The 55500-nt window shown below is 47.7% G+C and carries 56 protein-coding genes, 4 tRNA genes and 5 pseudogenes (2 of these 65 only partly in view); 23 read left to right on the top strand and 42 right to left on the bottom strand.

All coding sequences use genetic code 11. The features are described 5' to 3' along the window. A protein-coding gene (locus tag D9597_RS17465; protein WP_130223659.1) for a hypothetical protein crosses the window boundary here: on the top strand, positions 1-188 show its 3' end. Its footprint begins 742 nt before the window's first position; the window shows 188 of its 930 coding nt (coding positions 743-930); its start codon lies beyond the left edge, outside the window; it ends in the stop codon at positions 186-188. Beyond that, the gene (locus D9597_RS17460) at positions 185-370 is read left to right on the top strand and encodes a hypothetical protein (protein WP_130223657.1); all 186 of its coding nucleotides are present in this window, start codon (positions 185-187) and stop codon (positions 368-370) included. The genes D9597_RS17465 and D9597_RS17460 overlap by 4 nt, the downstream gene beginning before the upstream one ends. Positions 371-697: 327 nt before the next feature. On the opposite strand, the gene D9597_RS17455 is transcribed toward D9597_RS17460, so the two are convergent. Together D9597_RS17455 and D9597_RS17450 are read right to left on the bottom strand one after the other, a co-directional pair. Next, positions 698-1492, bottom strand: a complete 795-nt coding sequence (locus D9597_RS17455) for a hypothetical protein (RefSeq protein WP_130223710.1) — start codon at positions 1490-1492, stop codon at positions 698-700. 315 nt (positions 1493-1807) lie between these two features. Next, positions 1808-2954, bottom strand: a pseudogene (locus D9597_RS17450) (IS3 family transposase). A 687-nt stretch (positions 2955-3641) separates the two neighbouring features. On the opposite strand from D9597_RS17450, the pseudogene D9597_RS17435 reads away from it, so the two are divergent. After that, a pseudogene (locus tag D9597_RS17435) lies at positions 3642-4232 on the top strand (DUF6387 family protein); the annotation flags it as partial. Positions 4233-4267: 35 nt separating this feature from the next. Here D9597_RS17435 and D9597_RS17430 read toward each other — a convergent pair. From D9597_RS17430 to D9597_RS23375, 5 genes and pseudogenes are all read right to left on the bottom strand, one after another. After that, positions 4268-5476, bottom strand: a complete 1209-nt coding sequence (locus tag D9597_RS17430; RefSeq protein ID WP_130223653.1) for an IS256 family transposase — start codon at positions 5474-5476, stop codon at positions 4268-4270. A 143-nt stretch (positions 5477-5619) separates the two neighbouring features. Continuing rightward, positions 5620-7344, bottom strand: coding sequence for an ATP-binding protein (locus D9597_RS17425; RefSeq protein WP_130223651.1), 1725 nt, complete (start codon positions 7342-7344; stop codon positions 5620-5622). 20 nt (positions 7345-7364) lie between these two features. Continuing rightward, positions 7365-8504 (bottom strand): DNA cytosine methyltransferase, encoded by a 1140-nt coding sequence (locus D9597_RS17420; protein ID WP_130223649.1) that lies wholly within the window; start codon positions 8502-8504, stop codon positions 7365-7367. A gap of 414 nt (positions 8505-8918) precedes the next feature. Continuing rightward, positions 8919-9032: pseudogene (locus tag D9597_RS23380) on the bottom strand (integrase); the annotation flags it as partial. Beyond that, positions 9031-9288 (bottom strand): annotated as a pseudogene (locus D9597_RS23375) (integrase); the annotation flags it as partial. The pseudogenes D9597_RS23375 and D9597_RS23380, both read right to left, overlap by 2 nt. Before the next feature lie 266 nt (positions 9289-9554). Here D9597_RS23375 and D9597_RS17405 point away from each other — a divergent pair. Next, positions 9555-9761 carry a hypothetical protein gene (locus D9597_RS17405; RefSeq protein WP_130223708.1) on the top strand — a complete coding sequence of 69 codons (207 nt, stop codon included), beginning with the start codon at positions 9555-9557 and terminating at the stop codon, positions 9759-9761. Positions 9762-9876: 115 nt separating this feature from the next. Here D9597_RS17405 and D9597_RS23370 read toward each other — a convergent pair whose 3' ends face one another. From D9597_RS23370 to D9597_RS17395, 3 genes are all read right to left on the bottom strand, one after another. Further along, positions 9877-10575 (bottom strand): site-specific integrase, encoded by a 699-nt coding sequence (locus tag D9597_RS23370; protein WP_240780439.1) that lies wholly within the window; start codon positions 10573-10575, stop codon positions 9877-9879. A 190-nt stretch (positions 10576-10765) separates the two neighbouring features. After that, a complete protein-coding gene (locus tag D9597_RS23365; protein WP_240780436.1) occupies positions 10766-11149 on the bottom strand; it encodes an Arm DNA-binding domain-containing protein in 384 nt (127 codons plus the stop codon). Positions 11150-11328: 179 nt separating this feature from the next. Continuing rightward, positions 11329-11404, bottom strand: a tRNA-Asn gene (locus D9597_RS17395). Between the two features lie 160 nt (positions 11405-11564). Here D9597_RS17395 and yeeO point away from each other — a divergent pair. Further along, positions 11565-13022, top strand: coding sequence for a toxic metabolite efflux MATE transporter YeeO (gene yeeO / locus D9597_RS17390; RefSeq protein ID WP_346461564.1), 1458 nt, complete (start codon positions 11565-11567; stop codon positions 13020-13022). Positions 13023-13152: 130 nt separating this feature from the next. Continuing rightward, positions 13153-13228: transfer RNA gene (locus tag D9597_RS17385), tRNA-Asn, on the top strand. A 94-nt stretch (positions 13229-13322) separates the two neighbouring features. On the opposite strand, the gene amn is transcribed toward D9597_RS17385, so the two are convergent. The 3 genes from amn to D9597_RS17370 all read right to left on the bottom strand — a co-directional run bounded on the left by amn (position 13323) and on the right by D9597_RS17370 (position 16632). Next, entirely contained in the window at positions 13323-14777 is a 1455-nt protein-coding gene (amn, locus tag D9597_RS17380) for an AMP nucleosidase (protein WP_130208633.1), read from the bottom strand. 101 nt (positions 14778-14878) lie between these two features. Next, complete coding sequence (gene shiA / locus D9597_RS17375; RefSeq protein ID WP_130216433.1) at positions 14879-16195, bottom strand: shikimate transporter; 1317 nt, start codon at positions 16193-16195, stop codon at positions 14879-14881. Positions 16196-16542: 347 nt separating this feature from the next. After that, positions 16543-16632, bottom strand: a tRNA-Ser gene (locus D9597_RS17370). 93 nt (positions 16633-16725) lie between these two features. Between D9597_RS17370 and mtfA the strand changes: the two genes are divergently transcribed. Beyond that, positions 16726-17523, top strand: a complete 798-nt coding sequence (gene mtfA / locus D9597_RS17365) for a DgsA anti-repressor MtfA (RefSeq protein ID WP_130216435.1) — start codon at positions 16726-16728, stop codon at positions 17521-17523. A 100-nt stretch (positions 17524-17623) separates the two neighbouring features. Beyond that, positions 17624-17699: transfer RNA gene (locus tag D9597_RS17360), tRNA-Asn, on the top strand. An 83-nt stretch (positions 17700-17782) separates the two neighbouring features. Here D9597_RS17360 and D9597_RS17355 read toward each other — a convergent pair. Together D9597_RS17355 and hchA are read right to left on the bottom strand one after the other, a co-directional pair. After that, positions 17783-18847, bottom strand: coding sequence for a glycosyltransferase family 9 protein (locus D9597_RS17355; protein WP_130223706.1), 1065 nt, complete (start codon positions 18845-18847; stop codon positions 17783-17785). A gap of 290 nt (positions 18848-19137) precedes the next feature. Beyond that, on the bottom strand, positions 19138-19989 hold the full coding sequence (gene hchA / locus D9597_RS17350; protein WP_130223645.1) for a glyoxalase III HchA: 852 nt from the start codon (positions 19987-19989) through the stop codon (positions 19138-19140). A 695-nt stretch (positions 19990-20684) separates the two neighbouring features. On the opposite strand from hchA, the gene D9597_RS17345 reads away from it, so the two are divergent. Next, on the top strand, positions 20685-21089 hold the full coding sequence (locus D9597_RS17345) for a universal stress protein (protein ID WP_130216439.1): 405 nt from the start codon (positions 20685-20687) through the stop codon (positions 21087-21089). 89 nt (positions 21090-21178) lie between these two features. On the opposite strand, the gene D9597_RS17340 is transcribed toward D9597_RS17345, so the two are convergent. Continuing rightward, a complete protein-coding gene (locus D9597_RS17340; RefSeq protein ID WP_130223643.1) occupies positions 21179-22252 on the bottom strand; it encodes a porin in 1074 nt (357 codons plus the stop codon). A gap of 648 nt (positions 22253-22900) precedes the next feature. Between D9597_RS17340 and drpB the strand changes: the two genes are divergently transcribed. Genes drpB through vsr form a run of 4 tightly spaced genes read left to right on the top strand, consistent with a single transcriptional unit; the run spans position 22901 to position 25853 of the window. Then, positions 22901-23182 (top strand): cell division protein DrpB, encoded by a 282-nt coding sequence (drpB, locus tag D9597_RS17335; protein ID WP_254446237.1) that lies wholly within the window; start codon positions 22901-22903, stop codon positions 23180-23182. Positions 23183-23221: 39 nt separating this feature from the next. Then, complete coding sequence (locus D9597_RS17330; protein ID WP_130223641.1) at positions 23222-23941, top strand: phosphohydrolase; 720 nt, start codon at positions 23222-23224, stop codon at positions 23939-23941. A gap of 42 nt (positions 23942-23983) precedes the next feature. Further along, entirely contained in the window at positions 23984-25402 is a 1419-nt protein-coding gene (gene dcm / locus D9597_RS17325) for a DNA-cytosine methyltransferase (RefSeq protein ID WP_130223639.1), read from the top strand. Then, positions 25383-25853, top strand: coding sequence for a VSPR family DNA mismatch endonuclease (gene vsr / locus D9597_RS17320; protein WP_130223637.1), 471 nt, complete (start codon positions 25383-25385; stop codon positions 25851-25853). Before dcm ends, vsr begins: the two co-directional genes overlap by 20 nt. Here vsr and yedA read toward each other — a convergent pair. Further along, on the bottom strand, positions 25842-26762 hold the full coding sequence (yedA, locus tag D9597_RS17315; RefSeq protein WP_130223635.1) for a drug/metabolite exporter YedA: 921 nt from the start codon (positions 26760-26762) through the stop codon (positions 25842-25844). The genes vsr and yedA overlap by 12 nt on opposite strands. 171 nt (positions 26763-26933) lie before the next feature. On the opposite strand from yedA, the gene D9597_RS17310 reads away from it, so the two are divergent. The 3 genes from D9597_RS17310 to dgcQ all read left to right on the top strand — a co-directional run bounded on the left by D9597_RS17310 (position 26934) and on the right by dgcQ (position 30122). Beyond that, positions 26934-27851: a DUF808 domain-containing protein gene (locus D9597_RS17310; protein WP_130223633.1), complete on the top strand. Its 918-nt coding sequence runs from the start codon at positions 26934-26936 to the stop codon at positions 27849-27851. A 78-nt stretch (positions 27852-27929) separates the two neighbouring features. Next, entirely contained in the window at positions 27930-28112 is a 183-nt protein-coding gene (locus tag D9597_RS17305; protein ID WP_130216455.1) for a DUF2158 domain-containing protein, read from the top strand. Positions 28113-28427: 315 nt separating this feature from the next. Next, positions 28428-30122 (top strand): cellulose biosynthesis regulator diguanylate cyclase DgcQ, encoded by a 1695-nt coding sequence (gene dgcQ, locus D9597_RS17300; RefSeq protein ID WP_130223631.1) that lies wholly within the window; start codon positions 28428-28430, stop codon positions 30120-30122. Here dgcQ and D9597_RS17295 read toward each other — a convergent pair. Both D9597_RS17295 and yodD read right to left on the bottom strand, forming a co-directional pair. Next, the gene (locus D9597_RS17295; protein ID WP_130223629.1) at positions 30119-30934 is read right to left on the bottom strand and encodes a mannosyl-3-phosphoglycerate phosphatase-related protein; all 816 of its coding nucleotides are present in this window, start codon (positions 30932-30934) and stop codon (positions 30119-30121) included. The genes dgcQ and D9597_RS17295 overlap by 4 nt on opposite strands. A gap of 297 nt (positions 30935-31231) precedes the next feature. Further along, the gene (gene yodD / locus D9597_RS17290; RefSeq protein ID WP_130223704.1) at positions 31232-31459 is read right to left on the bottom strand and encodes a peroxide/acid resistance protein YodD; all 228 of its coding nucleotides are present in this window, start codon (positions 31457-31459) and stop codon (positions 31232-31234) included. 163 nt (positions 31460-31622) lie between these two features. Between yodD and dsrB the strand changes: the two genes are divergently transcribed. Next, positions 31623-31811, top strand: a complete 189-nt coding sequence (dsrB, locus tag D9597_RS17285; RefSeq protein ID WP_000867217.1) for a protein DsrB — start codon at positions 31623-31625, stop codon at positions 31809-31811. Between the two features lie 43 nt (positions 31812-31854). On the opposite strand, the gene rcsA is transcribed toward dsrB, so the two are convergent. The 14 genes from rcsA to fliF form a co-directional block, all read right to left on the bottom strand. Next, a complete protein-coding gene (gene rcsA / locus D9597_RS17280; RefSeq protein WP_130216461.1) occupies positions 31855-32478 on the bottom strand; it encodes a transcriptional regulator RcsA in 624 nt (207 codons plus the stop codon). Positions 32479-32767: 289 nt separating this feature from the next. Next, a complete protein-coding gene (gene fliR / locus D9597_RS17275; RefSeq protein ID WP_130216463.1) occupies positions 32768-33553 on the bottom strand; it encodes a flagellar biosynthetic protein FliR in 786 nt (261 codons plus the stop codon). A gap of 8 nt (positions 33554-33561) precedes the next feature. Next, a complete protein-coding gene (fliQ, locus tag D9597_RS17270) occupies positions 33562-33831 on the bottom strand; it encodes a flagellar biosynthesis protein FliQ (RefSeq protein WP_000187358.1) in 270 nt (89 codons plus the stop codon). A 9-nt stretch (positions 33832-33840) separates the two neighbouring features. After that, complete coding sequence (fliP, locus tag D9597_RS17265) at positions 33841-34578, bottom strand: flagellar type III secretion system pore protein FliP (protein WP_130223627.1); 738 nt, start codon at positions 34576-34578, stop codon at positions 33841-33843. Next, positions 34578-34943, bottom strand: coding sequence for a flagellar biosynthetic protein FliO (gene fliO, locus D9597_RS17260; RefSeq protein ID WP_130223702.1), 366 nt, complete (start codon positions 34941-34943; stop codon positions 34578-34580). The genes fliP and fliO overlap by 1 nt, the downstream gene beginning before the upstream one ends. 2 nt (positions 34944-34945) lie before the next feature. Then, complete coding sequence (gene fliN / locus D9597_RS17255) at positions 34946-35359, bottom strand: flagellar motor switch protein FliN (protein ID WP_130223625.1); 414 nt, start codon at positions 35357-35359, stop codon at positions 34946-34948. Continuing rightward, positions 35356-36360: a flagellar motor switch protein FliM gene (gene fliM, locus D9597_RS17250; protein ID WP_130223623.1), complete on the bottom strand. Its 1005-nt coding sequence runs from the start codon at positions 36358-36360 to the stop codon at positions 35356-35358. The genes fliN and fliM overlap by 4 nt, the downstream gene beginning before the upstream one ends. 4 nt (positions 36361-36364) lie before the next feature. After that, entirely contained in the window at positions 36365-36829 is a 465-nt protein-coding gene (gene fliL / locus D9597_RS17245) for a flagellar basal body-associated protein FliL (RefSeq protein ID WP_130223621.1), read from the bottom strand. Positions 36830-36933: 104 nt separating this feature from the next. After that, the gene (locus D9597_RS17240) at positions 36934-38061 is read right to left on the bottom strand and encodes a flagellar hook-length control protein FliK (protein ID WP_130223619.1); all 1128 of its coding nucleotides are present in this window, start codon (positions 38059-38061) and stop codon (positions 36934-36936) included. Continuing rightward, on the bottom strand, positions 38058-38501 hold the full coding sequence (fliJ, locus tag D9597_RS17235) for a flagellar export protein FliJ (RefSeq protein ID WP_130223617.1): 444 nt from the start codon (positions 38499-38501) through the stop codon (positions 38058-38060). Before fliJ ends, D9597_RS17240 begins: the two co-directional genes overlap by 4 nt. A 21-nt stretch (positions 38502-38522) precedes the next feature. Continuing rightward, complete coding sequence (fliI, locus tag D9597_RS17230; RefSeq protein ID WP_130223615.1) at positions 38523-39893, bottom strand: flagellar protein export ATPase FliI; 1371 nt, start codon at positions 39891-39893, stop codon at positions 38523-38525. Further along, positions 39893-40579, bottom strand: a complete 687-nt coding sequence (gene fliH / locus D9597_RS17225; RefSeq protein WP_130223613.1) for a flagellar assembly protein FliH — start codon at positions 40577-40579, stop codon at positions 39893-39895. Before fliH ends, fliI begins: the two co-directional genes overlap by 1 nt. Then, a complete protein-coding gene (gene fliG / locus D9597_RS17220) occupies positions 40572-41567 on the bottom strand; it encodes a flagellar motor switch protein FliG (protein ID WP_032184453.1) in 996 nt (331 codons plus the stop codon). The genes fliH and fliG overlap by 8 nt, the downstream gene beginning before the upstream one ends. Continuing rightward, positions 41560-43218 (bottom strand): flagellar basal-body MS-ring/collar protein FliF, encoded by a 1659-nt coding sequence (fliF, locus tag D9597_RS17215; RefSeq protein ID WP_130223611.1) that lies wholly within the window; start codon positions 43216-43218, stop codon positions 41560-41562. Before fliF ends, fliG begins: the two co-directional genes overlap by 8 nt. Positions 43219-43432: 214 nt before the next feature. Between fliF and fliE the strand changes: the two genes are divergently transcribed. Next, positions 43433-43747 (top strand): flagellar hook-basal body complex protein FliE, encoded by a 315-nt coding sequence (gene fliE / locus D9597_RS17210; RefSeq protein ID WP_130216481.1) that lies wholly within the window; start codon positions 43433-43435, stop codon positions 43745-43747. Between the two features lie 111 nt (positions 43748-43858). On the opposite strand, the gene D9597_RS17205 is transcribed toward fliE, so the two are convergent. The 4 genes from D9597_RS17205 to yedE all read right to left on the bottom strand — a co-directional run bounded on the left by D9597_RS17205 (position 43859) and on the right by yedE (position 46770). Beyond that, positions 43859-44338, bottom strand: coding sequence for a GNAT family N-acetyltransferase (locus D9597_RS17205; RefSeq protein ID WP_130223609.1), 480 nt, complete (start codon positions 44336-44338; stop codon positions 43859-43861). Between the two features lie 402 nt (positions 44339-44740). Then, the gene (locus D9597_RS17200; RefSeq protein WP_130223607.1) at positions 44741-45145 is read right to left on the bottom strand and encodes a DUF1398 domain-containing protein; all 405 of its coding nucleotides are present in this window, start codon (positions 45143-45145) and stop codon (positions 44741-44743) included. Positions 45146-45334: 189 nt separating this feature from the next. Then, entirely contained in the window at positions 45335-45568 is a 234-nt protein-coding gene (yedF, locus tag D9597_RS17195) for a sulfurtransferase-like selenium metabolism protein YedF (protein ID WP_000790504.1), read from the bottom strand. Then, complete coding sequence (gene yedE, locus D9597_RS17190) at positions 45565-46770, bottom strand: selenium metabolism membrane protein YedE/FdhT (RefSeq protein ID WP_130223605.1); 1206 nt, start codon at positions 46768-46770, stop codon at positions 45565-45567. The genes yedF and yedE overlap by 4 nt, the downstream gene beginning before the upstream one ends. Positions 46771-46955: 185 nt before the next feature. Here yedE and yedD point away from each other — a divergent pair, with 185 nt between their 5' ends. Next, complete coding sequence (yedD, locus tag D9597_RS17185) at positions 46956-47369, top strand: lipoprotein YedD (protein WP_064529329.1); 414 nt, start codon at positions 46956-46958, stop codon at positions 47367-47369. Positions 47370-47489: 120 nt separating this feature from the next. Here the strand turns inward: yedD and amyA are convergent, their stop codons facing one another. The 4 genes from amyA to fliD all read right to left on the bottom strand — a co-directional run bounded on the left by amyA (position 47490) and on the right by fliD (position 51287). Continuing rightward, positions 47490-48977, bottom strand: coding sequence for an alpha-amylase (gene amyA / locus D9597_RS17180; RefSeq protein ID WP_130218644.1), 1488 nt, complete (start codon positions 48975-48977; stop codon positions 47490-47492). Between the two features lie 70 nt (positions 48978-49047). Beyond that, positions 49048-49446 carry a flagella biosynthesis regulatory protein FliT gene (fliT, locus tag D9597_RS17175; protein WP_130223603.1) on the bottom strand — a complete coding sequence of 133 codons (399 nt, stop codon included), beginning with the start codon at positions 49444-49446 and terminating at the stop codon, positions 49048-49050. After that, a complete protein-coding gene (gene fliS, locus D9597_RS17170; RefSeq protein WP_130208571.1) occupies positions 49446-49856 on the bottom strand; it encodes a flagellar export chaperone FliS in 411 nt (136 codons plus the stop codon). The genes fliT and fliS overlap by 1 nt, the downstream gene beginning before the upstream one ends. A 15-nt stretch (positions 49857-49871) precedes the next feature. After that, positions 49872-51287 carry a flagellar filament capping protein FliD gene (fliD, locus tag D9597_RS17165; protein WP_130223601.1) on the bottom strand — a complete coding sequence of 472 codons (1416 nt, stop codon included), beginning with the start codon at positions 51285-51287 and terminating at the stop codon, positions 49872-49874. A gap of 246 nt (positions 51288-51533) precedes the next feature. On the opposite strand from fliD, the gene D9597_RS17160 reads away from it, so the two are divergent. The 4 genes from D9597_RS17160 to tcyJ all read left to right on the top strand — a co-directional run bounded on the left by D9597_RS17160 (position 51534) and on the right by tcyJ (position 55324). Beyond that, complete coding sequence (locus D9597_RS17160; RefSeq protein WP_130223599.1) at positions 51534-52802, top strand: FliC/FljB family flagellin; 1269 nt, start codon at positions 51534-51536, stop codon at positions 52800-52802. A gap of 317 nt (positions 52803-53119) precedes the next feature. After that, a complete protein-coding gene (gene fliA, locus D9597_RS17155; RefSeq protein WP_064529323.1) occupies positions 53120-53839 on the top strand; it encodes an RNA polymerase sigma factor FliA in 720 nt (239 codons plus the stop codon). Positions 53840-53884: 45 nt separating this feature from the next. After that, positions 53885-54436 (top strand): flagella biosynthesis regulatory protein FliZ, encoded by a 552-nt coding sequence (fliZ, locus tag D9597_RS17150; RefSeq protein WP_130208735.1) that lies wholly within the window; start codon positions 53885-53887, stop codon positions 54434-54436. An 87-nt stretch (positions 54437-54523) separates the two neighbouring features. Next, complete coding sequence (tcyJ, locus tag D9597_RS17145; protein ID WP_130218652.1) at positions 54524-55324, top strand: cystine ABC transporter substrate-binding protein; 801 nt, start codon at positions 54524-54526, stop codon at positions 55322-55324. A gap of 21 nt (positions 55325-55345) precedes the next feature. Here the strand turns inward: tcyJ and D9597_RS17140 are convergent. After that, positions 55346-55500, bottom strand: a pseudogene (locus D9597_RS17140) (integrase core domain-containing protein); its annotated part runs 91 nt beyond the window's last position; the annotation flags it as partial.

Raw genomic sequence — 55500 nt, 5'->3', positions numbered from 1 at the left:
GGGCTGCCGGTGTGGCGGAAAGATTGAGAATGGGCAATCCCAAACTCTATCATTTATTGTATATAAATAACCTTGAAATGTTTTTCTTCCTCCTGGAGGGTTATTTACCAAAAAATATATTTTATGGTGATTATGCATTCGTAAATGAGGATGATGCCATTCGATTTTTTAAGGGGTTAATAAAATGAAAAAATTTTTATCATGGGTGGTATCAACAATAATTAAAGATGTTCTGGCTGCATTTCTTCCGATTATAACTTCCATTGGGCTTCTTATTGTGGTTGCAGTAAATGCTCCCAGCTACTTTAAACTTGTTTTTTTTCCGATAGTTATCCTTGTGGTTTATTTTTATGCTAAAATAATTAAGTGAGTGTTATTTGTTTCTCTGACTAAAGAACACCTCCGGTGGAGGTGATTCCGTATTGCTATCATCAAGGTTTATATAATAATAAATATATATAATGATATCATTTTATCTCACCTTCAGCTTGCTGTTTTCATTATTACTTACTTTTTGTCATGCCTATTTAAAAATTCTTGTGAGTATGAGGTGGTTGCATGGATGTTATATTGCAAAATTTAACTTAAAATCATCAGGTTTTACAATTAAATATAAAATATGATGATTGATGAGAGTATATTATCACTGCTGTACCTGCTGCCACATATCATCGGCAGCAGATCGAAAAGATGACTATTACTGATAGCGGTTCACCAGGTCTTTCACCATTGCTGCGTATGTTTTCTGCTTAAGCTGGGTGATTTGTTGCTCTGTCACATCGGCAGTGATTGCCCCCTTTTTTTCAGTCTGAGGGAACATAACTCTGGACTCATAATTTACAGGTGTCCAGGTAGCCCACTCGCCAGTTGCCACATCCACTAGAGTGAAGCGAACCAAAAAACGTAATGACATTGTGTCAGTTATTTTTTGATTTTTATAATCTGACCACACTGTTGATTTCAGCACAGAGTCATATTTTCCTGTCTGCAACGTATCCTGGTAAACAATAATCGCTTTCTGATGTCCTTTTGCAGCCACAAAACGCAATGCCTGCATCCAGTTCATATTCTCAGCAACGGCAACATCCTGGTTCTCGTCTTTATCTTTGTTTTTGTCTTTGTTACAGGTCACTGTCTTTTGCCTGTCCGGGATACCAGAGAATGTGGCGACAGTATAATATCGCCTCATCTCCTCCTGCATCACAGCTTCCGGCGCGCGGCTACCGGATTGGACCAGAATCACGGGGGAATTCAGGGGAACGCGGAACTCGTCACCCTCCAGCGCAGCCTGAATATCTTCTTCCGAAACGGCCAGTGTGGTTTCATTTCCAAAAATATCCTTATCCGTCAACTGGGCAGAAACACTTTTACTGCTGACGTTATTGTCTTTGCCGGACGCACCCATTTTTTTTGCATCAATAGGTGAGTGTGGTGCGCAGCCAGCCAGTAAAAATGTGGCTGCACATAAAAAAATTATCGACCTGGAATTCATCATTCTTTCGATCCTGCGCTTGCGCTAAAAATACTTTTTCGGGTTTTATAAAATATTCTTGTTATTATATACCCATATAAGGTGGTGACAAAATACAATAAAAACATTCACATCATAAATATGTTAAGATAAATTTAAAATGCACCTGAATAATAAAAGCACAGGATAAGTCTCGTATTACGGGTGCATTTACAGGTTAATGGTTACGGTATTTTATAGCAGGAAGCACTTCTGGAGTATTATTATGGAGATCAAGATATGAACACCATGTCCTGTCACAGTAATCATTCCTCCATGCCAGCATGGGTAACCATCTCAGAAGCCGCTGCAATTATTAACTAGCAGCAGGTGTAGTGGCACAGTAAATTTGGCCACGGTTTTACAGTAAGAACGGTATCTGTTCTCTGATTCTTCCGGCGTCAACCCACCGTTGTAATGGTGAGGCCTGACGCTATTGTAATAATTCAGAATATAACAGCTGATTTGCTGCCGGGCTTCGTCTTTGCCTGTGTAGCCATCGGCTGACACTTTGCTTTATCCTGTAACGCCAAAGAAGTTGTTGATATTTCAGTCCGGTATACTGACTTCCTTGATCGCTATGGAACATAACGTCCTGTGGCTGGCCACGCACCTCATACGCCATCCGCAGGGCACTGCTTATCAGTGTAGTATCAGCATTTGCTGACAGGCCCCAGCCGATAACCTTACGGGCAAAAAGATCCATGACGACCGCCAGATAGCACCAGCGATTTCCTGCCCAGATATACGTAATATCTCCGCACCATACCCGTTCTGGCTCCGGCACAGCAAACTGACGCTCAAGCAGATTCGGCAGGCTGGTATGCTCCTGGCGGGCATTTTTGTACTGATGTTTTCCGGGCTGACAACTGCTCAGGTTCAAGTATTTCATCAGCCGCCCGGCACGATAACGGCTCATCGGGATGCCATTTTGAGTCAGCATATCTGCCAGAGTGCGCGCACCTGCGGAACCCCGACTCTGGTTCCAGACCCGGCGTATTTCGCTATACAACCTGATTCGCGCCGGATCAATGGTATCGCGCCGCTTCTGCCAGTACCGGTAACTGCTGTGATGTACGTCCAGAACAGCACAAAGGCTGGCAACCGTGTGGCTGCCGCTCAGTCTGGTAACTATCGTAAACCGTTCAGCGAGTCGGACATCAAGAGCGCGGTAGCCTTTTTTAATATCGTATTTTGTTCCTCCAGACGACGAACCTGCTTTTCCAGCTCACGAATACGTTGCTGCTCTGATGTGAGTGGTGATGCAGAAGCCGTGATACTCTGACGTTCCCGCCTGAGCTTACGTACCCATGCCTCCAGAGTAGAGGAACCAACATTCATAGCTTCACTGGCTTCCCGGTATGAGTAACCTTTAATCAACGATAAGTTGGGTGCATTCCAGCTTAAACTTAGGAGAGAAGGTACGCTTTGTTTTCTTGTTCATTAAGTCACCTGTTTTATGTTGTGGTGAGAATATCACCTTTAATCAGGTGGCCAAATTTACTATGCCACTACAGAACGTGAGAATCGGAGAGTTTTACCGGAGGGAAGAAGGTTTTAATTTGCGGATTTTAGAATCGTTTAAAGACATTTGGTGGTCACTCCAGAATCGAACCAAACTGACCCCAGAACTGACCACCAAATTATCCCGATGCGAAGAGAGAACCAGATACACACCGGGAAGGATTTTCACGCTAACTTACTGAATTGTAAACAAATAGAAACGTACAGATAAGCATAAAACTTGAATTTGGCTCCTCTGACTGGACTCGAACTTCATCTGTATCTCCTGCTGTTAGTGGCTTTCAAAAGATGTCGTCTATTTTTTACCATCATATTTACCAGCATTTTTAATGCCATATAACGATAAAGCCAGTTACTATCAATTGGTTATGACAACACGCTTCACTGAACCTCACTGAACGATCTCCCTGTTCTGCTACAAATCTTCAATCGCTGATTCAACAGATTACTGCTATTACCCGATATGTTTACCCCCGGAAAGATAACTAAAGACAGAAGAACACTCCATGACCGATGCTGAGAGCGCCAGTTATCATTATTCCCTTTCTCTATGCTGCCGGATGCGTTAACGTCAATGTAATGAACATCAACATTTTTAGGGAAAAGAATGACAAAAAGAATGCCTGTCGCGGAGATAGTAGAAGCATTAAGCAAATGGTTTGATGTTAGTCGCTATGATGCGTTGAAAGACCTCACTCTGGAACAAATTTATGCAGAGCTGGAAAGGCGCATGTTTGTCTATAAAGCCAGACAGCAATGGGAAACACTGGACGATAAGCATCGTAATGCCGTTATTCACCATGATGCGATGATCCACTCTGGTAGGGTTTTGCTGGAGGATAAATGGATCTCTGAAAGCCACATGCTGTCTCATAGCTATGCTGTCAGGCCAATGACAAGGAACTCACTGTTTAACTATGGACGGGCAATGTATCGGCTGGAGAATATGCCTCCAGAAGAAAATGTTTCAGTGAGTTCGGATTACATATCTGAATACCTGAAACAGGGAGGGCTGAACCCTGCGAACAAAATGCTGATTGAAATTGACTTGGAGGAAGCCAGCAGTGACGATCTGGCTGAACACCTGAAAGTGCTTATCAGTCAGTGGCAAAAGCACCTGAAAGTGCCTAAACCACCGGAAAAAGATTTCCGATTTGGTCATAAAACATTCCAGAAGATACTCGATTACAAGATTATCGACTCTGTAAATAATTCTGTGTAACTGCAACCGTGTTAAAGGTGATCGCTCAGGCGGTCACCGAACTCGATAATAAAACGGCTCATCGCCAGCCGCCAGTTCTGGATCGGCATGCTCCATTTTTTCGACGCTGCCTGTATTGCCAGATACACCACCTTCCGCACCGAGTCATCCGTCGGGAACACCTTGCGTTTCTTTATGGCAGCACGGATAACGCTGTTCAGCGATTCGATGGCATTCGTGGTGTAGATAGCTTTTCGGATGTCAGGCGGATAGCCGAAGAACGTATTGAGATTTTCCCAGTGCGCGCGCCAGCTTTTACTTATCTGCGGGTATTTTTCATCCCATTCTTCTGCGAACGCATCCAGCGCCATCAGCGCGGCTGCCTCTGTGGGGGCCTGGTAAACGGCTTTCAGCCCGCCCGTGACTGCTTTGTAGTCCTTCCACGCCACGTATTTCAGGCTGTTACGCACCATATGGATGATGCACAGCTGGATGTGAGTCTGCGGATAGACGCTGTTTATCGCATCCGGGAAGCCCTTCAGGCCATCCACGCAGGCAATCAGGATGTCCTGAAGGCCGCGGTTTTTAAGTTCCGTCAGCACGTTCAGCCAGAACTTTGCACCTTCATTTTCAGCCAGCCACATCCCCAGAAGCTCTTTCCGGCCTTCGGTATTAATGCCCAACGCCAGGAACACCGCTTTGTTAATCACGCTGCCGTTCTGGCGAACCTTAACAACAATACAGTCCATATAAACAATGGGATAGAGTGCATCCAGCTGGCGATTCTGCCATTCGGTGACCTGTTCTTTTACGGCATCGGTGACTTTAGATATCAGGGCCAGCGACACATCAGCATCGTACATCTCTTTGAACGTATCGACGATTTCCCGTGTGGTCATGCCTTTGGCGTACAGGGACAAAATCTGGCTGTCCATCTGCGTGATACGCGTCTGATTCTTCTTAATCAGCTGAGGCTCAAAGGTGTTTTCCCGGTCGCGCGGCGTGTTCAGCTCGATTTCACCGTCGTCGCACAACAGCGTTTTTGAAGAGTAGCCGTTGCGGGTGTTGGTGCCGGTTTTAGGGGCATTTTTCTCGTGCCCGAGGTGGTTAGTCAGTTCTGCATTGAGCGCCGTTTCAACGGTCAGCTTCGTGAGCATGCGGGAAAACTGATTGAGATCGGCCTCAGTTTTGAGGCCTTTGGCCAGCTCAGCCGCAAGGGCTTTAAGTTTCTTCTCGTCCATAATTTGCCTGTCTCTGGTGTGGGAGTGAACATATCAAAAACAGGCAATTACACAATTTTAATTACAGTCTCGTTAAATTGTTATATGTATCATTATAACCTGAATGGTATGAAACAAACAGTTTCATACCATTTGTAATTATATTATGAATAACTGTCGCTATCCTTTATAAACATCCAACAACCTGATAAATATGGCTCCAAATCATCCCAATATCTATTTATTAACGTTTTTTCAATATTAAACTCAACGGAATGCACCAAGGATTGTATGTTATTTATAGACAGTAAGGTTTCTTCATCAGTACGTCCATATCTCTCAACTAATAGTTTTACGCTATCTGTTATGTAGCCACGTTCATTCAAAAAATGAGCTATGAATGCGGTGTTTTTAGCCAAGCTTTTATTCCAGTCCCTTCCCATGCATTTCATTGTTTCTTTAGCTGTTGTTTCTAGAAAAACACGTAGCATAACGATGCAGCTTATGGGGTTTTCTAAAGAGCTTAACTGCGCAAGTTCACTGAAGATATGATATTCTTTATTTCTATATAAAGGAACATCTATTGTGTTTCTACCCCAGTCAATCAAGATATCTCTGTTTCTTGGTAAATCCGTCATTGGCCTTGATTTAGCTAAAATAGATTGCTTTTCAATTGTATTAATTCTAGTGTTGTTTGTATTTTTCACTATATTACTATGGTTTTTATTTTGATCGCGTTTTATTCCCTTAGGGGGGAGGTCGGTTTTGCTTGTTGTTCTTTTATTTGAGATATAACGCTGTTTAATAACAGATCTATAATTGTCAGCTATTGGTTGTAAGCGCTCCCGTACTTCAAGAAACAACGAACTATCTGTGCGAAGCCCTGTTTTTGCTGTATTCCAAGGAAGTTTACCTGCATCTTTTGACACAAACTTCACCCAGCAAATATAACCATTATATTCCGAATGCCATTTTGTCCTCCAACCATGTGACTTTTCAGTGCTAGCTGAGACAATTACACGATCATTGCATGAGAAATATATACCGAAAAAATCAGTAAGTTTCAAGTTTGTAGAACGACTATAGTCCTCTTCTTCTGGAAAAGTATATTCGCTATGAATACCGGTTTCGATTATTACATCTACATTATCAAATTTAATAATTTCTTGAGTAGGCGGAAACTTACATTCTGTTCTTAATTGTGGGGCAATACCAGAAATATCAGTTCTAATGTTGTTTTTTACATGATGTAGTACTATTTTGAAACCTTTATTGATGTAAATTGCATATCTTAGTGAAAATTCACGAACTGCATTATCAAACCATCTTGGATTATGGAAGTCATTTTTAATTTCATTCTTTATATCAGTTACACAAAATAATGATTTTTGCCTTCCTTTTGAAGGAACTATATCTGCATATACAGGAGTTTCTTGACCTCCACCAATTCCTTTGTTATTAAATCTTGACTTAAATCCTTCGATGCCATTATCAACGTAAAATGAGAAGGTTGTCCCCATTTTTAACATGGAGCGTTTTAATCCTATCCCGTAAAGTCCTATTCCATATTCGTGTTTCGATAGCTTATTGGTATATAGCGCTCTTTTGGCCAAAGTTTCTCTATCAATACCAGAGCAGTTGTCCAAAACACGTATACTATCTTCATCTATTCTGATACATACATAAAAACCAGAATATGATAGTGGCAGGCTATCCTTTCCTCTCTGGCAATTATTCAATATTAACCAATCTCTAGCAGCATCAATTGAATTATCCACTAAATCAAATATGGCTTCTAAGGTAGTAATATCTTTTGTCAAAGCTTCTTCAAGAAAAGTTGAACTGACGCCTGTGTCAATTAATATTTGTTTGCTGAATATATCTTCCATAATATTAATAAACCTTCTAATTATTTATTAAAAGTAACCAAGCTTGAATGAATCAATCCCATTATATGTTTAGACATTATTGGTGATACACTATTACCTATCATTCTGAAACTGTGCCATTTAGTATGATGAAATACAAACCAGTCAGGAAAACCTTGTAGACGAGCAGCCTCTCTTACGGTAATTACTCGACTCTCTACTGGATGTAATGGACGAACTGCCTGATAGCTCCCCTTATCACTGCCAGTCCCAGCTCTTAATGTTGGACATAATCCATCCCAAGCAAGGCATTTAGACTTGCTGATATGATCTACTTCGCCCGGTAGAATAGTTGAATATCTCTCTTTCACTTGTGCAGAATGAACAGTATTAAAGAATCCACTTACCATTCCTTCCTTAAGTTTCTCAAGCGCAGTTATCCATCCCAATCCTTTTGGAGGGTGTTGTCTCATTATTTTTGCATAATCAGATAAGGCGCATGGATCCTGTTTCTTATACTCCTTCCATCCTAAGTCATTTATATCTTGACTTTTTGAAGTACAGAGCGGAGTAGGTAAATCACTTATTGCATCTTTAACATTATTTTTTGTACCTACTGTCTTCTTTAGAATGTCTTCTGCTATATTAATAGCTTCTGGTACAAATCCTATTACTATAACTCTTTTTCTTTTTGTAGCTGCACCAAAATCTGAAGCATCAATAATTGTTGGCTTAATAATCTTATATTTTTTATTTAACGTATTTAATGCAGCTTCAAGCTCATGAATGTTCCTCTCATCCATTAATCCTTCGACGTTTTCCATGACGAAAAATTTGGGGTTTATTAAATTGACAGTCCTAAAAAAATGCTTCAAAAGTGAGCGTCGGGGATCATCTATATTTGAGTGTCCCATACGGCTATAACCTTGACATGGTGGGCCACCAATAACACCATCAATATTTTGCGACGCAATAATTTTGTGCCATTCATCTTTACCCATTAAAGACAAATCACCATTAATTACTTTTGTATTAGGGAAGTTGCGGGCGTAAGCCGATTGTAAGGTAGTATCAATATCAATTGCCGCTACAACTTCAAAACCAGCTAGTTTAGCTCCGAGTCCAAAACCACCACAACCGCAAAAGAGGTCTACAACTAAAGGGCGGTGTATCGTGCTCATATTTGTTCCGTGAATAATTAATGTTAATAATGAAAATATTATTTCGTATGTGAATGAATGTGGTTATTATATTTGCCTGCCCGATGATAATTCCACCATTAGTTCTAATCTTTATCAATACTATATTATTTCAGGTTTATTTGTCATTGGTAGAGCTTTTTTTGAGAATTTTAAAAAGAATATTATATTTATTAGTTGAGATTTTAGTTGTTGAGTGATATTCTTAGCGATAAAATTTATTGTTCATATCAATATATAATTCAAAATTATAATTAATGAATGAGTTATTTATAAAATGATTTAATTCTAAGTGTTGGGTTCTTACAGTACTTTGTTGATCTATCTAGAAATTCTTATTTTTGTAAGTATATCTTTTCCCTTATAGAACATTTGGAGTACGACAACAACTTCTTACCACAGGCTTGATTCAATCAGAACACTACATGCAAGTGTGCGGAAACCATGACCGCAAATGTCCTGCGTGGTGTCATAGCCCATCTAACGCACCACGTTGTTGATATTGTTTTCAAACGGAACAGCTAAATATTGGCAAGAAATACCCCGTCCACTCATCCATCAGCGGCACCCGCTTAGGCCACAACGTCCCACGTTTATACGCAGCCTCTGCCTTACCTGCCAACTGATGAGCTAACGCATGTTCAATTACCTCACGCGGGTAGTTGGTCGTTTCACCAGCCCAATCACGGAATGACGCTCTAAACCCATGTTGCGTTAAGTCGGTGTCTCCCATTCCTTTTAACACTGTTAGTAAAGTTGTATCAGAATTGATCTTCCCTGCGTAATGTGGACCCTGAATTCCAGAAGACAGTCATTTCAGGAAGATGGTGAGTTTTTAGCGCATCCTTTCCTGCTTGATAATTTTTTATAAATTAAATCAATAAATTACAATGCAACTGTGATTATATACAGTCATAATATTGTCTTTAGAAAAATTAAGGCTTGTAAAAAACATGGCTATCACTGCATGTAGTGGTTTTTTTGATGAAAGACTACCTAAGTGATGTTCATGCCTTCTTGGGGATTCGTTTCATGAGTAAAAACGTAAAACAGACTTCTGAAAATGTGGCTTCTACTGCTACAAAAACGCTGACTGATCCTAATGCCTCAGCTATCCAGAAAAGCCTCGCTGGTTCCGCGCTTTCACAACGTGGGTCATCAAACCAGACAAGTGGGCAAATGGAGCATAAGGCATCATCAGCTCTTGATAATCCACGTTCCTGCAAGTTAACGAAGTAACTTGCAGCCTCTGTTTTGGCACAATCAAACAAAGGGCGTAAGTTACAAATTACAGGGAGAGTAAAACCTCCCTGCGTTTTTTATTTACTGCGATTGTCTGCTTGCAGGAAGGCGATTATTGTTTCCGAACAAATTCAAACGGCCTTACTATCCCATCCCGATTTGCATCAAGATAATCTGCCCACCACTGTAACATCAATCTTCTCTGTTCAAGGTGTTTGGCCTTATGGGTGTAGGCAGCACGCACACTGTTGCTTTCCTTGTGGCTCATCTGAAGTTCTACTGCATCTTCAGACCATAGCCCTGATTCAATCAGAGCACTACAGGCCAGTGTGCGGAAACCATGACCGCAGATGTCCTGGGTGGTGTCATAGCCCATCTTACGCAGCGCCTTGTTAATAGTATTTTCACTCATGGGTTTGAACGAGTCATAACATCCAGTAAAAATTAATCCGGAGTCATTACCTTCTTCATAGGTAAGCTGACGGATCTCTTTCAGTATCTTAAGAGCCTGCCTGCAGAGGGGAACGAAGTGCTGGCGTTTCATTTTTGCACCACGCGTGGAATATTTGACGCGCTCAATCGCTTCACGTTTTTCTGGTATCACCCATAACTTACTGTTGAAGTCGATTTCTGACCATCGTGCATAGCGGAGTTCACTGGAACGAATGAAAATCAACAGATTGAGTTTAATCGCCAGTGTGGTAAGTCCACGGCCTTTGTAGGCATCAATACGTTCAAGTAACAGGGGGAGCTCTTCCAGCTCCAGTGCAGGACGGTGCTCAGTCTCTGGTTTCTGCACAGCTCCTTCCATATCGTAAGCAGGATTATGGCGCATAAGCTTTTGCTGGACGGCGTGACGCAGGATGGCAGTGATGTATTGCTTGATCCGCATGGCAATTTCAAGATAGCCAAGCGTTTCTGCTTTTTTAACCGGAACAAGCAAGTCACCTGTATCCAGATCTGAAACGTTGCTGTCGCCAATGTCCGGGAATACATAGGTCTCAAGGCGCTTCCATACCGTATCGGCGTAATCTTCTGACCATTTTGTTGGTGGCAAACCAGCTTCTGGCAACGACACGGAACGAACGGGTTTTATCCCGCTTTTCCTGCAGCGCTTTTTTATCAGCCTGTTTTTTAGCGTTAGGATCGATTCCCTGAGCAAGCAGCTTTTTGGCTTCATCACGTCGTTGTCTGGCATCAGCAAGAGAAACCGCAGGGTAAACACCAATGGAAAACACTTTCTGTTTACCATCGAAGCGATAGCCTAACTGCCAGTATTTTGAACCATTGGGATGCACAAGAAGGTAGAGACTAAATCCATCAGTGAGCTTGACGACTTTTTCCGCTGGTCTGGCATTTTTTACTTTAGTATCAGTAAGTGACATGACGGTTCCCTCCGCGTGCTGGTAAAACGCAAATCGAACCAGCTTTACCAGCATTTTTACCAACAAAGTAGTGTGGATTCGAGGGGTTTTTAACGAACGAGGGTGAACCTGAAGAAGGGGATAACCAGTTGATATAAATGCAGAAAGCAGACGTCAGTGAACGTCTGCTTTCCTTAAATTGGCTCCTCTGACTGGACTCGAACCAGTGACATACGGATTAACAGTCCGCCGTTCTACCGACTGAACTACAGAGGAATCGCTGTTGAGGCACATCTTAACGGCGAAAAATCTTTTGTCAAACCTGATTTTTAAATTTCTCAACCGTTTGCCGTTTCTATCAACAGTTTGTTGCATTTGCAGACAATTTGCTGGCGAAAATCTTTGCAGCTTTGCTGATTCTCCCTCATTATTTGAAATGTGGTTTCACTTTCTGCAATTAAGGTCAGTTTTGAATATCTCCTCAGCTTTACGCCAGTTTGTTCACGGCACTCGCTGGCACGCAAAACGTAAGAGCTACAAGGTGTTGTTCTGGCGTGAGATAACCCCGCTTGCTGTTCCTATCTTTATGGAGAATGCCTGTGTCCTGTTGATGGGCGTACTAAGCACGTTTCTGGTCAGTTGGCTGGGAAAAGATGCAATGGCAGGCGTTGGGCTGGCGGACAGTTTCAATATGGTCATTATGGCTTTTTTTGCAGCTATCGACCTTGGTACTACAGTCGTTGTGGCATTTAGTCTCGGTAAGCGTGATCGACGGCGAGCGAGGGTAGCGACACGGCAGTCATTAGTGATCATGACATTGTTTGCCGTACTGTTGGCAGCGCTTATTCATCATTTTGGTGAGCAAATTATCGATTTTGTTGCAGGTGAGGCCACGCCGGAGGTAAAAGCACTGGCGCTGACTTATCTGGAACTGACCGTCATCAGTTACCCTGCGGCGGCAATCACCTTGATTGGCAGCGGAGCACTTCGCGGCGCAGGGAATACGAAAATACCGCTTCTTATAAATGGTAGTTTGAATATCCTTAATATCATCATTAGCGGCATATTGATTTACGGTCTTTTCTCCTGGCAGGGGTTAGGGTTTGTCGGGGCAGGGCTGGGATTAACTATTTCCCGTTATATTGGCGCAGTCGCCATTTTGTGGGTTCTGGCGATTGGTTTTAATCCTGCGTTACGGATCTCGTTAAAGAGCTATTTTAAACCATTGAATTTCAGCATTATCTGGGAAGTCATGGGGATTGGTATTCCGGCAAGTGTGGAATCCGTATTATTTACCAGTGGCCGGTTATTAACACAAATGTTCGTTGCCGGGATGGGGACGAGTGTAATTGCCGGGAATTTTATCGCTTTTTCGATTGCGGCTCTTATCAATTTACCAGGAAGTGCACTTGGTTCTGCTTCTACAATCATTACGGGTCGAAGGTTGGGGGTAGGGCAGATAGCACAAGCAGAAATTCAATTGAGGCATGTGTTCTGGTTGTCCACTATTGGGTTAACGGCAATAGCCTGGTTAACAGCCCCCTTTGCCGGGATTATGGCGTCGTTTTATACCCAGGATCCGCAGGTTAAACATGTCGTTGTGATTCTGATTTGGTTGAATGCTTTATTTATGCCGATTTGGTCTGCCTCCTGGGTACTACCTGCTGGTTTTAAAGGTGCTCGAGATGCACGCTACGCCATGTGGGTTTCTATGCTGAGCATGTGGGGATGCCGGGTAGTAGTCGGTTATATGTTGGGAATCATGCTTGGCTGGGGTGTGGTTGGCGTCTGGATGGGGATGTTTGCCGACTGGGCCGTGCGGGCTGTGCTGTTTTACTGGCGAATGGTGACAGGGCGATGGCTATGGAAATACCCTCGTCCTGAGCATAAATAGTATGAAAAAAAGCCAGGTGTGTCGAAATAAACGACAAAGCGCAGATTATTTCAGCAAACGAATTCAAAATTAAAAAACAGGCTTTGACATTGTGGATGGGCATCGTTAATATTCACCCCGTTCTCGCGATTCCTCTGTAGTTCAGTCGGTAGAACGGCGGACTGTTAATCCGTATGTCACTGGTTCGAGTCCAGTCAGAGGAGCCAAATTTCTGAAAAGCCCGCTTTTATAGCGGGTTTTTTGCTTTGTTACTTAATCAAATCCTTCACATCTTTTCCTGACGCAAAGGATCTGAACTCATTATCGGAACGGTGGTTCATTAAAGGTCCGCAGTTTACGCGAATGCAGTCGGTCGCCTTCTGCGCGCAGCAAGTCTATCGCCCGAATGCCAATTTGCAGGTGCTCGGAAATTGCGCCTTCATAAAAACGGTTAGCCTGACCGGGAAGTTTAATCTCACCATGCAACGGTTTATCTGAAACACACAGTAGCGTCCCGTATGGTACGCGGAAACGATATCCTTGCGCGGCAATGGTTGCACTTTCCATATCAATCGCCACGGCCCGACTTAAATTAAAACGAAGTGCAGAAGCTGAGTAACGTAATTCCCAGTTCCTGTCATCTGTGGTTACTACAGTTCCAGTGCGTAGCCGCTGTTTAACTTCCTCACCCGGCCTGCCGCTGACCAGTTTGGTGGCGTCATAAAGTGCACGTTGTACTTCAGCAATGCTCGGAATAGGAATATCGGGGGGCAGAACCGCATCAAGAACGTGGTCATCGCGTAAATAAGCATGCGCAAGTACGTAATCTCCAATAGCCTGGCTTTCACGTAATCCTCCGCAGTGACCAATCATCAACCAGACATCCGGGCGCAGCACCGCCAGATGATCGCAGATAGTTTTGGCATTTGACGGCCCCACGCCAATATTAACCAGAGTAATACCCTGACCATCGGTAGTGATTAAATGCCATGCGGGCATCTGGTGTTTTTTCCATGCGAGGTCGGAAATTGCTTCTTCCGGTGCTTCGGTTTCAGCGGTGATCCAGTTCCCGCCAGCACAAGAAAGGGCAATGTAGGGGCTATGAGGATCAAGGATCTGGCTGCACCCCCAACGTACGAATTCATCCACATAACGTGTGTAGTTGGTAAACAAGACGAACGGCTGAAAATGTTCGACTGGCGTACCCGTATAATGGCGTAACCGTGCTAGGGAAAAATCTACCCGGCGTGCATCAAAATGCGATAGCGGGGAGAATTCCGTTGGATGATAAATGCCGTCTGCCGTTTCATCGCCAATTTGTGCCAGTTCGGTTGTCGGGAAATAACGAGTTAATCCGGCGCTCATTGAGCGATCAAGCGTCAGCTCTGAGCCGTCGATGACATAGGGATAAGGAATTTCATGCTCTGACGGTTGCACGGAAATATGTGCACCATAATCCTGGTACAGCAGAGTTAATTGTTCATTAAGATATGAACGAAAGAGAGCAGGGCGGGTGATGGTGGTCGTGTAGCTGCCAGCGTGAGTAAAACGACCAAACGCGCGTGTTTTGGGAGGGTTTGTTGCGCTACCGTCCCAGGTCACGGTCAGCGATGGATAGACAAAAAGACCGTGTTTTCGGGCGTTTTCATCAGGCAGTTCGCCACTTTTAATATATTTGCCAATGGCGTTGCGTAAAGCGACTACAGATTTTTCATACAGCGCGTCAAGTTTATCCAGTGCCTGAGCTGGGGTCAGACCGGAGCCCTTATTATTCATGTGTGTCTCCTGTTCCATGCAATTACCGCATTTCCGATAGTATGTCACAGGAATGTGAAACAAAAGTGTAAGGCGAAGATCGGACGATCTTCGCCACAACCTCAGGCGCGTTGATTGTCTTTCATTAACAACGCAGTTATTGCGGAAATCAGGCAGCCAGCCAGCAAATAAATGGCGACGCTATGCCAGTCTCCAGCAAAATAAGTAATCAGAGCAGCAGCAATAAAAGGTGTAAATCCACCGCCTACCACGCTGGCAACCTGATATCCGACGCCAGCGCCGCTGTAGCGATAACTGGCACCAAACATCTCGGTGAACATCGGCTGTTGCACGCAAACCACCATGTCATGCGCAATGTTCGCCAGCATAATGGAGAAGAAAACGATCCAGAAAATGGACTGTGCCTCAAGCGCTATAAAAAAAGGAAATGCGCTTAACGTTCCGATTATTGCGCCGGTGATATAAACCCTACGGCGACCAAAACGATCGGCAAGCCAGGCAAAACAGGGAATTGTCAGGCAGCTTAATCCACCCACCAGCAAACCAATATTGAGGAACAATTCGCGCGGCAGCCCCATATTCTGGGTCGAATAGTTAAGTGCAAAGGCGGTAACGATATACATTGTTAGCAACTCGCACAGTCGCAGCGCAATAATCTTAAGGAAAGCACCGGGATGTCGTAACAGAGCTTCGATAACCGGGATGCGTTTTTGCACTACCGCTTGATTATGCTGCTGTTGTTCAAATTCAGCGGACTCCTCCATGCCATTGCGCACCCACAATGCACCCAGCACCAGTACGATGCTAAACAGAAAAGGAATGCGCCAACCCCAGCTCAAAAATTGCTCGTCAGTTGTCATCATACTGATCAGTGACACCAGTCCGGTTGAAAGGAGTAACCCTACACCGTAACCAACTTGTACGCCGCTACTGTAAAAGGCTTTTTTGTTTTTGGGCGCGCTCTCAACGGACAGCAACGCAGCGCCTCCCCATTCGCCGCCAACAGCAAATCCCTGAATAGCTCGCAGCATCACCAGTAAAATTGGTGCCCACCAGCCAATAGTTGAGAATGAAGGGAGAATGCCGATCAATGCTGTGGCGATGCCCATCATCCAGACGGTAAGCATCAACATGCGCTTACGCCCCAGTCGGTCGCCGAAATGGCCGAAAATGACACCACCGAGCGGACGAAAAAGGAAACCGACACCAAAGGTAGCAAATGCAGCGAGCGTTCCCATTGCCGGGCTTACCTGCGGGAAAAACTCGCGATTAAACACCAATGCGGCAGTAATGCCATAGAGTAAAAAATCATACCAGTCGACGACGGCACCCGCGAAACTGCCTAACGCAGCGCGTCGGGCGCGACTTAACGAAAGCGTTCCTTCATCGGGACGCGTGGAGATGAGCGTGGAGTCCATAGTGATCCTGTTTGTACTGTCTTTTTATAATTAGTATGGAAAAGGTAACTCACATTGCCGTCGATCAATAAACGAACCTTATGAGACTACCGCGACAGAAAGCATCTGCAAATGTTTTTATGCCAGGAACTGAGGATGAAGGGCCGGGAGGGGGTAACGGTAATATGCTGGAAACGAAACATAATTATAGGTTCAGTTGCATGTCACAACCGCGTTGAACAGAAAAATGTGAATGCTAAAGCCGCAACGCATGCTCGGCTGATGCTATTTTTCTCTGATGGGTTTTTTTGAATTTTCCTAATGGGATTTGTGTCACTGACACCAGGCGAGCTAATTGCTTGAATGATTGGCGGAGAGAGGGGGATTTGAACCCCCGGTAGAGTTGCCCCTACTCCGGTTTTCGAGACCGGTCCGTTCAGCCGCTCCGGCATCTCTCCGTTCAGATGGTTGCCATGATGCCAGGAAATTTGGCATTTTAACAGTCCCTGTCCGTGCAATTTTGTTCAAGTGACGAGTTTGCGAGCAAAACGATGATTAAGTGGCCCTGGAAAGTACAAGAAACAGATCATGAAGATACGCTGCCATGGAAGGAAGCTCTGGCGATACCTCTTTTGACATGTCTGACAGAGCAGGAGCAAAGCAAACTAGTCACTCTTGCCGAACGTTTTTTACAGCAAAAAAGACTGGTCCCGCTACAAGGATTTGAACTTGATGCATTGAAAAGTAGTCGCATCGCCTTACTTTTCTGCTTGCCTGTTCTGGAGCTTGGACTGGAATGGCTGGATGGTTTTCATGAAGTGCTAATTTACCCTGCGCCATTTGTGGTGGACGATGAATGGGAAGACGATATAGGACTGGTACATAATCAACGTATCGTTCAATCAGGACAAAGCTGGCAGCAAGGTCCAATCGTGCTGAACTGGCTCGATATACAAGATTCTTTCGATGCCTCGGGCTTTAATCTGATTATCCACGAAGTTGCACATAAACTGGATACGCGAAATGGCGATCGCGCCAGTGGAGTTCCCTTTATTTCTTTACGTGAGGTCGCAGGATGGGAACACGATCTTCATGCGGCGATGGATAACATTCAGGAAGAAATTGAGTTAGTGGGCGAAAATGCCTCCAGCATCGATGCTTATGCTGCCAGTGACCCTGCAGAATGTTTTGCCGTGCTTTCCGAATACTTTTTTAGTGCACCGGAGCTTTTTGCTCCACGCTTCCCCTCGCTGTGGCAACGTTTCTGCCAATTTTATAAGCAGGATCCATTACAACGGCTACGAAATGCCAGTGGGCGAGACACCTATCCAGTACCAAATGTTCATTAAATATAAATTTTGTTGCTTAATTAACCGATTGAAATGGCTTGCGAATTTTAGTGTTGACACTCGCTGCGCTGCTAAGTAATATTCGCCTCGTTCTCACGATTCCTCTGTAGTTCAGTCGGTAGAACGGCGGACTGTTAATCCGTATGTCACTGGTTCGAGTCCAGTCAGAGGAGCCAAATTCAAAAAAGCCTGCTTTCGAGCAGGCTTTTTGCTTTTCTGCAAACGTGCTTTAGTGTTTGAATTTTTGTTAGAGCTTTCATTACGCTGTGACTGAAATTTTCGCGATAATCCTTTTCAGCGTATTGCTGAATTCATCCAAATTTATATGATCAATAGCCTTTCCTACCACAATCGTCTCTGAAATGTCGGCCAGGGCAGGCCAGCGAGTCTTATAATCAGCATACACGGCGATGACAGGAACATTATAAGCACTTGCCATGTGTAAAATAGATGTGTCTGGCGTTATTGCAAGGAAGGCATCTCTTATGATTGCTGCAGACCGCATTATTGAAGGTGATAACGACAAATGATAAACGTTATCAAAATGCCGGGTTAGTTCCAGGGCTGTTTCCGAACCTTTCGGACCATGAACAATGACAATTGGCATATCTGATTGTATTTTAATCATCTCGATGATTTTTTGTGCCATTGTTAGTGAAAATGTTCTCGCTTGCACGCTACCTTCTAAATTAAGAGCAATATATGAACCTAATGAATGCATCTCACAACGTACTTCTTTTAGCACTATTTCGCTGAGGGGCAATTCAAATATGGGCGGGGGCGCCGGAAATCCTACTTCTCGCATCATGAAGGCCCATGTCAGCGGTACTGGGGCGCGTAGTGACTGATCCATTTTCGACGCTGACTTACATATCGGTGAATAACATTTCATCGTTAAACCCACAACCTGTAAATTTGCATTGGCTCGTAAGTGACTAATAAATAGCATCGTCTTCAGGTTTTTCTTGCGCATTGCTTCAATACAAAGATCAGGAGTTCCATATTGTTCATTGATGTTTTTTGCTAATTTTTTTATTTCTTTAATACTGGCATGATCCTGCATTGTCATACTGACCAATGTTAATTTTGTTTGTTCCAGATGAAGTGCATCAAAAACAGATTTATTAATTGTTGATGTGACAATCAATAAGTGTTTTATTTTATGCATTTCAAGCGATCGGATTATTGGATAAATAGCCATTGCATCCCCAATTTGATCGGGAATGTGAATAACTACAAATTCACTTTTTGCAATATCAGTATCTTTGCAGCGATAATCATAATACGCAAATGCAATACGTCTGAAAAATGATACAAATGACATTTCCAACCTCGCTTCCATTCTGGTTAAAACGTGGTGAAGTTTATCAGATATGATTGATTTCTAAAATCGATAAATAATAACGTGAATATACTATATATTTATGGTTTATGTGTTAATCATTTTCGGGAATTATTATTCTGTTTAAAAACAGCTTGTGTCGCATTCTTCAGTCTGGGGGGCGTAAAGTGAAGGGAAGCGTTAAAAGGTCAGCAATTGTAGGTGGTCGTTTTCATGTCTGTTAAGTGGGGGAGAGCTACCCCCACTTTTACTCCACAGTAAGTGTCAGCCGATTAACCTACGTATGCGGCCAGCATCTCCTGTGCTGCCAGTTTGCCTAACGCATTTGCTGCGAAAGGACTGTCACCGGTTAAAAGTTTACGATCTTTGTGTACCCGGCCGGTAATATCATCATTGACGATGTTCATGCCCATTTTCTTCAGTTCTTCACCAAAGTACCAGGTCAGATGACCCGGCATGTAGCCAATCTCTGGCGTTTGTTTGTCTGCAGCGTCAGGGAATGCGCAAATTGAATAACCATTTAATGGGTTATCGCCGTGGCGAAGCGCCAGAAAGGCTGCCGGACCGTGGCAAAGGGAGATAACAAAACGGTCATTTTCAATTGCCCACCGCAGAGCAGCAGCCACGTCTTTGCTTTCTGGTAAACCAATGAGTGCACCGTGACCGCCAGGAACAAAGATTGCTGCGTATTCGCTGTCTGCGTTGAGGCTGGCAACAACATCTGCCAATTTTTTCGGATTGCGGAACAGAGATTTGTGCTGCTCAAAGAATGGCATCACTTTTTCATCTTTCCGCGGCATCGCCCAATATTCAAATTTTGTCATCAGGCCAGAAAGCGTCGCAACTTCGAACTCGAAACCAGCAGCATGCAGATGATATAACGGCAGCAACGTTTCAATCGGATGGTTTCCTGTTGAGAAGAGCTTACCATTATCGGTTGGCAAATAGCGTTCATCGGCGGCGATTACCAGGATTTTTTGCTTTCCGCTATACGGTTTTGGATAGTCTACCCCATCAAGATCAGAAATCGGGCTGGTATATTGGCCTAACGAATATTCTGACGGGAAGAAAGCATTATCTTCAGCCATATCGATTTGCGGATTCTTACTTTGTTGAACAGTCATAGTGTATTCCTTGTTGTTACTTATGTAGGTTAGTCACTATATTCGCGACTGAGCTGGTTGCTATTTTTAACCAGATAGGAAATTGGAGTCAATATATCGAAAGCGGTATGCAAGGGGGAGTGTGCGATGACTATGCTGCACTTGTGTAGGATATTAGTCATGCCAATTTTCTCCTTATTGCGTAAAGTGGTTGGAACTGGTGTTAATTTATTTTAGTCTATTTTTCAGAAATCATGATATTGACACCCTGGTAGCACAATTTTTAATTGTGGGGATTTTTTGTGCTCACGTGATGCTTAGAGCGGCGCCGGGGGGGGCTGACAACCGAGTGATTTGCCTGAGGCCTGCTTAAGATAGGTAAATGCTGGAGCAAAGAATCTCCCCGGAACATGCGATGAGAGTGTAAGTTAAGAAAATGAGATTATTAGCAAAAAAATAATCGTAAAACTGTCTGGCACGAAAGATTATCGCGAAAGAATGATGATCCAGATTAAGGTTTAACTGATGACAGATATGATTAATTACTTGTCATCAGATGTACTCTTTGCGCAATTTGCCAGAGGGAATGGGCTGGAGACTAAAGTGGGGCAGCAACGATAACTTTTCTAAAGATAATGACATAAATATAGCATTAAAAATATGCACTAATCATTCAAGCGCAGTTGATTAATATTGAATTTTTTCAGGGAATACCTATGTACCGAAATATTGTTATTCCGGTGAATGTTTTTTCTCGGGATGATAGAGAGCAAGCGTTTTTTCATGCGCAATTTTTCGCCAATGTTTCTTCTGGGCATGTTCACTTACTTGGCTTTATACCGGAATATTTAAGAGTTCTCGAGCGTGGGTATATTTCTGATATGCATCGTTTTAAAGAAGCTCTACGTGGGCAGGCTGTGTGCCGTTTAGCTCATATAGCAGAACAACTGGTTTTGCCTGAAGGATTTATTCATACATATGTTCATTTCGGAACTCTTCCGGAAGGGATAAAGGAACTTGCTGAACAACAACTGGCTGATGTTATTGTGCTGGGAGCTACGCAGGAATTAGGGTTTATCGACATGCTACGGCAGTTTAGCGTGCCGCTGTTGGTGATTTGATGTGGGATATAAAAAAGCCTGAATTCGATGAGGGACGAACTCAGGCCGATATTATGTTTTACAGTTACGTGCCGCGGCGCGTTGGCTGATTAGAACTGGTAGACGATACCAACTGCAAACTGGTCATCAGTTGCGGCATCGGTAATCGCTGCATCATCTTTATCCAGCAGGTTAAATTTGTATGCTGTATAAACGTTCATGTTCTTATTGAAGTAGTACCAGGTACCAACTTCGATATAATTTACGCGGTCAGCATCAACACCTTTATGTCCATCACGAGCATAAAGATCTTTGCCTTTGGAAAATACGTAGCCTAAAGACGGACGTAAACCGAAGTCGAACTGATACTGTACAACAGCTTCAAAGTTTTGGGTTTTATTTGCAAAACGATCATTAGCCAAAACGGTCATGTTGCGGGTTTCACCGTACATCATTGCTGCATAGATATTATTTGCATCATACTTGGCTGCTAATGACCACACTTCAGCGTTATCACCGTAGCCGTCACCAGCTTGTTCATTAGTACGATCAGATTTGCTATATGCACCGACAAAACCAAAACCTTCGATGTTGTAGTCTACAGACAACGCATAGCCATCACCGTTTTGTTTAGTAACGCCACGATTGCTGTTCTTACCTTGATATTGAACAGCAAAATTCAGACCGTCAACCAGACCAAAGAAATCAGAGTTACGGTAGGTTGCAACACCGTTGGTACGACCGTTCATGAAGTTGTCAGCGGAAGCCCAGGAATCGCCACCCCATTCAACTAACATATCGGTATAAGCTGCGGCATTATAGGCAACACCGTAGTTACGACCGTAATCGAAAGATCCAAGTCCGTTATATTTCAAACCAGCGAAGGTTAAACGAGTTTTTTCTTGGTTAGAACCTTCAGGCTTGCTGGCGTCAAGGTTGTATTCAAACTGACCAAAACCAGTCAGTTCACTGTTGATTTGAGTTTCACCTTTTACGCCAAAACGAGCATAGGAGGTATCTTCGTTTTCGCTGTTATTATCATCAGTGTTCGACCAGATGCGCTCACCAACCATCTTGCCGTAGAAATCAACTTTATTGCCATTTTTATTATAAATTTCAGCCGCATTTGCTGCGCCAGCAACTAATAACGCCGGGACCAGCATTGCCAGAACTTTTCTTTTCATTATGTATTCCCTTGTGATTATAATCTTCATGAATATATCAATAAGTGCCGTTATCCAAAAAAAAGCACATTTGGATACTATTCTATGAAGTTCATTTTATTTTAAAGATTACATGTAACAAATGTATTTAAAAGATTTCAAAATGTTTCCATTCTATTTAATATAATTCATGATTATGAATTTCAGACATAAGCATTCATCATATTTATATATGTATATCAATTGGTTATTGTTCTTTTGGAAGGATAGCTTGCGTCAATGGTTGTTGAGCTAAAGACTGAGTGTGATCTACTGCACATAAATAAATGCATAAAAAAAGCCGGCATCATGCCGGCCCAAAAAATATAAACAAGACGATAAAAGGCTAATAACGTAGTCATCATGACACAGAAAACAAAAAAGGTATAATTGTATTCAATGCCTATATATTCAAAATATGAATTAATCAATTATGCCCAAACAAAAAACAAATGCCTTCTGACTTGTTTTTTCTGCACATAATGTCACTGGTTAAGATTCATATATTTGTTCAAAAAATGAGAGAGACTTGACTGGCTCGACCGATGTGGAAAAATGTGACTTTTATCACATAACAGTATAAGTCTGAATTTTCCGGGTTATCTCAAAATGGAGTATGGTTCGACAGCAATGGAAGAAAGACTCTCGCGTAGCCCTGGCGGCAAACTGGCTTTATGGGCTTTCTATACCTGGTGTGGTTATTTTGTCTGGGTAATGGCGCGTTACATCTGGGTAATGAGCCGCATCCCCGATGCCCCCGTGTCTGGATTTGAAAGTGATTTAGGTTCAACTGCGGGAAAGTGGTTAGGTGCATTGGTGGGATTTTTGTTTATGGCCATGGTCGGTGCGTTGTTAGGCGGCATAGCCTGGTACACGCGACCTCGACCCGTACGTAACAGACGCTATGAGTAAAAACTGCTAAGGTTGCGACTCTTTGGCAGCGGAGCGCATATGGACTTACAACACTGGCAGGCACAATTCGAGAACTGGTTGAAGAGCCATCATCAGTATCAGGACGCGGCCCATGACCTGTGTCATTTTCGCCGCGTCTGGGCGACGGCACAAAAACTGGCGGTAGATGAAGACGTGGACATGCTGGTGATTTTAACCGCCTGTTATTTTCACGATATCGTGAGTCTGGCGAAAAATCATCCGCAACGGCAGCAATCTTCAATGCTGGCAGCAGAAGAGACGCGTCGCCTGCTATGTGAAGAGTTTGCGCAATTTCCAGCGGAGAAAATAGAGCCCGTTTGTCATGCTATTGCCGCACACAGTTTCAGTGCGCAAATTACGCCCTTAACGGCGGAAGCTAGAATCGTGCAGGATGCGGACCGGATGGAAGCCTTAGGCGCAATTGGCCTGGCGCGTGTGTTTGCGGTTTCAGGCGCGTTGGGTGTGGCGCTGTTTGATGGCGAAGATCCGTTCGCGCAGCATCGGCCGCTCGATGATAAACGCTACGCGCTGGACCATTTTCAGACCAAGCTGCTAAAACTACCGCAAACGATGCAGACCACAAAAGGTAAACAACTGGCGCAACACAACGCCCGTTTTCTGGTGGAATTTATGGCCAAACTTAGTGCGGAACTGGCGGGGGAGAATGAAGGTATCGATCACAACGTGATTGATGCGTTTTCGCCAGCTGGCTGCGCGCGTGGCCCTAAACCGATGTAATTATGTTAACCTGTCGGCCATCTCATATGGCCGGTTAAATCTATGCAGGAAAATATTTCAGTAACCGATTCATACAGCACCGGGAATGCCGCACAGGCAATGCTGGAGAAACTGCTGCAAATTTATGATGTTAAAACGCTGGTGGCGCAACTTAATGGTGTGGGTGAGAATCACTGGAGCGCGGCGATTTTAAAACGTGCGCTGGCGAATGATTCGGTATGGCACCGTTTAAGTGAAAATGAGTTCGCCCACCTGCAAACGTTGCTACCCAAACCGCCAACACATCATCCGCATTATGCGTTTCGCTTTATCGATCTCTTTGCCGGGATTGGTGGTATCCGTCGCGGTTTTGAGTCAATTGGCGGTCAGTGCGTATTTACCAGTGAATGGAATAAACATGCGGTGCGCACCTATAAAGCCAACCATTATTGCGACCCGGCGACTCATCATTTTAATGAAGATATCCGCGACATTACCCTGAGCCATAAAGAGGGCGTAAGTGATGACGCGGCGGCGGAACATATCCGTCAGCACATTCCTGAACACGATGTTTTACTGGCCGGTTTTCCTTGCCAGCCGTTTTCACTGGCTGGCGTATCGAAAAAGAACTCGCTTGGGCGGGCGCACGGTTTTGCCTGCGATACCCAGGGTACGTTGTTCTTTGATGTGGTGCGCATCATCGACGCTCGTCGTCCGGCGATTTTTGTGCTCGAAAACGTTAAGAACCTGAAAAGCCACGACCAGGGTAAAACGTTTCGCATCATCATGCAGACACTTGACGAACTGGGCTATGACGTTGCCGACGCAGAAGATAACGGCCCGGACGATCCGAAAATCATCGATGGCAAACATTTTCTACCACAGCATCGTGAGCGCATCGTGCTGGTGGGCTTTCGTCGCGATCTTAATCTGAAAGAAGATTTCACTCTGCGTGACATTAGCGATTGTTTCCCGGTGCAGCGAGTGACGCTGGCGCAGTTGCTGGACCCGATGGTCGAAGCGAAATATATCCTGACGCCGGTGCTATGGAAGTATCTCTATCGCTATGCGAAAAAGCATCAGGCGCGCGGTAACGGCTTCGGTTATGGGATGGTTTATCCGAACAATCCACAAAGTGTCACGCGCACGCTTTCTGCCCGTTATTATAAAGACGGCGCGGAAATCTTAATCGATCGCGGCTGGGATATGGCAACAGGTGAGAAAGACTTTGACGATCCGCAGAATCAGCAACATCGCCCACGAAGATTAACGCCTCGCGAATGCGCGCGTCTGATGGGCTTTGAAGCGCCGGGAGAAGCGAAATTCCGTATACCGGTTTCTGATACGCAGGCCTATCGTCAGTTCGGTAATTCGGTGGTAGTACCGGTCTTTGCCGCGGTGGCAAAACTGCTCGAGCCAAAAATCAGACAAGCGGTGGCGTTGCGTCAGCGAGAAACACAACATGGCCGATGTTCACGATAAGGCCACGCGTAGCAAAAATATGCGCGCGATTGCCACGCGCGATACGGCAATCGAGAAACGTCTCGCCAGCCTGTTAACTGAGCAGGGGCTGGCGTTTCGTGTTCAGGAGGCCAATCTTCCCGGACGTCCGGATTTTGTCCTTGATGAATTTCGCTGTGTGATATTTGCCCACGGTTGCTTCTGGCACCATCACCATTGTTATCTGTTTAAAGTCCCCGCCACGCGAACAGATTTTTGGCTGGAGAAGATTGGTAAAAATGTCGAGCGCGATCGGCGCGATATCAGTCGTTTGCAGGAACTCGGCTGGCGCGTGTTGATTGTCTGGGAATGTGCGTTACGCGGGCGGGAGAAATTAACGGACGCGGCACTTACCGAGCGTCTGGAAGAGTGGATCTGCGGCGAGGGCGCCAGCGCGCAGATCGACACTCTGGGGATTCATTTACTCGCTTGATGCATCCTGAACGACGGGAGCGACAACGGGTTTTGCCGGGAAGAGATATTTCCCCAACGTGACCAGCACCACGGCGAAAACAATCACTCCTAGCGCCAGCCATTCAATCTTCGACAGCGTTTCGCCGCCCAGACCCGTACCCAGCAATACCGCGACCACGGGATTAACATAGGCGTAGCTGGTGGCCAGAGCCGGACTGACATTGCGGATTAAATACATATAAGCGTTGATGGCGATAATCGAGCCAAACAGCGTCAGATAGCCGACTGCAAGGAAACCAGCAAGCGAAGGGACTGCTGTCAGTTTTTCACCCGCAATCATCGACGCAATCATTAACACTACGCCAGCCGCCAGCATCTCAATGGCACCTGCCATCATCCCTACCGGTAAGGTAATGCGCGAGCCATAAACCGACCCAAACGCCCAGCTAATTGAGCCGATTAAAATCAGCATTGCACCCCACGGGTTACCGCTTAAATTACCGCCACTATTGAGCATGATGATCCCGGCAAGCCCAATGGCGATACCCACCCATTCCAGTTTGCGCGTTTTAATGCCAAACAGGCGGCTGAAGCAAAGAGTAAAGAGTGGCACCGTTGCCACCACCACGGCGGCAATGCCGGAAGGGACGTTTTGATGTTCGGCAACCGTCACCATACCGTTACCGACAGCCAGCAGTAACAGGCCAATAAGCGCGGCGTTGAGCAGGGGACGTAGCGGCGGCAATTTGTGCCCACGCAGCAGTAAAAACGCCATCAATAAAATACCTGCTGCCAAAAATCGCACCCCCGCCATCATTAACGGTGGCCAGCTTTCAACGCCAATCCGAATGACAAAATAGGTCGAGCCCCAAATGATATACAACGCAAACAGCGCGCCAAAAAGCGGTAACAACTGGCGGAAACGCATAATCCCTCACGGTGGAAATAAAAAGGTGGTTCATAGTAAACGTGAAAATCATTCTGCTGGCGAGAGATATAATTGAGCTTGATTGTTAAAAAAATGTTGACCTGTGAAGCAAGTATCAGGCAAGCCGATTTTGCTTCATACTTAGCGCGTCAACGATAAAAATGAGAGGGAATGCTTTTGGCCGGGAGTAGTTTATTGACGTTGCTCGATGATATCGCCACTTTGCTGGACGATATCTCCGTGATGGGCAAGCTGGCGGCGAAGAAAACCGCCGGTGTATTAGGGGATGACTTGTCGCTTAATGCGCAACAAGTTTCAGGTGTGCGTGCCAACCGGGAACTTCCTGTGGTCTGGGGCGTGGCGAAGGGATCGCTAATCAACAAAGTGATTCTGGTGCCGCTGGCGCTGATCATCAGTGCATTTATCCCGTGGGCAATTACGCCACTGTTGATGATTGGTGGTGCGTTTCTCTGCTTTGAAGGGGTAGAGAAAGTGCTACATATGCTGGAGGCGCGTAAACACAAAGAGGATCCGGCGCAGAGTCAGCAGCGTCTGGAAAAACTGGCGGAGCAAGACCCGCTCAAGTTTGAAAAGGACAAAATAAAAGGGGCCATTCGCACCGATTTTATTTTGTCTGCGGAAATTGTCGCCATAACGCTGGGCATTGTGGCGGAAGCGCCGCTGATTAATCAGGTGCTGGTGCTCTCAGGGATAGCTCTGGTGGTAACGATTGGCGTGTATGGCCTGGTGGGGATTATCGTTAAGATTGATGACCTGGGCTACTGGCTGGCAGAAAAGTCCAGTACGTTGATGCAGGCATTGGGTAAGGGGCTGTTGATTATCGCGCCCTGGCTGATGAAAGCATTATCGGTTGTCGGCACGCTGGCGATGTTCCTGGTGGGTGGCGGCATTGTGGTGCATGGCATCGCGCCGCTGCATCATGCCATTGAACATTTTGCCGAACAGCAGAACGCGCTGGTGGCGATGATATTACCGACTGTTTTAAATCTGATTCTTGGATTTATCATCGGTGGCATCGTGGTGCTGGGAGTGAAAGTGGTAGCGAAAATGCGCGGCCAGGCACATTAAAATTCACATTGGCTGTTATGCAAAATTCGCCATCCTCGACTAAGGTGAACAAGTTTCACTCGAAAAAAGGAGGCGAGTATGAGCTTTATGGTTAGTGAGGAAGTCACGGTAAAAGAGGGCGGCCCGCGGATGATTGTCACCGGGTATTCCAGCGGTATGGTTGAGTGCCGGTGGTATGACGGTTATGGGGTCAAGCGGGAAGCTTTTCATGAAACCGAGCTTGTTCCGGGGGAGAGGAGTTGTTCGTCGGAAGAAGTTTGAAAGTGTGCAATTAACACCAGGCCGGATAAGGCGTTCACGCCGTATCCGGCAGTTGTGCCAGCGTCTGCATGGAGTGCCTGATGCGACGCTGTCGCGTCTTATCATGCCAGGGTTATACAAATAATCGATATCTGGCGATAGAATCAAAAGTAGGCCGGATAAGGCGTTCACGCCGCATCCGGCAGTCCTGCCAGCGTCAATATCGAAGGCCTGATGCCTCGTATCATGCCAACATTATAAAATTATCGTTGTTTGGCGGTACGCTATCGCCAGGTTATGCCAGAATCATTAAAAAGCAGGTTGGGAGTCGTCAGGGTGCAGCACGAGACAAAAATGGAAAACCAGAGCTGGCTAAAAAAACTCGCGCGCCGCCTGGGGCCAGGTCATGTCGTTAATCTGTGCTTTATCGTGGTGTTGATCTTCTCCACTTTGCTCACCTGGCGTGAAGTCGTGGTGCTGGAAGACGCCTATATCTCCAGTCAGCGTAATCATCTGGAAAACGTTGCCAACGCGCTCGATAAGCAATTGCAATATAACGTCGATAAACTGATTTTTTTGCGTAATGGAATGCGTGAAGCCCTTGTTGCGCCGCTGGATTTCACCTCTATGCGTAACGCTGTTGTCGAGTTTGAACAACATCGCGACGAGCACGCCTGGCAAATCGAACTCAACAGACGACGCACTCTGTCAGTAAACGGTGTCTCGGATGCGTTAGTGAGCGAGGGAAATCAGCTGTCTCGCGAAAATGAATTACTCGACAATGAAATTACTGCCGCACTGGAAGTCGGCTACTTACTACGACTGGCGCACAACTCTACTTCGATGGTTGAACAGGCGATGTATGTCTCCCGCGCCGGATTCTACGTTTCGACGCAGCCGACGTTGTTTACCCGAAATATCCCTACGCGTTACTACGAATTTGTCACACAACCCTGGTTTATCGGCCAATCAGAACGAGAAAATCGTCAACGTGGCGTACGTTGGTTTACCTCTCAGCATGACCATAACAATGTTACTGAACCGCAGGTCACCGTAAGCGTGCCGGTCGACAGTAATAATTACTGGTATGGCGTGTTGGGGATGAGTATCCCTGTGCGCTCAATGCAGCAATTTCTAAAAAACGCTATTGATAAAAACCTGGATGGCGAGTATCAGCTCTACGACAGTAAACTGAAATTATTAACTTCCTCTAACCCGGAACACTTGGCGGAGGATCTCTTTGATCCTCGAGAGCTGGCATCTCTGGCGCAGGATATGGAACACGATACGCGCGGTGGCATCAGGATGAGCAGTCACTATGTTAGCTGGGAGCGACTGGACCATTTTGACGGCGCATTGGTGCGCATTCATTCGCTCAGTGAAGGTGTGCGTGGTGATTTCGGCAGCATCAGCATTGCGTTAACCCTTCTGTGGGCGCTCTTTACGACGATGTTACTTATCTCCTGGTATGTGATTCGCCAGATGGTCAGCAATATGTTTGTCCTGCAAAGCTCGTTGCAGTGGCAGGCGTGGCATGACACCTTAACGCGCTTGTATAACCGTGGCGCATTGTTCGAAAAAGCGCGTCCGCTTGCCGAATTGTGTCAGATACACAAACATCCGTTTTCTGTCATCCAGGTCGACCTTGACCATTTTAAAGCGATTAATGACCGCTTTGGTCATCAGGCAGGCGATCGTGTGCTGTCGCATGCTGCCGGATTAATCAGTCATTCATTGCGTTCACAGGACGTTGCCGGCCGCGTGGGCGGCGAGGAGTTTTGTGTGATTCTGCCTGGTGCTAACCTGGCGCAGGCAACGGAAGTGGCCGAACGTATTCGCCTGAAGCTGAATGAAAAAGAGATGTTGATCGCCAAGAGCACGACCCTACGCATCAGTGCCTCGCTGGGGGTGAGTAGCAGCGAGGAAACCGGCGATTATGATTTTGAACAATTACAGTCTCTGGCCGACCGACGGTTGTATCTTGCAAAACAAGCGGGGCGCAATCAGGTTTGCGCCAGCGATAGCCCTTAACTGGCCGTGAAAAAGTGATCCAGTCCTTCGCGCCAGCCTTCCGGTCCTTCTCGCTGTGTCCGCAAGACACGGGCCGGATCCTCATTTTGCAAATGCACGCCTTCCCGGTTTAGCCCTTTTACAATCACCGCATAATCCATCACTTCCAGTAATGGTGCGTCATTTGGGCCATCGCCTAAGCCAAGCGTGGTCGGACGTTTTCCACTCGATTGCTGATATGCCGCAATGATCCAGTTGGCTGCCTGATCTTTCCCGGCTGAGACATCCAGCACATGCCAGAAACGCGCACCTTGCACAAATTGCAAGCCCAGTTCATTCAGGCGAGCGGTAAATTGCGCCATCCGCTCGTCACTGTCGCGCCAGATAAGCGTGACAGAAGCCTCATGCAACTGCGTCAGTGCTGCCTGGCTGTGGCTTAAGCCAGTCCATTCAGCGATGGTTGTATCATCGACGTCATCAAAGGTGGTGAATTTGAAGTGTTCTTTCTCACGCAGCGTATTTAATACCAGGCTGATTTCACTATGAGCAATCCCCGAGATGATGCGCGGAAAGCCGTCCAAATCCTGCCAGTGTTGATCCAGTTGGATCACCGCGCCGTTCTCTGCAATGAGTGACAATCCTTGCAGACCTAACATCTTTTGCAGGTACAGCATCTCAGCCGAGGTTTTACTACTACACAGGATCACGGGGATCTCCGCTTCCCGCAGGCGGATTAACCAGGAGGCGGCAGGTTGCCAGTCATAGCTATGACTGTCCAACAGGGTGCCATCAAGATCGGTAAAAATCAGCAGCGGTTGATGAATTGAAAGCATGATCGCGCAGTACTCCCCTTGCCTGGATGTTTCTTAAAACAGCACGAATAATAAAAAATCGTTTTTCGGGAGCGATCACGTGAACGCCAGAGCCTTCAAGGGGTGACGTGGATCACACTTCCATTCATAAGTGACGTTAATCATTCATATCAAGAATATTTTCTTGTCAGCCTAAAAAATTGCGGATAAGGTGATGAACGCATCAGATTTCCTGGTGTAACGAATTTTTTAAGTGCTTCTTGCTTAAGCAAGTTTGATCCCGGCCCCAACAAGGGCCGGGATTTTTTTATGACGCATTTAGCGATTCACTTCAGAGACGCTAAAGTCATGAATATCAAGTTCAAAGGCATCGGCTAATTCACGCCATGTATGATATTCACGGCCATCGACGCTGACGTGTTCTGAATCGTTCTGGCTGCGATGAACTTCGCTTTCGCTAATTTCATTGATCGCCGCCAGCAGGGCATCGACATCGACGCTGACCTCACCTTTTGCGGTATCGCTGTACTCTTTTGCGGTTTTCATCATCTATCCTCGCAACCGTTGCTTATATGTTGCTGCCGACACGTCATGTCAGCCAGGCATTTCTTAAGTATAGACCGTTGAGAAAATCAGCACTCGCACGCGCCTGGCGCTGTCAGAAAAACGAAATTGTTCTAAACTGGCACAAAGCCACAGGAGGAAAACGATGAAGGTGAATGATCGGGTAACAGTCAAAACGGATGGCGGTCCGCGTCGTCCTGGCGTGGTACTGGCAGTTGAGGAGTTTAGTGAAGGCACAATGTACCTGGTTTCGCTGGAAGACTACCCGCTCGGCATCTGGTTCTTTAATGAAGCAGGGCATCAGGATGGTATCTTTGTGGAGAAAGCAGAGTAATTTCTGTCAGCCTGACTGGTGGAATACCACCAGTCAGTATGCCCTAGCGCATGTTGACAAAAATACCATTTGTCACATTATCCGTCAGTCGGACGACATGGTAGATAACCTGTTTATTATGCGTTTTGATCTTACGTTTAATATTGCCTTTATGCGATGAAACGGTCTTGGCTTTAATATTCATTTGGTCGGATATTTGAATCGTTCCCTGGCCAGCCATCCACATTCGCAACATACTCGATTCGGTCCGGCTTAATGATAGCGTTGGCATATTTAAAATGCTGGCCATCGTTGTCTCTTTTTTCAGAATATCGCCAAGGATATCATCAAGAGATTCCGGTTTAATCGATTTGGAACTGATCAATAAATTTTTTCTGACCAATAGATATTCATCAAAATGAACATTGGCAATTGCCATAAAAACGATAAATAACGTATTGGGATGTTGATTAATGATGTACTTGATACGTTGACTGTTAGAAGCATCGTGGATAAAACAGTCCTCATTAATAAACACCACTGAAGGGTGCTGTGAATCACAAGCGATGGCAAGGTCATCAACGGTTTCAATGTCGTTGATTTCTCTTTTTTTCACCCCTCTACTCAACAGATACCCGGTCAAACCCAGCCGGGTGTAACTACATAAATCCATAATAATCGTTGACATGGCATACCCTCACTCAATGCGTAACGATAATTCCCCTTACCTGAATATTTCATCATGACTAAACGGAACGACATGGGTCACCTAATGCGCCACTCTCGCGATTTTTCAGGCGGACTTACTATCCCGTAAAGCGTTGTATAATTTGCCTGGAATTGTCTTAAAGTAAAGTAAATGTTGCGATATGTGAGTGAGGTTAAAACAAATATTTCGCCACAGGAGTATCCTGGAAGATGTTCGCTGGTATTATTTTTCAGATAATCCTTAGGATAACAAGAGAAACATTAGGGAATCATATTACAGGCAATTCGCTGATAATATCCGCCAGCAAATTAAAAATTTCACTAAATAAATGTTCGCAAAAAGGAGCAATTAACGGCATTAATGCCGCCATTAATGAGATGCCGACAGTCAACGTTAATGGAAAACCAATAACAAAAATTGATAATTGCGGGGCCATGCGATTCAGTAAACCTAATGCCAGATTCAGGGTCAGCAACAGGGTAATCAGCGGTAACGCCAGCATCAACCCGTTAAGGAAAATCAGACTCCCTGCTTTGGTGAGTGCCAGAAATGCATTGCTGTTCAGCGGTTCGCCACCAATGGGTAGAGTGTGAAACGTATCGACCAGCAGTGAAATCAACCATAAATGACCGTTAAATGTCAGGAACAGCAGTAACGCCAGCATATCCATAATGCGCGCTAAGACGGGCATATTGAGATGGCTGCCAGGATCGACGAACGTCGCAAATGACAGCCCCATTTGCAGACCGATAATTTCGCCAGCGGTTCGAACAGCGGCAAAGGCAAATTGCATGGTAAAGCCAAGTGCAATGCCAATCAGGATTTGCTGCACCGCCAGCCATAGGGCATAGAACGAAAAAACGGCAACATCGTTGGCGGGGATTGCCGGAGCAATGGCGAACGTGATCATCATTGCGAGGCCTAGTTTTACCCGTTTTGGCACGCTGCGTTCGCTCAAAATGGGCGCGGTGGAGATCAGCGCCAGCACACGCAGTAATGGCCAGAAATACAGGCTTAACCAGGAAAGCCATTGATCGCTTGTTACCTGCAACATTACATCGATTACCCGATGATATACGGCAGGTTAGTGAATAAGGTACGAACGTAATCCAGCAACAGGTTGAGCATCCACGGTCCGGCAATAATAATGGCGATAAATACGGCGATGATTTTCGGAATAAACGACAGCGTCATTTCGTTAATCTGCGTGGCGGCCTGCAAAATACTGATGATAAGACCGGTGACCAGCGCCACCAGCAACAGCGGGGCAGCCAGTGCCAGCGCGACTTTCATCGCTTCTGTCCCCATCATCATGACCGATTCGGGTGTCATTTGGCCTCTCTAGCTGTAAAAGCTCTGCGCCAGTGAACCGACCAGCAATTGCCAGCCATCCACTAGTACAAACAGCATCAGTTTAAACGGCAGAGCAATGGTCGCGGGGGGAACCATCATCATCCCCAATGCCATCAACACGCTTGCAATAACCAGGTCGATAATCAAAAACGGAATGAAAATCGTGAAGCCTATCTGGAAGGCGGTTTTCAACTCGCTGGTCACGTAGGCCGGGAGCAAAATGCGCATCGGTACTGCTTCAGGTCCCTGCAACGGGCCGGTATTCGCCAGCCTGGCAAACAACCCTAAATCCGCCTCGCGGGTCTGACGCAGCATAAACTCACGCAGTGGCTGCGCCCCTTTTTCCAGCGCCTCCTGCATTGATATTTTCTCTTCGCTGAACGGCTGATACGCATCGACATAAATTTTGTCGATTACTGGAGACATAATAAAAAAGGTCAAAAACAGCGCCAGCCCCAGCAATACCTGGTTGGGCGGCGCGGAGGGCGTTCCCAGAGCGTTACGCAATAAACCAAAAACAATGATGATGCGGGTGAAGCTGGTCATCATCAGTAAAATTGCCGGAATAAAAGTCAGCGAGGTGATGAACACCAGCGTCTGCACCGGGAGTGACCAGCTTTGTCCACCGCCAGGCAGCGGCTGGCTGGTGATGCCAGGCAGTTGAGCAAAGGCGAGGGGAGTAAACAGCCAGAGAAGGGCCGGTGCGGCAGACAAGAGACGACGCATCAGGCTCTCCCGCCACGCTTAAGTAAATTTTTCATGACCGACTGAAAATCGGCTTGAGGTAACTCTTCCGTTGGCGCAGAAGGGGGAAGTTTATGCAGCAGATTGATTTGCCCGGCAGTAACGCCGAGCACCAGTCGCGCATCTTCCACATCGACCACCACGACCCGTTCACGCGCCCCCAACGAGGCACTAGCGCTGACTTTCAGCCCGTTCGTGCCATTACGTTTGGGAGCAAATCCCAGCCTTTTTACCAGCCAGGCCGCCGCGAGGATCAGGACAATAATGGCAATTAGCGCGCCGCTCACCTGAAGGAGCGGAGCAGCAGAAACCGGCGCGGAAGGTTGTACAGTAGCGTGGTTATTCATCACTAACGGCTCAGGCGGCGCATCCGCTCGGACGGGGTAATGATATCGGTGATCCGCACGCCATATTTATCAGCGACTACGACAACTTCGCCCTGAGCAATTAAATAACCGTTGATCAGAATATCCAGTGGTTCGCCCGCCAGACCGTCCAGCGCTACTACTGACCCTTGCGTCAGACGCAACAACTCTTTGATGGTCATTCGTGTGCGGCCCAGTTCGACGGTCAGCTTAACCGGAATATCCATAATCAGGTCGATATCCTGCAATGTTCCACTGACGTCGCCGCCGCCAAGCTGCTGGAACACCGCTTCAGCCGCGCTTTTGCCGCTTGTTGATTTTTGTTCGCTCAACGCTTCCGCCCACAGATCGTCCATTGCGCCGCTGTTGTCATCGGCCGGATTATTCAAGTCACTCATTTGGGCTGTTCCTCGTTCAGAGAATTCAAAATCGGGTTAATCAAATGTTCTATCCGTAACGCGTACTGACCGTTGATGGTGCCGTACTGGCTGGTTAGTACCGGAACGTCGTCAACATGGGCGATAATGCGATCGGGTTTTTCAATCGGCAGGACATCGCCGGGCTTCAGCTTTAAAATCTGCGACAGGCGCAGTGAAATATCGGCAAAGTTGGCAACCAGCTCCAGCTGTGAATGTTGCACCTGGCGCACCAGGTTATCGCGCCAGTTCTGATCTTCATTACGCGAGTTTTCCAGCGGCGGGTTAACCAACAATTCCCTCAGTGGCTCGATCATGCTGAATGGCAGGCAGATATTAAATTCGCCGGTCAGGTTGCCAATCTCCACATGGAACGGCGTGTTAACCACAATGTCGTTCGGTGAGGTGGTGATATTGGTAAATTTCACCTGCATTTCGGAACGCACGTACTCGACTTCCAGCGGATTAATCGCCTTCCACGCGTCGCTATAGCCTTCAAGTGCCAGCTTCAACATGCGATTAATGACGCGCTGTTCGGTATGAGTAAACTCGCGACCTTCTACTTTGGTAGGGAAGCGTCCATCGCCGCCAAACAGGTTATCCACGGCGATAAACACCAGACTCGGCGAAAACACCACCAGCCCTGTTCCGCGCAGCGGTTTCAGATGGATAAGGTTCAGGTTGGTCGGCACCGGCAGGTTGCGGGCAAATTCATGGTACGGCTGTATGCGGATGGCCCCGACGGTAATGTCCGGGCTACGGCGCAGCAGGTTGAACAGCCCCATACGAAAATGGCGGGCAAAACGTTCATTGATGATTTCCAGCGCCTGTAACCGTTCGCGAACAACCCGGCGTTGCGTGTTGGGATCGTACGGACGAATGTCACTTTCGCCGCTAACACTGGTTGTCGGTTCGTCTTTGACCTCGCTGTCGCCATTCAACAGCGCATCAATTTCAGCTTGAGAAAGAATACTATCGCCCATGTCGTTATCGCAGAATAAAAGCGGTATACAGCACGTCGGTGACATCCTGTTTCGGTTGCCCGGCAACAAGCGGGGGGGAGAGTGTGGCTTTAATTGCGGCAATCAGTTTTTGCTTGCCTTCTTCCGTTGCCAGCACGGCGGCATCCTGGCGCGAAAACAGTAACAGCAAGCGACTGCGGACTTCCGGCAAATACTCGCTCAGCCGCGAACGGGTGGCTTCATCTTTCAGCCGCAGCGTTATGCCGATATAAAGTACGCGATCTGCATCGCCAAGATTGACCGTAAAAGTGTCCAGCGCATAGAAGACAGGTGAGAGTACGACGCGTTGCTGTGCTTTGTCGCCAGCGGTCACTTGTTGCGAATGCCAGTAGCTGTAACCCGCGCTGGCACAGGCCGCGAGAGTGATGAATACCAGGATCGGGAGCCAAAGCGATCGCCTGCTTTTCTTGCTTATCGCGTAATCAGTCATGTGTTGCGGTCTTCCTGTGTCGCTACTGCTTATCGGCTAATTATCCTGCGTCTTAAGTGTGGCAAAGCGGGGAAAAGACGCGGATTAAGGTGTTACCTCTGGCGTTAGGCGAAAATATCGACGCCACTATTGCCCGATGAAACTCTCTGGAGAGTTGTGGGAACTGGCAATGCATCGTCATCCTCGGTTGTCAGGCGTTCATGGCCTGATGTGCGTGGACGTTGTTGTTGCTCGGAAGCTGCCTGCTGCTGACCGCTAAAACTCTCTCCGCTGATATTGCTCTGCCCCAACTGAATTCCGCTTTCTGCCAGTTGTGTGCGCAGTACCGGCAAAGCCGCTTCCAGAGCGGCGCGCACGTGCTGATGCGGTGAAACCATCTGAATTTGCGCCTGGTTGTCATCCACCTTAAGGGAGATTTGCACTTCGCCTAAATCTTGCGGATGCAAACGCAGTTCGGCACTTTGTTGCCCCTGGCGGGTAAACAGCGAAATATGCTGGCTTAAGGATTGTTGCCATTCGTGGGAACCCAGCGGTGCGCTCAAAACAGGCGCTGCGACGGTGGGCAGTGGCTGCGTCTGGTGCGGAGTAATTAGCGGACTGGTGACAGTAGTAACAGGTGAAGGCGTGCTGATGATCTCCGCTTTACTCTGGGCTTCAGCGACCAGCGGTGTTAATGGCTGATCTGGCGCGCCAGGGGCGTCGTCAGGTTGAGCTGTTGCGAGTTGCGCGGTAGTCAGTTTTGTTGAGAGTGCTTGCTTCTGCGTCGGTAACGTTGTTACAGGCGCATCAGTCACTTTGGGGGGATTGTCAAAACCGGGCAGCATAGCAAAAAGGGCGCTCAGGCTGGCGACAGCATCTTCATTAAGGTCATCCGTTTTATCGTCGGCGACCGTTTCCTTTTCTGGCATGGCTGCCAGCGTATTAACCAGAGCCGTCGTCAGCGGCGTTGTATCGGGTCGTGCTGCGGTTATTTCAGCCAGCGTTTCGTCAGTAGCGATGTGTAAATCAGACGGCAATACCCCGGCCAGAATTTCGTTGGCGCGTTCTTTACCTTGCGCGTGTGGGGTATCCACTGCAACCTGAAGCAATGGCGAAGCTTTGCCTGGTGCTGCATCTCCTGCTAATGCCCCGCTCAACAACGCAAGAAAATCCTGTGCCGTGTCAGTGGCGCTAGCACCGGGCAATGTGGATGTGTCAACGTCAGCGGTAATCAAGGGCGCTAAACGAATCATTCAGTTTTCCTCATGGCGGCGCGCTGGGCGAACTCGTCCATCTTTTTCTGAACGAGGCGGTTTTCTGCTAACAGGGCCGCCGTGGATTGCCGTTCCTGGAGGGTCTGCCAGGCCTGCAAGCGTTGTTTCTTTTCTCGCCAGCTGTTCAGAGCAATGTCAACTTTCTGCGTCCACTGATTAAGCTGCTGGCGGTGCTGGGTAATGGCCTTTTCCAGCGTCTGAATGAACTGCTGGTAGTTGATCCAGCGATTACTGGTCATTCCTGCACTCATGTCGTTGTTCAGGTTGCTGCGATATTCATTCTGATAATCGATCAGCATTTTGAGTTGTTCTTCCGCTTGCTGACATCCGCGACGCATTTCACCCAGCAGGCGGGCCGCATTATCCACCTCTTTTTCTGCCAGATCTTTCAGGGTCGCCAGGGCGCCATGTTCTGCCATCTGTTGCTATCTCCTGCTTAATCACACCGTCGGAAAAATACGTTCCAGCCCCTGGAGAGAGTCTTCCCAGTCCGCGCGTTCAAAAATGCCTTGTTGCAAATAGCCCTCCAGCTGCGGCCACAAGGCGATAGCTTTATCGAGCATTGGATCGCTGCCTTTGGCGTACGCGCCGACGCTAACCAGATCGCGGTTACGCTGAAAACTCGACAACAGCTGTTTGAAGGTGCGTACCCGCGCGTAATGCTGCTCGCTGATCAACGCCGTCATTGCACGGCTGATTGAGGCTTCAATATCAATCGCCGGATAGTGTCCGGCTTCTGCCAGACGGCGAGACAGCACGATGTGACCGTCGAGGATCGCCCGCGCGGAGTCGGCAATCGGATCTTGCTGGTCATCGCCTTCGGTGAGCACGGTATAAAACGCGGTAATCGAGCCGCCGCCGCTGATTCCGTTTCCGGCACGTTCGACCAGCGCCGGTAATTTGGCGAATACCGACGGCGGATAACCTTTGGTGGCTGGTGGTTCGCCAATCGCCAGCGCAATCTCACGCTGGGCCATCGCGTAGCGGGTGAGGGAGTCCATAATCAGCAACACATGCTGACCACGATCGCGAAAATCTTCGGCAATGCGCGTGGCATAGGCGGCACCCTGCATTCGCAGGAGCGGAGAAACATCCGCCGGAGCGGCAATCACCACGGAGCGCGCACGCCCTTCGGCACCGAGAATATTTTCAATAAAATCTTTTACTTCTCGCCCACGTTCACCAATCAAACCAACGACGATCACATCGGCACGGGTGTAGCGCGCCATCATTCCCAGCAGCACACTTTTACCGACGCCGGAACCGGCAAACAGCCCCATACGCTGCCCGCGCCCAACGGTAAGCAGGGCATTAATTGGGCGCACGCCCGTATCCAGCACATGCTCAATCGGTGTACGTTGCAACGGGTTAAACGGCGGGGTAATCAGGGCGCCAGTTTCAGTCGTATCGGGGGAGGGCAGACCATCGAGCGGTTTACCGCTGCCGTCCAGAACGCGACCTAATAACGCCGGACCGAGCGGTAGCTGCTTGCCGCTTTGCAGCCCATCGCCGGAGATATTTCTGGCGTAAACGCGTGCGCCGGGCAGCACGCCTTCCACTTCCTCCAGCGGCATTAAAAACAGCCGTTGACCGTTAAAGCCAACCACTTCGCTTTCCACTTCGTGCGTTTCAGTGCCGTTCTGACGTTCAATGACACAGGTTGCGCCGAGCGGCAGTTGCAATCCGGTGGCTTCCAGCACCAGCCCGGTGGCGCGGGTTAATCGCCCGTAGCGACGCACTGCAGGCAACTGAGCCATTTTGGCTTCAAAATTATCCAGCGTGGTTAGCCAACGTGTCAGGCGCGTGGTCATTACACCACTCCTGGCGCTGCCAGACGGCAGAGTTCTTGCCAGCGGGTGGCGACACTGGCGTCGAGATCGCCTTCATCAGCGGAGACTTTACAACCGCCAGGATGGAGGGTCGGGTCGCCGCGCAAGCGCCAGCCATGCAAACTTAAGGTTGCGCCGAGCATCTCATCAACACGTTGCAGATCATCCGGATGCACGCGTAGCTGCGGTTTGCCACTGAATAACGGTTCTTGCTGCAACAACTGTTGGATCTGTTTGATCAGTGCCGAGTTATCCACCGTTGGCGTCTGGCCGATCACCTGACGCGCTGCCTCCAGCGCCATCTGCATCAGGCGTGAAGCAATCACGCTATCAAGCGCATCAAGGGTGATCTGAAACTCGCTGACCAGTTGCTGCATCCGGGCATGAACCGGCGCTTGCTGGGATTTTGCTTGCGCCAGTCCTTGTTCCAGCCCCTGAGCCAGACCTTCCTGATAGCCCTGTTCGTGACCTTGCTGGCGACCTTCGGCAATCCCCGCCTGATAACCTTGCTCGTGGGCCTGCATTTGCAGTTGCGCCAGTTGTTGCTCAAGGCTGGGTTCGGCCTCTTCAGTGACGGTTTCTTCTGGCTCCATCAGTGGTACAAACTCCGCCTGTGGTGGCGCGAGATCGTCCGGTGTCCAGGTTTTCCACGGCAGATTATCAGACATAGGTATCCTCGCCGCTGCCAATCACCATCTCGCCGGTTTCGGCAAGGCGGCGCACAATCAGCAGAATCGCTTTCTGTTCGTTTTCCACCTGCGACAGACGCACCGGACCACGGTTGGCGAGATCGTCGCGCAGTATATCGGCGGCACGCTGCGACATATTGCGCAGGAATTTCTCGCGCAGTGGCTGTTCTGCACCTTTCAGCGCGATCAGCAGCGATTCGGAATCCACTTCCTGCAACAGACGCTGGATGCTGCGATCGTCGACATCCACCAGATTTTCGAACAGGAACATCTCGTCGATGATTTTCTGCGCCAGTTCGCCGTCAAATTCACGCACGGCGGTAATAACCGCTTCTTCCTGCTGAGTTTTCATCAGGTTGATAATTTCCGCTGCTGTTCTCACGCCGCCCATTTTGCTGCGTTTGAGATTCTGGCCATCGAGCAGGCCATTCAGCACCTCTGTCAGTTCAGCCAGCGCGGCAGGTTGTACGCCGCCAAAGGTAGCGATACGTAGCATCACGTCGTGGCGCAGGCGTTCATCGAACAACGCCAGAATATCGGCGGCTTGAGCGCGTTTCAGATGCACCAGAATGGTGGCTATAATCTGCGGATGTTCATCGCGAATCAGATCGGCGGCGCTCTGCGGCTCCATAAAGTTGAGCGTTTCAATACCGCTGGCAGTGTCGCGGGTTTCGAGAATATCTTCCAGCAGGCTGGCGGCACGCTCTTCGCCCAGCGCTTTGACCAGCACTGAACGCAGATAATCATTGGCGTTAATATTCAGTGCGGCAAACTGTTCGGCTTCTTGTTCAAACTCTGCCAGTACTTCAGTTAACTGTTTGTTGGAGATCTGCGAGACGTTCGCCATTGCCGCGCTCAGGGTCTGCACTTCTCGTTGGGACAGGTGCTTGAATACCTCTGCCGCCCGGTCTTCGCCAATGGTCATCAGCAGAATGACGCTTTTATCGGTGCCTGTCAGGTTACTCATGATCGTTATTTATCCACTGGCGAATGACCAGCGCCACTACGCGCGGATCGTTATCAGACATGTCGCGGATGCGCTGGCTCATTACCTCAGCCCCCAGACGTTGGTTAGCGCGGCGTTGTTGCAGTTGTTCGTCTTTGCTCAGGCGTACTTCCACTGCATCTTCCGTCTCCTGGCGAGTTTGTGTCTGTTGCTGAACGGCTTTCACCACCTCAGCGCGGCGGATTAATTGCGGACGCACCGCTTTACGCCACAGCAGCCACGCCACCAGTATCACCAGCAACCAGCGTCCGGCAGCCAGTAACTGATCGATAAACGCTTGTTGTTGCCAGAACGGCAACTCACCACCACTTTCATCACTACTGGTAAACAGCGAGTTGACGACATTGAGCGAATCACCGCGTTTTTCCGAAAAGCCCATTGCCTCGCGGGTCAGATCATCAATTTGTTTCATCTGTTCGGCGCTCAGTGGCAACGGTTTGCCATCCGGCAGCGTTTTGTAATTCACCACTACCGCGACAGACAGACGTTGCACGTCGCCGACGTTCATTTTGGTATGACGAATGGTGCGATCGACTTCGTAGTTGCTGGTTTCATTACGCTGTGTGCTGCGCGGCCCACTATTGCTGGTGGTGCTCGTCTGTTGTTGGCGATTGTTTTGATTTGCCGGAGGCGTACTGATCGGCGCGTTATTTGCAGGCGCGGGCTGATTAGACAATGCCCCCGGCACGCCGCCCGGATAACCGGAACCGCTCTGCTCGCTTTCATTCAGTTGACGGGAACGAAGTGCTGCCTGTGACTCATTGCCATTAGGGCGATACTGCTCTTCTGTTTGCTCTTTACTGGCGAAATCCAGCTGCGCTGTGACTTGCGCATGAATATTGCCGTTGCCGACAATAGGCGACAGAATTGCTTCAATGCGACGCTGAATGCGGCCTTCGACATCGCTGGTATATTTCAACTGAACGTCATTGAGATCGCGCCCGCTGGTGTTGGACTGGGTTAACAGATGCCCACCTTGATCCACCAGCGTAACGTTACCCGGTGGCAGCCCAGCTACTGCACTGGAAACCAGATGCACAACGGCGCTAATTTGCCCTTCATCCAGCGCACGTCCTGGCAATAAATTCACAGTCACCGATGCGGAAGGGGATTTTTGTTCACGGACAAATAAAGACGGTTTCGGCATCGCCAGATGCACGCGCGCCCCTTTTACCGGGCCGATAGTTTCGATGGTACGAGAAAGTTCGCCTTCCAGCGCTCGCTGATAATTCACCTGTTCGCTGAACTGGCTGATACCAAACTTTTCCTGATCGAGCAGTTCAAAGCCGACCGCTCCGCCTTTAGGTAAGCCTTGCTGCGCCAGACGCAGACGCAATTCATGGACCTTATCCGCCGGAACTTCAATTGCACCACTGGCTTCACTAAAGCGGTAGGGGATGTTCATCTGCGTCAGTTGGCTGACGATCGCGCCACCATCCTGATCGGAAAGGTTGCTGAATAACGTGCGGTAATCAGGGGCTTTTGCCCATAGAACTAACGCGACTATCACTGCCACTGCAGCGGAACCAGCAACAATCAAAGGGATTCTCGGATTCGCGCGTAGGCGATTAAGCCACTCAAGAGATTTTGTCTGGGCTGCAGTCGTATTCATCGCGCACCTCGCGGCAGATGAAAGACGGCGTTATTGGCAAAGTGGAACAAGACGCACTCCCGGGTCAGCAAACTCGAAAAATTGACGGCCTCATTATTTGTGGTTTTATTTTTTTCTATGCGCCAATTAACCCGGTTTTTTATCGTTATTTAACGCCTTTATCTTATTGACTTACTGTTAATCTCTGCTACCAGAAATGATCCAGGAGATGAATATGTCAGCCATACAGGGGATTGAAGGGGTTATCAGCCAGTTACAGGCTACGGCGATGAGTGCCCGTGCGCAGGAATCACTACCACAACCTGGCATCAGTTTTGCCGGACAACTTCATGCCGCGCTCAATCGTATAAGTGATACGCAAACCGCCGCCCGCACCCAGGCAGAAAAATTCACCCTCGGTGAACCCGGCGTGGCGCTAAACGATGTGATGACCGATATGCAAAAAGCCTCAGTTTCAATGCAAATGGGGATTCAGGTGCGTAATAAGCTGGTGGCGGCGTACCAGGAAATGATGTCCATGCAGGTGTAGGTTTTGTAACTGAGGCGATAAAACAAAAAATGGCCTACGAAACCTGGGGCGGCGGTTAGTGAATGCAAACGCATAATCAGCATTCCCTGCTGCAGTTGGTGGGTTTACCAGTCATGACAATTGATGATTTTCACATAAGTTCAAGGTCATAAAACGGCTATTTGGATCCGGTTTATAATCAGCGAAGGGCTCGCAGGCAGTGAAGCCATGTTTGAGATAAAGTTGATGGCAGGCCGTAAATCCAGCATGTGTTCCTGTTTCTAAACTCAGGCGATGAAGGCGTCTGTCATGTGCAACCCGCAAAATATGCCGTAGAATCAGATTTGCAACGCCACGACGTAAAAAGTCTGGCGCAGTACGCATTGATTTCAACTCGCCATGTTCATCATCCAGTAACTTCAGCGCGCCAATTCCGGCGAGTCGATCTCCTTCCCATGCTGACCAGAATGTCACTGCCGGATCACGTAGTTTTTGTACGTCCAAAGCATGGATGCTTTCTGGTGGAGATTGTTCCTGCATACCGGAAATATGGTAATTCACTAATTCTTGTACTGCAGGATGGGAGAGATCATCTGTTTTGACAGTGAACATGATTGTTTCTTGTTGGTTGTCTAATTACAACATACCAACAGGCGAAAACATCTTTGTCTAATAGATGTTTCTTATGACACGGTTCTGTTTGTAAAAATGACCGCTCACCATTGTATGGAGCCATCGCTGGAAGAAAGCTTTGCAGTAACTTGCTTTCAGAATGCCCATCGAGTGATGGGCGTGTATAGGGTATGACACACCGGGAGATCTACAGTGAACGATGATGCTTGATGATTCACTCCGCCTGTTATCTGGTGCGCTCCAGGGCTTTCTTTGTCATCAACGAAAAATACATGGTCACAGGCATGAACATGAAGGCGTTAGTTAATCGCTATTTCAGAACCGATCATTGAAAATTTTATTAATAACCAGCCACTGTCAGACCTGAGCTGGCGAGAACAGCTAAATAAGTGGTTTGTTGTTCTCGATATCTTCAATATATAAAAGTGTATTATCGATAGAATAGTAACGCCGCTTATTATCACCGACGTCAGTAACCCACCGAAAAACACCAGCCTTTGCAAGCGTTATACAATATTCCCGAAATGTTGACCGTCTTGAAATGTGAGTCCGGGCTGCTTTTTTGACTTGCTCAGGATCCTTGATGGCACTGACTTTTAATAGACTTCTGCTCCCTCTGATTAACAAAACATTGTCATCGTGCGTGACGATCCTGATGTTATCTGTGGCAAGATAGTAAATATAATGTGCAATACGATGACGTTTTAACTCAGCATAAAACCAGGAAAAGTTTAGCTCCGTTCTCACTTGCTCAAACATCTTTTGAAAATTAGCAACCTGATCCATCAGGGAAATAATCTCTCGTCAGTTGTGAGGGAGAGTAGTTTGCATGATCGGTGTTATTCCTTCAATCTGGTCCGATCACTTAATGCTGTGTCTGTGTGAATCAATAATAATCTAACTGCGGTACGGAAAATAGACAACGGAGTATTCGTAGCAAGTGACTCCCGCTGCCTGAAACAGCGGGAGAAAAGATTACTTCTGAATTAAATAACGAATGGTCGGCCCGTCTTGCTGAATATCCAGTACCGTATAGCCGTGATTACGCGCATCCAGCGGAATATTGTTAATCGACTGTGGACAATCGCTGACCACTTCGAGGATCTCGCCTTTTTTTAACTGCGGCATCGCCTCAAGGGTTGCAACCGCCGGGTAAGGGCAGGGCTCACCCACCATATCAAGACGGTAATCAGGAACGATATTTTTCATGCGACCTCCTTAGCTGTCTGCGGCGCCGCACGGCGGAAGAAGCGTTTTTCCCAGCCGATAATCAGCATCAGCGCAGCGAACAATAGTAAATATGTCACCAGCAGGCCGCCCATTGGACCAAAGGTTTTTAGCAGGTTGATTTTGTCCCAGTCGGTTGCCAGTGCCGGGGCGAAATCATCCCAGTAATACGCCAGAATCGTGGAGCCAATAACGTTGCCCAGACCGACCCACCAGTAATGCACCTGGCCTTCCACCGCGCGGTACATCCATCCCGTTTCGCAGCCGCCCGCCAGCACAATACCAAAACCAAACAGTAATCCACCAATTACCGCGTTCGGACCCGCCCACATGATTTTAGGTTCTACGCCTAACTGTACATAACTGAAAATCCCGATGGCACTTACCGCCATACCGAAAATGATCGCTTTCGCCATGTGGGTTCGTCCGGTGATCCACATGTCGCGGAACGCCGAAGTAAAGCAGATTTGTGCACGTTCTATCAGTAAGCCAAAGCCGACACCAAACAGCATCGCCAGCCCCAGCTTTGGTTGGTTCATCGCCGTCAGCAGCGCCCAGCCAAGCATGCCGAAAAAGACCAGCATCCCGAGACGAAAACGGCGCCGCGCCTGATCCGGTTTCTGCGTCAGCGGTGAGGCAGCAGAGACTTTCTGCATTTTCACGGGGATGCGAAAAACAGGCAGCAGGGTAAAGCGCGCGCCAAACCATGAACCGATGGCGGTGGCGATGGCAAAGAACCAGGCGTGCAGCGAGAACTGAGGAATGCCGGTAAAGAACGCCGCCAGGTTACAGCCCATCGCCAGACGTGCACCAAAACCAGCAATAATCCCGCCAATAATGGCCTGCATAATGCGGATACGGCTTCGCGGCATGCGCAGTTTGACGTTGTTGGCCCATAATGCCGCGGCAAAACAGCCGCCGAACATACCGAGAATCATCATCCCGTCAATGCGGGTTAATGGCGATCCTTCCAGATGGATGATTTTAAAATAGCCCCACTCTTCAGCATGGACGCCAAACAGTTGCAGGAGCCGACCGCCCCAGCGGGTAAATTCACCCGTAACTGCCCAAAAGGTGCCGGTAATGCCAAAATAGTAAGTGGAGAGAATGCCCGCCGCGATGACCGCAGGGATTGGCGCCCAGAATTTAATCAACCAGGCTTGTTTGAATTGCTGCCATGACATGTATGTAGCCTCTGAACTCAGAAGGTTTAAACAAGAGTCGCGAATCATACATCAGGAGAATTTATTTGCGTGGCAATAATTCACAAAAATAATAGTTTGATCAAATTTCTCTTTGGGCCTGGAAAGGCTGGCAGCGTCAGGGCTTTAATGCCACAATCCACTTTTCTTCTCATGCAGGACGAATGATGAAAAAACTCGCAATTGCAGGCGCACTCATGTTGTTGGCGGGCTGTGCCGAAGTCGAAAACTATAATAATGTTGTAAAAACCCCCGCGCCAGACTGGCTGGCAGGGTACTGGCAGACCAAAGGGCCGCAACGTGCGCTGGTCAGCCCGGAAGCGATTGGTAGCCTGATTGTCACTAAAGAGGGTGATACCCTGGATTGCCGTCAATGGCAGCGAGTGATTGCGTTACCGGGTAAGCTGACGCTGATGTCTGATTCTCTCACTAACGTTACTGTGAAACGTGAGCTGTACGAGATTGAGCGTGACGGTAACACCATTGAGTATGATGGCATGACGATGGAACGCGTGGCTCGTCCGACGGCAGAGTGTGCCGCCGCGCTGGAAAAAGCGCCGTTACCGACGCCGCTGCCGTAATGAAATTCCCCTGGCTCAGGGGGATTTTCATGTCAAAAAAAGTGCCCGATACGCAAGCTTATCGGGCCTGGAACTGTAACGGCGTCGCAATAACGATGCGTGTATTGTCAGCGGTCGGTTTTAAATCACCTCTTCGATAACCCAAACGCTGACGCTGCCGCCGTTGCAAAAAAAAGTCGCTTCGCCATTTTCATCGGTAACTATGCTCTCTTGTCGATTACCGAGGAAATCTCGCCAGGTTTTATTGCCATAGTTCTCCCCCAGATTAATCGTCTTTTCGCCATCGTCACCGTTCGACATAACCACAACGCAGCCAGGATATTCATCGGTGCCACTGCGACTAAAGGCAATACAGTTCGGATGATCGAAAAATAGCGTCTGTACACCGTGGGCAAAACGCTGTCGGGCGAGGATTAGCTCATCAAGTTGTTCGATTATTGGCATATCGATTGGATAGGTTTGTCCGTCACCGCCGACATCTTCGTAATGAGCCCCGTAAAGATCAGGGTAAAACACCGAAGGCACGCCATTTTCCCGTAGCAAAATAAGGGCATAAGCCAGCGGCTTAAACCACGGCTCCACCGGAGCTTCAAGGGCTTGTAATGGTTGGGTGTCGTGGTTGGCGACCAGCGTCACAGCGTGGAAAGGATCGACTTCAACCAATGTGCCGCTAAAAATCTCAGTCATATCATAATCACGCCCCATACGAGACGCTTCGTGGAATTTCATCTGTAGCGGTGCATCGAACAGCATGGTTTTACCTTCCACCTGGTCAATATACGTTTGCAGTTTCTCGACCTCGCGCGACCAGTATTCCGCCACAATAAAGAGTGGTTTCGGCGCAACTTCTTGCACATGCTCGATCCACTCTTTATAGAACCACGCCGGAATATGTTTTACCGCGTCGAGACGAAAACCATCGCACTGAGTTTGTTCCATTACCCAGCGCGCCCAGTATTTGAGCTCTTCGGTGACGGCATGGTTACGAAAATCGATATTTTCGCCCATCAGATAATCGAAATTGCCTAATTCATCATCGACCTGATCATTCCAGCCTTCGCCAGTGTAATCGTTGACGATTTTAAAGATGCCATCTTCATGCGGGTTTTCGATATGGTCGATACCGCTAAAACATTTGAAGTCCCATATAAATTGTGAATATTTTCCGGCTCGTGCAGGGAAGGTGTAACGGGTCCAGCCTTCGCATTCGATAATTTCATCATCAATTTGCGTGCGACACTCTTCGTTAACTCGCTGAACGCGAATCGCTTCTTTTTCGTCGGCACCCATTTTGTGGTTCACCACCACATCCAGCAGTACGGCGATGTCGTTGCGTTTAAGCGCGTCGATGGCCGCCAGCAATTGCGCTTTATCACCATATTTCGTCGCGACAGTGCCTTTTTGATCAAACTCGCCTAAATCAAATAAATCATAGGAATCGTAGCCGACAGAATATCCGCCCGATGCGCCTTTATAGGCAGGCGGCAGCCAGACCATATTGATACCAATATCATTTAAACCGTCGGCGCGCTCGGCAAGCTCGGGCCAGAGCTTGCCGCCTTCAGGGTAATACCAGTGAAAGCATTGCAACAGCGTGGGATTACGCATTCTTCGACTCCACATGAGGGGAACATTAGAAGCGTAGCCGTAATCAGGTTATTCGCGAGTAATCCAACTTTTATGCTTTGCCAAAATGCAGATGGGGAGAAAAATTGACGATATTCTCCTGCGGCGCCAGTACGTAGCCGCCCTGGTCGCCGTAAGCACTTAATACGGATTTTTGCATCGATGACTGACCAACCAGCTTCGCCAGCTCATCCATTCGCACCTGTAATAACTGCTTAACGTTGCTTTCGTTGTCCAGGACGAGGCGTAACATCGGTTTGAGTTGTTCCTGCATCATGGCAGAGGGTTCCATTTCTTCCGTCAGGTGCGCGATTTGTTGCACCGCATTCACATAATCCATTTCGCTGGCGATGAGTTCATCCCATCGTCCTTCTGTCGCCAGGCGTAACATGAGCTGGCTTTTTTCGACAAGTTGTTGCCAGGCAAAATACAAGTGCGGTGCATGGTTCATCAGACAGGGTCCTGAATCAAAGAAGGGGAGAGTAACGTCTCTTTCCAGGCATCGGCAATATTGCGCATCAACGTTTCCACTTCTTCTACTGCGGAGACATCGTTACGCAAATTCGCTTGCAGCAAACGCCTGACCATATAGCTATAGAGCGCAATTAAATTCTGGGTTAATTCATCCTGGCTTTCTTCTTCGAGGCTCACCTTCAACCCATTCTCAATGATGTTGATAGCTTTCGATAAAGAAACGCCTTTACCTTCCAGGTTGTTGTCCTGCATAAACAGGCGTGCTCTTACCAGCGCACTCAACACGCCGTCAAATAGCATGGTAACCAGTTGCTGTGGACTGGCGCTCATCACGGCGCTCTCAACGCCAATTTGTGCATAGGCCTGCGTGCCTTTTGCGCTGTACATAGTCTCTCCTGAAGATTATTTCGAGCTGCTATTTGAGGTGTCGAATTGCTGTGTCAGATAGCTACTGGTGGAGTTAAGCGAGTTCATTAGCACATCCAGTTGGGTGAACTGGGCTTTGTAGCGCGCCATTAATGTATCGATACGTTCACTGGCAGCGTTGTACTGATCCGTCAAATTGTTCAGTGTTTTGCTTACGCCATCTTTTGCAGCCTGGATTATCCCGGTGGAGGAGAGCCAACTGGTCAGGTTGCTGCTAATGCTGGTGGTTACGCCAGTGCTTTTACCGTCACCAATAAACATTTCACCTACGCCAGCGGCATCTTTCTTCAGGGCTGTTTGCAGCTTGTCGGTCGCTATTTCCAGCTTACCGGTACTGGCGTCGGTGGTAATACCGATCTGTGCCAATGTTTTATAGGCCGAACTGCTATGCGTATTGGCAAGCAGCGTTTTTAACTGGGTCTGGATGGTGCGAAGTGTGGAGTCACCGAGTAACGCGCCGTTGCTGGAGTCCTGACTTTCTGCCCCGGCATCGACTGCGGTGTATTTTGTTAAGCTGCTGAACGTATCCTGTAACGTGTTATAGGCATCCACCCACGCTTTAACCGCATTTTCAGCTTTAGAGGTGTCTTTGCTGATGGTGAGGGTCTGATTACCGGTGGTGACGTCATTCAGGTTGAGAGTGATATCTTCCAGCGCGTCACTGATAGTGTTGCTGCTGTTTTCAATCTCAACGTTATTAACCCTAAGTTTGGCGTTCTGCGCGGTGACGCTTTCAATCATGCCATTACTGCTATCACCCGACGTTCCGTTGTAACCCATAAAACTTTGCAGGGCGCTGTCGCCGCTGACGCTCAGTTTCATGGCGTTATTGCTACCGGTATCATTGGCGGTGATAGACAAACGATACTCGCCGTTACCCACATTGATGATACTGGCGCTGACACCGGCTTTGGCGTTGTTAATTGCATCGCGGATACCAGAGAGTGACGAGTTAGCCGCGCTGATATCAATCGTGACGGGATCTTTTCCACCGCCTTGCTGGATGGTCAGGACGCTATCGCTGGTAGCGATGGCGGCTTTGTTGTCTTTTTGGCTGTTTTGGGTCGTGAGCGTCTGTGCCTGTGCCAGTTGGCTGACACTAATGGTGTATTTTCCGGCAATTGCGCTGCCCGTGGTGGTGGCGCTAAAAGCTGAAGAACTGCTGGTGGTTGAGGTAGCGGTAAATAAGTCGGCTTTATTCAGTGCCGTGTTGGCGGTCTGAAAACTCTCCAGCGCGCTTTTCAGCGTCCCGTAGGCGCTCAGTTTCGCGGTGTACGAGCTTTGCTGTTTTGATATCGGCGTCAGGGTAGATTTTTCTGCCGCCTCAAGACTGTCGAGGATGCTGCTTAAGTCCAGCCCCGACCCAACCCCGAGCGTTGAAATACTAGCCATATATATTCCTTAATCATGCGACATGTAGAACGAATACCGGGGTTATCGGCGGAAGCGGGGCAAAGTTTACGATTTATTTTTTGGCTTAATGACACGAACAGCAACGAGGAAGGGGAGTATTTCGACGGCTAGAAAAAAATTCTAAAGGTTGTGAGTGACCAGACGATAACAGGGTTGACGGCGACGAAGCCGAAGGGTGGAAGCCCAATACTTAAACCGTAGAGCTAAAAAACAGGAATAAAAATTATGGCACAAGTCATTAACACCAACAGCCTCTCGCTGATCACTCAGAACAACATCAACAAAAACCAGTCTGCGCTGTCGACTTCTATCGAACGCCTGTCTTCTGGTCTGCGTATCAACAGTGCGAAAGACGACGCCGCTGGTCAGGCGATTGCTAACCGTTTCACCTCTAACATTAAAGGGCTGACTCAGGCCGCGCGTAACGCCAATGACGGTATTTCTCTGGCGCAGACCGCAGAAGGCGCACTGTCTGAAATCAACAACAACTTGCAGCGTGTGCGTGAGTTGACCGTTCAGGCGACGACCGGGACTAACTCTGATTCTGACCTGTCTTCTATTCAGGACGAAATCAAATCCCGTCTGGATGAAATTGACCGTGTTTCCGGTCAGACTCAGTTCAACGGCGTGAATGTGCTGGCGAAAGACGGTTCGATGAAGATTCAGGTTGGCGCGAATGATGGGCAGACCATCTCTATTGATTTGCAGAAAATTGATTCTTCAACGCTGGGTCTTAAAGGATTTGCCGTAGACGGTAATTCTTTAAATGTTGGCGACTCGATTACAAGTGTGCCTCAGGCTACAGGGGCTCCGAAAGATGTTACATTTGCAGGGACAACAGCTGCAACGTTAGGTATTGCGGATACTAATAATTTAAGCCTGCATAACATTCTTGATAAAGATGGGGCCGCTACAGGAAATTATGTTGTTAAATCTGGTAGTGATTATTATGCGGCAACGCTGAATCAGGCTAGTGGTGTGGTGACAATTAACACATCTAATGTAACTTACACTACTGCTGATGGTGCCAGTGCGACTAAAAACGGTGTTGCAGTTAAAGTTGCAAATGATCCAGCAACGGGTAATGCAGCTGGTTTTGTGACAGTTGATGGTAAAAATTATAAAGCGGGTGGTGATGGTCTAGATATTCTTGCCGCTACAGATATTGATACAACAATTAAGATGTCAACAGATACTGAATTTGCAGGTGCTTCGACCAACGATCCACTGGCGTTGCTGGACAAAGCGATTGCTTCTGTCGACAAATTCCGCTCCTCCCTCGGTGCCGTACAAAACCGTCTGGATTCTGCGGTCACTAACCTGAACAACACCACCACCAACCTGTCTGAAGCGCAGTCCCGTATTCAGGACGCCGACTATGCGACCGAAGTGTCCAACATGTCGAAAGCGCAGATCATCCAGCAGGCGGGTAACTCCGTGCTGTCTAAAGCTAACCAGGTGCCGCAGCAAGTTCTGTCTCTGCTGCAGGGTTAATCACCAAAACCTGACTAACCGATAGTGACAGCAAACGCCAAATTGCCTGATGCGCTACGCTTATCAGGCCTACGAGGTGAATCGCAATTAATTAAATTTGCATATTCGTCTGGGCTGGATAAGGCATTTACACCGCATCCGGCAAGATGAAGCGTACGTTGTCAGATCTCTTAACCCCGCGTCCGGCGGGGTTATTCTGCTCGTTATTTACCGATCACCCTAAATAACCGCTTATTTCACCCATTAATCGTCCGATTAAAAAACCTGCAGAAACGGATAATTATGCCGATTACTTATATAACGCAGGGTTGTTTATCGTGAAATCACTCTATACCGCTGAAGGTGTAATGGATAAATACTCGCTGTGGCAGCGTTATATCCCGCTGGTGCGTCACGAAGCATTGCGCCTGCAGGTCCGACTGCCCGCGAGTGTAGAACTTGATGATCTCCTACAGGCGGGCGGCATTGGATTACTTAATGCCGTTGAACGTTATGACGCCCTGCAAGGAACGGCATTTACAACTTACGCAGTGCAGCGAATCCGTGGTGCTATGCTGGATGAACTTCGCAGCCGTGACTGGGTGCCACGAAGCGTGCGACGCAATGCGCGTGAAGTGGCGCAGGCAATGGGGCAACTGGAGCAGGAACTTGGCCGTAACGCCACAGAAACTGAAGTGGCAGAACGTTTAGGGATCGAAATCGCCGATTATCGACAAATGTTGCTTGATACTAATAATAGCCAACTCTTTTCCTACGATGAGTGGCGTGAAGAGCACGGCGATAGTATTGAACTGGTAAGTGACGATCATCAGCGGGAAAACCCGTTACAAAAATTACTGGAAAGTAATCTGCGTCAACGGGTGATGGAAGCCATCGAAATGTTGCCGGAGCGTGAACAGTTAGTATTAACGCTCTATTACCAGGAAGAGCTTAATCTCAAAGAGATTGGCGCGGTGCTGGAAGTCGGTGAATCGCGGGTCAGTCAGTTACACAGTCAGGCCATTAAACGGTTACGCACCAAACTGGGTAAGTTATAGCTTAAGTAAATGCCGCACATTAATTTTGAATACCAGGAGTTCTTAATAATGATGCAGCACCAGAAAAGGCGGCCATTGAGTCGCTATCTTAAAGACTTTAAACACAGTCAAACCCATTGCGCATTTTGCCGTAAACTACTTGATCGCATTACGCTGGTTCGCGACGGCAAAATAGTGAATAAAATCGAGATTTCCCGTCTCGATACACTGCTTGATGAAAATGGTTGGCAGGAAGAACAAAAATCATGGTCCGCGTTGTGTCGTTTTTGCGGCGATTTACACTGCAAAACGCAGAGTGATTTTTTTGATATTATCGGCTTCAAGCAGTTTCTCTTTGACCATACTGAAATGAGCCCCGGTACTGTGCGCGAGTATGTGGTACGTCTGCGTCGTTTGGGTAATTATTTAAGCGAGCAAGATATTTCCACCGACCTGCTGCAGGATGGTTTTCTTGATGAAAACCTGGCGCCCTGGCTACCCACCACAAGCACCAATAATTACCGCATCGCATTACGTAAGTATCAGTGTTACCAGACGCAAACCCGCGGTGATCTTGCGCAGAATTCCCCCTGCATGTCAGCTTCTGATATATATTAAATAAGAATAAGATGTAGCAGAGTTGTTTTTGTGTTTACAAACAATGGCTCTACACTGCAAACCAACAAAACAACATTCGGGGTGAATATGAAACTAGCACATCTGGGACATCAGGCGTTGATGGGCGTTATGGCCGTGGCGCTGGTTGCGGGTATGAGCGTGAAAAGTTTTGCCAACGAAGGCCTGCTCAATAAAGTAAAAGAGCGTGGCACGTTGCTGGTGGGACTGGAAGGGACTTACCCGCCGTTTAGCTTTCAGGGCGATGACGGCAAGTTGACTGGTTTTGAAGTGGAATTTGCCCAACAACTGGCAAAACATCTGGGCGTTGATGCCGCATTAAAACCGACCAAATGGGACGGGATGCTGGCGTCACTGGATTCTAAACGCATCGATGTGGTGATTAACCAGGTCACCATTTCTGATGAACGCAAGAAAAAATACGATTTTTCTACCCCATACACCATTTCCGGTATTCAGGCGCTGGTGAAAAAAGGTAATGAAGGCACAATAAAAACCGCAGACGACCTGAAAGGTAAAAAAGTTGGTGTTGGTTTAGGCACCAACTATGAAGAGTGGCTGCGTCAGAATGTTCAGGGTGTTGATGTGCGCACCTATGATGACGACCCGACCAAGTACCAGGATCTGCGCGTAGGCCGTATTGATGCCATCCTGGTTGACCGTCTGGCGGCGCTGGATTTGGTGAAGAAAACCAATGATACGCTGGCAGTAACTGGCGAAGCCTTCTCCCGCCAGGAGTCAGGTGTCGCGCTGCGTAAAGGTAACGAAGACTTGCTGAAAGCAGTCAACGATGCCATTGCAGAAATGCAAAAAGATGGAACCTTGCAAGCCCTTTCCGAAAAATGGTTTGGTGCTGATGTGACCAAGTAATCAACGTATTGACGGGTCCTGCTATAAGTTGACAGTTTTTTGTCTGTAAAACGCCTGATGAACTTCATCGGGCGTTTTGTATTTTAGTGCCAGGTGCGGCCGCTCATAGTTATAAATAGCCACGGATTTTTTACTATTTTCCGGGCCTGCAGGACGCGAGTTTTTCAGGAGCCCGT

Source organism: Escherichia sp. E13S3, from assembly GCF_004212325.1.
Classification (GTDB): Bacteria; Pseudomonadota; Gammaproteobacteria; order Enterobacterales; family Enterobacteriaceae; genus Escherichia.
The sequence above is the reverse complement of the archived record's forward strand: the minus strand, read 5'-3'. Positions and strand labels throughout refer to the sequence as shown.

What these genes read in the sequence shown, in the direction of transcription:
- D9597_RS17460 (WP_130223657.1), top strand. Translation starts at nt 185, where the DNA reads ATGAAAAAATTTTTATCATGGGTGGTATCAACAATAATTAAAGATGTT.
- D9597_RS17455 (WP_130223710.1), bottom strand. Translation starts at nt 1,492, where the DNA reads ATGAATTCCAGGTCGATAATTTTTTTATGTGCAGCCACATTTTTACTG.
- D9597_RS17430 (WP_130223653.1), bottom strand. Translation starts at nt 5,476, where the DNA reads ATGGACGAGAAGAAACTTAAAGCCCTTGCGGCTGAGCTGGCCAAAGGC.
- D9597_RS17425 (WP_130223651.1), bottom strand. Translation starts at nt 7,344, where the DNA reads ATGGAAGATATATTCAGCAAACAAATATTAATTGACACAGGCGTCAGT.
- D9597_RS17420 (WP_130223649.1), bottom strand. Translation starts at nt 8,504, where the DNA reads ATGAGCACGATACACCGCCCTTTAGTTGTAGACCTCTTTTGCGGTTGT.
- D9597_RS17405 (WP_130223708.1), top strand. Translation starts at nt 9,555, where the DNA reads ATGAGTAAAAACGTAAAACAGACTTCTGAAAATGTGGCTTCTACTGCT.
- D9597_RS23370 (WP_240780439.1), bottom strand. Translation starts at nt 10,575, where the DNA reads ATGGAAGGAGCTGTGCAGAAACCAGAGACTGAGCACCGTCCTGCACTG.
- D9597_RS23365 (WP_240780436.1), bottom strand. Translation starts at nt 11,149, where the DNA reads ATGTCACTTACTGATACTAAAGTAAAAAATGCCAGACCAGCGGAAAAA.
- yeeO (WP_346461564.1), top strand. Translation starts at nt 11,565, where the DNA reads ATGTGGTTTCACTTTCTGCAATTAAGGTCAGTTTTGAATATCTCCTCA.
- amn (WP_130208633.1), bottom strand. Translation starts at nt 14,777, where the DNA reads ATGAATAATAAGGGCTCCGGTCTGACCCCAGCTCAGGCACTGGATAAA.
- shiA (WP_130216433.1), bottom strand. Translation starts at nt 16,195, where the DNA reads ATGGACTCCACGCTCATCTCCACGCGTCCCGATGAAGGAACGCTTTCG.
- mtfA (WP_130216435.1), top strand. Translation starts at nt 16,726, where the DNA reads ATGATTAAGTGGCCCTGGAAAGTACAAGAAACAGATCATGAAGATACG.
- D9597_RS17355 (WP_130223706.1), bottom strand. Translation starts at nt 18,847, where the DNA reads ATGTCATTTGTATCATTTTTCAGACGTATTGCATTTGCGTATTATGAT.
- hchA (WP_130223645.1), bottom strand. Translation starts at nt 19,989, where the DNA reads ATGACTGTTCAACAAAGTAAGAATCCGCAAATCGATATGGCTGAAGAT.
- D9597_RS17345 (WP_130216439.1), top strand. Translation starts at nt 20,685, where the DNA reads ATGTACCGAAATATTGTTATTCCGGTGAATGTTTTTTCTCGGGATGAT.
- D9597_RS17340 (WP_130223643.1), bottom strand. Translation starts at nt 22,252, where the DNA reads ATGAAAAGAAAAGTTCTGGCAATGCTGGTCCCGGCGTTATTAGTTGCT.
- drpB (WP_254446237.1), top strand. Translation starts at nt 22,901, where the DNA reads ATGGAAGAAAGACTCTCGCGTAGCCCTGGCGGCAAACTGGCTTTATGG.
- D9597_RS17330 (WP_130223641.1), top strand. Translation starts at nt 23,222, where the DNA reads ATGGACTTACAACACTGGCAGGCACAATTCGAGAACTGGTTGAAGAGC.
- dcm (WP_130223639.1), top strand. Translation starts at nt 23,984, where the DNA reads ATGCAGGAAAATATTTCAGTAACCGATTCATACAGCACCGGGAATGCC.
- vsr (WP_130223637.1), top strand. Translation starts at nt 25,383, where the DNA reads ATGGCCGATGTTCACGATAAGGCCACGCGTAGCAAAAATATGCGCGCG.
- yedA (WP_130223635.1), bottom strand. Translation starts at nt 26,762, where the DNA reads ATGCGTTTCCGCCAGTTGTTACCGCTTTTTGGCGCGCTGTTTGCGTTG.
- D9597_RS17310 (WP_130223633.1), top strand. Translation starts at nt 26,934, where the DNA reads ATGCTTTTGGCCGGGAGTAGTTTATTGACGTTGCTCGATGATATCGCC.
- D9597_RS17305 (WP_130216455.1), top strand. Translation starts at nt 27,930, where the DNA reads ATGAGCTTTATGGTTAGTGAGGAAGTCACGGTAAAAGAGGGCGGCCCG.
- D9597_RS17295 (WP_130223629.1), bottom strand. Translation starts at nt 30,934, where the DNA reads ATGCTTTCAATTCATCAACCGCTGCTGATTTTTACCGATCTTGATGGC.
- yodD (WP_130223704.1), bottom strand. Translation starts at nt 31,459, where the DNA reads ATGAAAACCGCAAAAGAGTACAGCGATACCGCAAAAGGTGAGGTCAGC.
- dsrB (WP_000867217.1), top strand. Translation starts at nt 31,623, where the DNA reads ATGAAGGTGAATGATCGGGTAACAGTCAAAACGGATGGCGGTCCGCGT.
- rcsA (WP_130216461.1), bottom strand. Translation starts at nt 32,478, where the DNA reads ATGTCAACGATTATTATGGATTTATGTAGTTACACCCGGCTGGGTTTG.
- fliR (WP_130216463.1), bottom strand. Translation starts at nt 33,553, where the DNA reads ATGTTGCAGGTAACAAGCGATCAATGGCTTTCCTGGTTAAGCCTGTAT.
- fliQ (WP_000187358.1), bottom strand. Translation starts at nt 33,831, where the DNA reads ATGACACCCGAATCGGTCATGATGATGGGGACAGAAGCGATGAAAGTC.
- fliP (WP_130223627.1), bottom strand. Translation starts at nt 34,578, where the DNA reads ATGCGTCGTCTCTTGTCTGCCGCACCGGCCCTTCTCTGGCTGTTTACT.
- fliO (WP_130223702.1), bottom strand. Translation starts at nt 34,943, where the DNA reads ATGAATAACCACGCTACTGTACAACCTTCCGCGCCGGTTTCTGCTGCT.
- fliN (WP_130223625.1), bottom strand. Translation starts at nt 35,359, where the DNA reads ATGAGTGACTTGAATAATCCGGCCGATGACAACAGCGGCGCAATGGAC.
- fliM (WP_130223623.1), bottom strand. Translation starts at nt 36,360, where the DNA reads ATGGGCGATAGTATTCTTTCTCAAGCTGAAATTGATGCGCTGTTGAAT.
- fliL (WP_130223621.1), bottom strand. Translation starts at nt 36,829, where the DNA reads ATGACTGATTACGCGATAAGCAAGAAAAGCAGGCGATCGCTTTGGCTC.
- D9597_RS17240 (WP_130223619.1), bottom strand. Translation starts at nt 38,061, where the DNA reads ATGATTCGTTTAGCGCCCTTGATTACCGCTGACGTTGACACATCCACA.
- fliJ (WP_130223617.1), bottom strand. Translation starts at nt 38,501, where the DNA reads ATGGCAGAACATGGCGCCCTGGCGACCCTGAAAGATCTGGCAGAAAAA.
- fliI (WP_130223615.1), bottom strand. Translation starts at nt 39,893, where the DNA reads ATGACCACGCGCCTGACACGTTGGCTAACCACGCTGGATAATTTTGAA.
- fliH (WP_130223613.1), bottom strand. Translation starts at nt 40,579, where the DNA reads ATGTCTGATAATCTGCCGTGGAAAACCTGGACACCGGACGATCTCGCG.
- fliG (WP_032184453.1), bottom strand. Translation starts at nt 41,567, where the DNA reads ATGAGTAACCTGACAGGCACCGATAAAAGCGTCATTCTGCTGATGACC.
- fliF (WP_130223611.1), bottom strand. Translation starts at nt 43,218, where the DNA reads ATGAATACGACTGCAGCCCAGACAAAATCTCTTGAGTGGCTTAATCGC.
- fliE (WP_130216481.1), top strand. Translation starts at nt 43,433, where the DNA reads ATGTCAGCCATACAGGGGATTGAAGGGGTTATCAGCCAGTTACAGGCT.
- D9597_RS17205 (WP_130223609.1), bottom strand. Translation starts at nt 44,338, where the DNA reads ATGTTCACTGTCAAAACAGATGATCTCTCCCATCCTGCAGTACAAGAA.
- D9597_RS17200 (WP_130223607.1), bottom strand. Translation starts at nt 45,145, where the DNA reads ATGGATCAGGTTGCTAATTTTCAAAAGATGTTTGAGCAAGTGAGAACG.
- yedF (WP_000790504.1), bottom strand. Translation starts at nt 45,568, where the DNA reads ATGAAAAATATCGTTCCTGATTACCGTCTTGATATGGTGGGTGAGCCC.
- yedE (WP_130223605.1), bottom strand. Translation starts at nt 46,770, where the DNA reads ATGTCATGGCAGCAATTCAAACAAGCCTGGTTGATTAAATTCTGGGCG.
- yedD (WP_064529329.1), top strand. Translation starts at nt 46,956, where the DNA reads ATGAAAAAACTCGCAATTGCAGGCGCACTCATGTTGTTGGCGGGCTGT.
- amyA (WP_130218644.1), bottom strand. Translation starts at nt 48,977, where the DNA reads ATGCGTAATCCCACGCTGTTGCAATGCTTTCACTGGTATTACCCTGAA.
- fliT (WP_130223603.1), bottom strand. Translation starts at nt 49,446, where the DNA reads ATGAACCATGCACCGCACTTGTATTTTGCCTGGCAACAACTTGTCGAA.
- fliS (WP_130208571.1), bottom strand. Translation starts at nt 49,856, where the DNA reads ATGTACAGCGCAAAAGGCACGCAGGCCTATGCACAAATTGGCGTTGAG.
- fliD (WP_130223601.1), bottom strand. Translation starts at nt 51,287, where the DNA reads ATGGCTAGTATTTCAACGCTCGGGGTTGGGTCGGGGCTGGACTTAAGC.
- D9597_RS17160 (WP_130223599.1), top strand. Translation starts at nt 51,534, where the DNA reads ATGGCACAAGTCATTAACACCAACAGCCTCTCGCTGATCACTCAGAAC.
- tcyJ (WP_130218652.1), top strand. Translation starts at nt 54,524, where the DNA reads ATGAAACTAGCACATCTGGGACATCAGGCGTTGATGGGCGTTATGGCC.